Origin of the sequence: Komagataeibacter diospyri (assembly GCF_006538165.1) — a bacterium.
Lineage (GTDB): Bacteria > Pseudomonadota > Alphaproteobacteria > Acetobacterales > Acetobacteraceae > Komagataeibacter > Komagataeibacter diospyri.
Map to the genome: position 1 here is coordinate 57,398 of NZ_BDLU01000065.1, position 56,819 is coordinate 114,216.

At 63.3% G+C, this 56,819-nt stretch carries 54 protein-coding genes (2 of these 54 running past the window's edge); 36 read left to right on the forward strand and 18 right to left on the reverse strand.

Annotated features, from left to right (window positions below; translation table 11 throughout):
- The 17 genes from MSKU9_RS15500 to uraH all read left to right on the forward strand — a co-directional run.
- On the forward strand, window positions 1–58 hold the end of the coding sequence (locus tag MSKU9_RS15500) for an HdaA/DnaA family protein (RefSeq protein WP_141262284.1). Its footprint begins 716 nt before the window's first position; only the last 58 of its 774 coding nucleotides appear in the window; the start codon falls outside the window, past its left edge; its stop codon occupies window positions 56–58.
- A 90-nt stretch (window positions 59–148) separates the two neighbouring features.
- Window positions 149–2,419, forward strand: a complete 2,271-nt coding sequence (locus MSKU9_RS15505; protein ID WP_141262285.1) for an RNA degradosome polyphosphate kinase — start codon at window positions 149–151, stop codon at window positions 2,417–2,419.
- 45 nt (window positions 2,420–2,464) lie between these two features.
- Window positions 2,465–3,961, forward strand: coding sequence for a Ppx/GppA family phosphatase (locus MSKU9_RS15510; protein WP_141262333.1), 1,497 nt, complete (start codon window positions 2,465–2,467; stop codon window positions 3,959–3,961).
- A 180-nt stretch (window positions 3,962–4,141) separates the two neighbouring features.
- Complete coding sequence (locus MSKU9_RS15515; RefSeq protein ID WP_141262286.1) at window positions 4,142–5,515, forward strand: amidohydrolase family protein; 1,374 nt, start codon at window positions 4,142–4,144, stop codon at window positions 5,513–5,515.
- Window positions 5,516–5,951: 436 nt separating this feature from the next.
- On the forward strand, window positions 5,952–7,451 hold the full coding sequence (xdhA, locus tag MSKU9_RS15520; protein ID WP_141262287.1) for a xanthine dehydrogenase small subunit: 1,500 nt from the start codon (window positions 5,952–5,954) through the stop codon (window positions 7,449–7,451).
- Entirely contained in the window at window positions 7,444–9,807 is a 2,364-nt protein-coding gene (xdhB, locus tag MSKU9_RS15525; RefSeq protein ID WP_162853829.1) for a xanthine dehydrogenase molybdopterin binding subunit, read from the forward strand. Before xdhA ends, xdhB begins: the two co-directional genes overlap by 8 nt.
- A 5-nt stretch (window positions 9,808–9,812) precedes the next feature.
- Window positions 9,813–10,667 carry a xanthine dehydrogenase accessory protein XdhC gene (gene xdhC / locus MSKU9_RS15530; RefSeq protein ID WP_141262288.1) on the forward strand — a complete coding sequence of 285 codons (855 nt, stop codon included), beginning with the start codon at window positions 9,813–9,815 and terminating at the stop codon, window positions 10,665–10,667.
- Window positions 10,664–11,620, forward strand: coding sequence for a LysR family transcriptional regulator (locus tag MSKU9_RS15535; protein WP_110556694.1), 957 nt, complete (start codon window positions 10,664–10,666; stop codon window positions 11,618–11,620). The genes xdhC and MSKU9_RS15535 overlap by 4 nt, the downstream gene beginning before the upstream one ends.
- A 170-nt stretch (window positions 11,621–11,790) precedes the next feature.
- Window positions 11,791–13,248 (forward strand): NAD(P)-binding domain-containing protein, encoded by a 1,458-nt coding sequence (locus MSKU9_RS15540; protein ID WP_141262289.1) that lies wholly within the window; start codon window positions 11,791–11,793, stop codon window positions 13,246–13,248.
- A 42-nt stretch (window positions 13,249–13,290) separates the two neighbouring features.
- Entirely contained in the window at window positions 13,291–13,527 is a 237-nt protein-coding gene (locus MSKU9_RS15545; RefSeq protein WP_141262290.1) for a DUF4089 domain-containing protein, read from the forward strand.
- The gene (locus MSKU9_RS15550; protein WP_141262291.1) at window positions 13,524–14,897 is read left to right on the forward strand and encodes an AtzE family amidohydrolase; all 1,374 of its coding nucleotides are present in this window, start codon (window positions 13,524–13,526) and stop codon (window positions 14,895–14,897) included. Before MSKU9_RS15545 ends, MSKU9_RS15550 begins: the two co-directional genes overlap by 4 nt.
- Entirely contained in the window at window positions 14,897–16,489 is a 1,593-nt protein-coding gene (locus tag MSKU9_RS15555) for a gamma-glutamyltransferase family protein (protein ID WP_141262292.1), read from the forward strand. The genes MSKU9_RS15550 and MSKU9_RS15555 overlap by 1 nt, the downstream gene beginning before the upstream one ends.
- On the forward strand, window positions 16,483–17,754 hold the full coding sequence (locus tag MSKU9_RS15560; protein WP_141262293.1) for an allantoate amidohydrolase: 1,272 nt from the start codon (window positions 16,483–16,485) through the stop codon (window positions 17,752–17,754). The genes MSKU9_RS15555 and MSKU9_RS15560 overlap by 7 nt, the downstream gene beginning before the upstream one ends.
- Entirely contained in the window at window positions 17,751–18,980 is a 1,230-nt protein-coding gene (locus MSKU9_RS15565; RefSeq protein ID WP_141262294.1) for a pyridoxal-phosphate-dependent aminotransferase family protein, read from the forward strand. The genes MSKU9_RS15560 and MSKU9_RS15565 overlap by 4 nt, the downstream gene beginning before the upstream one ends.
- A 19-nt stretch (window positions 18,981–18,999) precedes the next feature.
- Window positions 19,000–19,911 carry an allantoinase PuuE gene (gene puuE / locus MSKU9_RS15570; protein ID WP_141262295.1) on the forward strand — a complete coding sequence of 304 codons (912 nt, stop codon included), beginning with the start codon at window positions 19,000–19,002 and terminating at the stop codon, window positions 19,909–19,911.
- 8 nt (window positions 19,912–19,919) lie between these two features.
- On the forward strand, window positions 19,920–20,435 hold the full coding sequence (gene uraD / locus MSKU9_RS15575; protein WP_141262335.1) for a 2-oxo-4-hydroxy-4-carboxy-5-ureidoimidazoline decarboxylase: 516 nt from the start codon (window positions 19,920–19,922) through the stop codon (window positions 20,433–20,435).
- On the forward strand, window positions 20,432–20,788 hold the full coding sequence (gene uraH, locus MSKU9_RS15580) for a hydroxyisourate hydrolase (RefSeq protein ID WP_141262296.1): 357 nt from the start codon (window positions 20,432–20,434) through the stop codon (window positions 20,786–20,788). Before uraD ends, uraH begins: the two co-directional genes overlap by 4 nt.
- 192 nt (window positions 20,789–20,980) lie before the next feature.
- Here uraH and MSKU9_RS15585 read toward each other — a convergent pair whose 3' ends face one another.
- From MSKU9_RS15585 to MSKU9_RS15605, 5 genes are all read right to left on the reverse strand, one after another.
- Window positions 20,981–22,009, reverse strand: a complete 1,029-nt coding sequence (locus tag MSKU9_RS15585; protein WP_141262297.1) for an isocitrate/isopropylmalate dehydrogenase family protein — start codon at window positions 22,007–22,009, stop codon at window positions 20,981–20,983.
- Between the two features lie 172 nt (window positions 22,010–22,181).
- Window positions 22,182–23,954, reverse strand: coding sequence for an aminopeptidase P family protein (locus MSKU9_RS15590; protein ID WP_193557717.1), 1,773 nt, complete (start codon window positions 23,952–23,954; stop codon window positions 22,182–22,184).
- 24 nt (window positions 23,955–23,978) lie between these two features.
- Entirely contained in the window at window positions 23,979–24,497 is a 519-nt protein-coding gene (locus MSKU9_RS15595; RefSeq protein WP_141262299.1) for a GNAT family N-acetyltransferase, read from the reverse strand.
- Entirely contained in the window at window positions 24,490–25,392 is a 903-nt protein-coding gene (locus MSKU9_RS15600; RefSeq protein WP_141262300.1) for a 50S ribosomal protein L11 methyltransferase, read from the reverse strand. Before MSKU9_RS15600 ends, MSKU9_RS15595 begins: the two co-directional genes overlap by 8 nt.
- On the reverse strand, window positions 25,393–27,606 hold the full coding sequence (locus tag MSKU9_RS15605) for an ATP-dependent helicase (protein ID WP_141262301.1): 2,214 nt from the start codon (window positions 27,604–27,606) through the stop codon (window positions 25,393–25,395).
- Between the two features lie 131 nt (window positions 27,607–27,737).
- Here MSKU9_RS15605 and MSKU9_RS15610 point away from each other — a divergent pair, with 131 nt between their 5' ends.
- Window positions 27,738–28,370 (forward strand): JAB domain-containing protein, encoded by a 633-nt coding sequence (locus MSKU9_RS15610; RefSeq protein ID WP_141262336.1) that lies wholly within the window; start codon window positions 27,738–27,740, stop codon window positions 28,368–28,370.
- Window positions 28,371–28,376: 6 nt separating this feature from the next.
- Here MSKU9_RS15610 and MSKU9_RS15615 read toward each other — a convergent pair whose 3' ends face one another.
- Window positions 28,377–29,069: an HAD hydrolase-like protein gene (locus MSKU9_RS15615; protein ID WP_110556709.1), complete on the reverse strand. Its 693-nt coding sequence runs from the start codon at window positions 29,067–29,069 to the stop codon at window positions 28,377–28,379.
- Window positions 29,070–29,152: 83 nt separating this feature from the next.
- Here MSKU9_RS15615 and MSKU9_RS15620 point away from each other — a divergent pair, with 83 nt between their 5' ends.
- A complete protein-coding gene (locus MSKU9_RS15620) occupies window positions 29,153–29,824 on the forward strand; it encodes a JAB domain-containing protein (protein ID WP_141262302.1) in 672 nt (223 codons plus the stop codon).
- On the opposite strand, the gene MSKU9_RS15625 is transcribed toward MSKU9_RS15620, so the two are convergent.
- From MSKU9_RS15625 to MSKU9_RS15635, 3 genes are read right to left on the reverse strand one after another with little or no spacing between them, the layout of a single operon-like run.
- Entirely contained in the window at window positions 29,825–30,967 is a 1,143-nt protein-coding gene (locus MSKU9_RS15625) for a 5-(carboxyamino)imidazole ribonucleotide synthase (protein WP_141262303.1), read from the reverse strand.
- A complete protein-coding gene (gene purE, locus MSKU9_RS15630; protein WP_141262304.1) occupies window positions 30,964–31,479 on the reverse strand; it encodes a 5-(carboxyamino)imidazole ribonucleotide mutase in 516 nt (171 codons plus the stop codon). The genes MSKU9_RS15625 and purE overlap by 4 nt, the downstream gene beginning before the upstream one ends.
- Window positions 31,480–31,503: 24 nt before the next feature.
- Window positions 31,504–31,704, reverse strand: coding sequence for a YdcH family protein (locus tag MSKU9_RS15635; protein ID WP_010507587.1), 201 nt, complete (start codon window positions 31,702–31,704; stop codon window positions 31,504–31,506).
- A 160-nt stretch (window positions 31,705–31,864) separates the two neighbouring features.
- On the opposite strand from MSKU9_RS15635, the gene MSKU9_RS15640 reads away from it, so the two are divergent.
- Window positions 31,865–32,035, forward strand: coding sequence for a YdcH family protein (locus MSKU9_RS15640; RefSeq protein WP_010507586.1), 171 nt, complete (start codon window positions 31,865–31,867; stop codon window positions 32,033–32,035).
- A gap of 42 nt (window positions 32,036–32,077) precedes the next feature.
- Here MSKU9_RS15640 and MSKU9_RS15645 read toward each other — a convergent pair whose 3' ends face one another.
- The 3 genes from MSKU9_RS15645 to rpmE form a co-directional block, all read right to left on the reverse strand.
- A complete protein-coding gene (locus MSKU9_RS15645; protein ID WP_141262305.1) occupies window positions 32,078–32,665 on the reverse strand; it encodes a DUF1013 domain-containing protein in 588 nt (195 codons plus the stop codon).
- A 250-nt stretch (window positions 32,666–32,915) separates the two neighbouring features.
- On the reverse strand, window positions 32,916–33,449 hold the full coding sequence (locus MSKU9_RS15650) for an Hsp20 family protein (protein WP_141262306.1): 534 nt from the start codon (window positions 33,447–33,449) through the stop codon (window positions 32,916–32,918).
- A 186-nt stretch (window positions 33,450–33,635) separates the two neighbouring features.
- A complete protein-coding gene (gene rpmE, locus MSKU9_RS15655) occupies window positions 33,636–33,866 on the reverse strand; it encodes a 50S ribosomal protein L31 (RefSeq protein ID WP_010507580.1) in 231 nt (76 codons plus the stop codon).
- Window positions 33,867–34,116: 250 nt separating this feature from the next.
- On the opposite strand from rpmE, the gene mscL reads away from it, so the two are divergent.
- Together mscL and MSKU9_RS15665 are read left to right on the forward strand one after the other, a co-directional pair.
- Window positions 34,117–34,632 carry a large conductance mechanosensitive channel protein MscL gene (gene mscL / locus MSKU9_RS15660; RefSeq protein WP_141262307.1) on the forward strand — a complete coding sequence of 172 codons (516 nt, stop codon included), beginning with the start codon at window positions 34,117–34,119 and terminating at the stop codon, window positions 34,630–34,632.
- A 135-nt stretch (window positions 34,633–34,767) separates the two neighbouring features.
- Window positions 34,768–35,217: a hypothetical protein gene (locus MSKU9_RS15665; RefSeq protein ID WP_141262308.1), complete on the forward strand. Its 450-nt coding sequence runs from the start codon at window positions 34,768–34,770 to the stop codon at window positions 35,215–35,217.
- A 146-nt stretch (window positions 35,218–35,363) separates the two neighbouring features.
- Here MSKU9_RS15665 and secF read toward each other — a convergent pair whose 3' ends face one another.
- A complete protein-coding gene (gene secF, locus MSKU9_RS15670) occupies window positions 35,364–36,314 on the reverse strand; it encodes a protein translocase subunit SecF (protein WP_141262337.1) in 951 nt (316 codons plus the stop codon).
- A gap of 13 nt (window positions 36,315–36,327) precedes the next feature.
- Window positions 36,328–37,878, reverse strand: coding sequence for a protein translocase subunit SecD (gene secD, locus MSKU9_RS15675; protein WP_141262309.1), 1,551 nt, complete (start codon window positions 37,876–37,878; stop codon window positions 36,328–36,330).
- A gap of 276 nt (window positions 37,879–38,154) precedes the next feature.
- On the opposite strand from secD, the gene MSKU9_RS15685 reads away from it, so the two are divergent.
- Window positions 38,155–39,159 (forward strand): Gfo/Idh/MocA family protein, encoded by a 1,005-nt coding sequence (locus MSKU9_RS15685; RefSeq protein ID WP_141262311.1) that lies wholly within the window; start codon window positions 38,155–38,157, stop codon window positions 39,157–39,159.
- Here MSKU9_RS15685 and MSKU9_RS15690 read toward each other — a convergent pair.
- The 3 genes from MSKU9_RS15690 to MSKU9_RS15700 all read right to left on the reverse strand — a co-directional run bounded on the left by MSKU9_RS15690 (window position 39,147) and on the right by MSKU9_RS15700 (window position 43,271).
- Window positions 39,147–40,973 (reverse strand): ABC-F family ATP-binding cassette domain-containing protein, encoded by a 1,827-nt coding sequence (locus tag MSKU9_RS15690; protein ID WP_141262312.1) that lies wholly within the window; start codon window positions 40,971–40,973, stop codon window positions 39,147–39,149. The genes MSKU9_RS15685 and MSKU9_RS15690 overlap by 13 nt on opposite strands.
- Window positions 40,974–41,021: 48 nt before the next feature.
- Window positions 41,022–42,401, reverse strand: coding sequence for an alpha,alpha-trehalose-phosphate synthase (UDP-forming) (locus MSKU9_RS15695; protein ID WP_141262313.1), 1,380 nt, complete (start codon window positions 42,399–42,401; stop codon window positions 41,022–41,024).
- Between the two features lie 129 nt (window positions 42,402–42,530).
- Window positions 42,531–43,271 (reverse strand): response regulator, encoded by a 741-nt coding sequence (locus MSKU9_RS15700; protein ID WP_141262314.1) that lies wholly within the window; start codon window positions 43,269–43,271, stop codon window positions 42,531–42,533.
- A 127-nt stretch (window positions 43,272–43,398) separates the two neighbouring features.
- On the opposite strand from MSKU9_RS15700, the gene MSKU9_RS15705 reads away from it, so the two are divergent.
- The 12 genes from MSKU9_RS15705 (at window position 43,399) to thiL (ending at window position 54,803) form a co-directional block, all read left to right on the forward strand.
- Entirely contained in the window at window positions 43,399–43,887 is a 489-nt protein-coding gene (locus MSKU9_RS15705; protein WP_141262315.1) for a sigma-70 family RNA polymerase sigma factor, read from the forward strand.
- Between the two features lie 110 nt (window positions 43,888–43,997).
- Entirely contained in the window at window positions 43,998–44,561 is a 564-nt protein-coding gene (locus tag MSKU9_RS15710) for a sigma-70 family RNA polymerase sigma factor (RefSeq protein WP_141262338.1), read from the forward strand.
- Between the two features lie 146 nt (window positions 44,562–44,707).
- Entirely contained in the window at window positions 44,708–44,890 is a 183-nt protein-coding gene (locus MSKU9_RS18635) for a hypothetical protein (protein ID WP_010514389.1), read from the forward strand.
- Between the two features lie 3 nt (window positions 44,891–44,893).
- Window positions 44,894–46,696 carry a sensor histidine kinase gene (locus MSKU9_RS15720; protein ID WP_193557718.1) on the forward strand — a complete coding sequence of 601 codons (1,803 nt, stop codon included), beginning with the start codon at window positions 44,894–44,896 and terminating at the stop codon, window positions 46,694–46,696.
- 98 nt (window positions 46,697–46,794) lie between these two features.
- On the forward strand, window positions 46,795–48,510 hold the full coding sequence (cydD, locus tag MSKU9_RS15725) for a thiol reductant ABC exporter subunit CydD (protein ID WP_141262316.1): 1,716 nt from the start codon (window positions 46,795–46,797) through the stop codon (window positions 48,508–48,510).
- On the forward strand, window positions 48,507–50,204 hold the full coding sequence (gene cydC, locus MSKU9_RS15730; RefSeq protein ID WP_141262317.1) for a thiol reductant ABC exporter subunit CydC: 1,698 nt from the start codon (window positions 48,507–48,509) through the stop codon (window positions 50,202–50,204). The genes cydD and cydC overlap by 4 nt, the downstream gene beginning before the upstream one ends.
- A complete protein-coding gene (locus MSKU9_RS17940) occupies window positions 50,191–50,331 on the forward strand; it encodes a hypothetical protein (RefSeq protein WP_154670682.1) in 141 nt (46 codons plus the stop codon). Before cydC ends, MSKU9_RS17940 begins: the two co-directional genes overlap by 14 nt.
- Window positions 50,332–50,338: 7 nt before the next feature.
- Window positions 50,339–50,713, forward strand: a complete 375-nt coding sequence (locus MSKU9_RS15735; RefSeq protein ID WP_141262318.1) for an OmpA family protein — start codon at window positions 50,339–50,341, stop codon at window positions 50,711–50,713.
- A gap of 23 nt (window positions 50,714–50,736) precedes the next feature.
- Entirely contained in the window at window positions 50,737–52,572 is a 1,836-nt protein-coding gene (gene recQ / locus MSKU9_RS15740; protein ID WP_141262319.1) for a DNA helicase RecQ, read from the forward strand.
- Window positions 52,573–52,634: 62 nt separating this feature from the next.
- Window positions 52,635–53,141 (forward strand): transcriptional regulator NrdR, encoded by a 507-nt coding sequence (gene nrdR, locus MSKU9_RS15745; protein WP_141262320.1) that lies wholly within the window; start codon window positions 52,635–52,637, stop codon window positions 53,139–53,141.
- 72 nt (window positions 53,142–53,213) lie between these two features.
- On the forward strand, window positions 53,214–53,792 hold the full coding sequence (gene nusB, locus MSKU9_RS15750) for a transcription antitermination factor NusB (RefSeq protein WP_141262321.1): 579 nt from the start codon (window positions 53,214–53,216) through the stop codon (window positions 53,790–53,792).
- 15 nt (window positions 53,793–53,807) lie between these two features.
- On the forward strand, window positions 53,808–54,803 hold the full coding sequence (thiL, locus tag MSKU9_RS15755) for a thiamine-phosphate kinase (RefSeq protein WP_141262322.1): 996 nt from the start codon (window positions 53,808–53,810) through the stop codon (window positions 54,801–54,803).
- Window positions 54,804–54,813: 10 nt separating this feature from the next.
- Here thiL and MSKU9_RS15760 read toward each other — a convergent pair whose 3' ends face one another.
- Complete coding sequence (locus tag MSKU9_RS15760; protein ID WP_141262323.1) at window positions 54,814–55,974, reverse strand: hypothetical protein; 1,161 nt, start codon at window positions 55,972–55,974, stop codon at window positions 54,814–54,816.
- A 156-nt stretch (window positions 55,975–56,130) separates the two neighbouring features.
- Between MSKU9_RS15760 and MSKU9_RS15765 the strand changes: the two genes are divergently transcribed.
- Window positions 56,131–56,819, forward strand: partial view of an SDR family NAD(P)-dependent oxidoreductase gene (locus MSKU9_RS15765; RefSeq protein WP_141262324.1) — the 5' portion only. 109 nt of this gene lie beyond the right edge of the window; only the first 689 of its 798 coding nucleotides appear in the window; the start codon lies at window positions 56,131–56,133; its stop codon lies beyond the right edge, outside the window.

Sequence of the window (56,819 nt, forward strand, 5' to 3'; positions counted from 1 at the left end):
GGCCGACATGCTGGTGGCCGACGCCATGGGGGCCATGGATATGGAGCCCGGCACCTGAACAGACCGCCTGCTCTGGCCAGGTGACGTGTCACTGGCCTAGGGTCGTATGCAATAAAGAACATCACCCCCGAACGGGAGATCGAATCCATTGGCCAGAACGCCACGCAAAGCCCCTGACGGCACTGCCCCCAAGCCCCGTGCCCGCACGCGCAGCCGCAAGGCTGCGACCGGGCGACAGGTCGCGGTGCGCGCGCCGGTGGAACCGGCACCCGACGCCACGTCACCCAAGCGTTTCATCAATCGTGAACTGTCGTGGCTCGATTTCAACCAGCGCGTGGTGGATGAAGCCGACAATCCCCGCAATCCGCTGCTGGAACGCGTGCGCTTCCTGTCGATCAGCGCCAGCAACCTTGATGAATTCTATTCCGTGCGTGTGGCGGGGCTGGTGGGACAGGTGCGCGAGGGGCTGGTCAAGACCTCGCCCGATGGGCTGACGCCACAGCAGCAGCTTTCCGCCGTGCGGGAGCGCACCGGCCGCCTTCTGCAGGAACAGCAGCGAATCTGGCGTGACCTGCAGCGTGAGCTTGAGGGGGCGGGGATTGTCGTATGCGATGAAATCTCCTTCACTGCGGAAGAACAGGCCTGGCTGGAAAGCTGTTTCATGGAACGGGTCTTTCCCGTCCTGACGCCGCTGGCGATTGACCCTGCCCATCCGCTGCCCTTCATTCCCAACATGGGCATCGCGCAGGCCCTGCGTCTGATGAATGCCGAAACCGGGCAATTCGTTATGGAGGCGCTGATCCTGCTGCCCGCGCGGATCGAACGTTTCATACGGCTGCCTGTCGCGCTGTCGCCGCCGGGGGTGACGCGCTTCATCCTGCTGGAACGCCTGATTGTCATGTGCATCGACCGCCTGTTTCCCGGGCTTGTGGCAGGGGACTGGGGCGTGATGCGCGTGGTGCGCGATACGGATGTGGAATTCGAGGACGAGGCCGAGGATCTGGTCCGTTCGTATGAAAGCGCGCTCAAGCGCCGCAGGCGTGGCGTGGTGATCCACCTCGATATCGAATCCCGCATGCCCGAAGACCTGGCCCGGTCAATGGCCGAAGGGCTTGCGCCGCCACCGGATGAGGTGTTCGTGCAGTCGGGACTGATCGGGGTGGTGGACCTCAAGCAACTGATCGTCGATGACCGGCCCGACCTGCTGTTCCCGCCCTATACCCCGCGCTTTCCCGAACGGATTGTAGATTGCGGCGGTGACTGCTTCGCCGCCATCCGCGCGCGCGACATGATCGTCCATCACCCGTTCGAAAGCTTTGACGTGGTGGTGCAGTTTCTGCGGCAGGCGGCCATTGACCCTGCCGTGGTCGCGATCAAGCAGACGCTGTACCGCACATCGCGCGACAGCCCCATCGTCAAGGCCCTGATCGAGGCGGCGGAGGCCGGCAAGGCGGTGACCGCCATGGTGGAACTGCGCGCCCGTTTTGACGAGGAAGCCAATATCCGCCTTGCCCGCGCGCTGGAAGCGGCAGGTGTGCAGGTGGTCTTTGGTTTTTCCGACCTCAAGACGCATGCCAAGCTCAGCCTGGTCGTGCGGCGTGAGGGCGGCGCACTGCGGTCCTACGCCCATTTTGGCACCGGCAACTATCACCCGATCACGGCGCGGATATACACGGACCTGTCGTTCTTCACCTGCAACCCTGAACTGGCGCGCGATTCGGCACGGCTGTTCAATTACATGACCGGTTATGCCGTGCCCGCGCGGATGGAGGCGATCGCGTTCTCCCCCGTGACCATCCGCCGTACGCTGGAAGATCTGATCGCGGGCGAAATCGCCCATGTGCAGGCAGGCCGTCCGGGGCAGATCTGGCTCAAGATGAACTCACTGGTGGATCCCGACCTGATCGACCGGCTGTATGCGGCGTCATGCGCGGGCGTGAAGGTCATGGCGGTGGTGCGCGGCATCTGCTGCCTGCGGCCCGGCGTGCCGGGACTGTCGGAAAACATCCGGGTCAAATCGATTGTGGGACGGTTTCTGGAACACGCGCGCATCTATGCCTTTGGCGACGGGCATCGCCTGCCCAGCCGGCAGGCGAAGCTGTACATCTCATCGGCGGACTGGATGCAGCGCAACATGGACTGGCGTGTGGAAAGCATGGTCCCCATGCTGGACCCGCAGGTGCATGCCCGCGTGCTGGACCAGATCATGATGATCGACCTCAAGGACAACCTGCAGTCGTGGATTTTACAGCGCAATGGTGTATGGCGGCGTCTGGAGCCGGGACGCAGGCCATTTTCGTCGCATGAATATTTCATGGAACATCCGGTTCATGCAGGGCGTGGTGCTACGGTGGGGGAAGCCCCGATCCGGGTCAGCGCGTCGCAGCCATGGCATGCGGAACAGACTATTGAGGACTGAGGATTACGGTATGGGTGCGGTCATGGCATGGTGGGCTGGCGACGTATGGGGCCGGATGTGACGGGTCTGGGCGGGTTTCGCCGTTCGGCGGTCATAGATCTGGGATCGAATTCCGTCCGCCTTGTGGTGTTTGACGGGATTTCACGCAATCCGGCTCCCATCTTCAATGAAAAGGTGGTCCTGCGGCTGGGGCGGGGCCTGAATGCGACGGGACGCCTGAATGAAGAAGCCGTACCGCTGGCGATGGAGGTCATGGCCCGGTTCAACGCCATTGCGCGCGGGATGGAGGCAAGTCCCTTCGAGGTACTGGCCACCGCCGCCGTGCGTGACGCCAGCAACGGGCCGGAATTCGTGGCGGGCCTGAAATCACGCCTGCCCGGCGTGCCGATCCGTATCCTGAGCGGGGAGGAAGAAGCCGATTATTCCGCAACCGGCGTACTGTGCGGCATACCGGACGCCAACGGGCTGGTGGCTGACATCGGTGGCGGGTCGCTGGAACTGATCCGGCTGGAAAACGGGCGCAAGCTTAATGCCTGCACCCTGCCGCTGGGTGTGATCCGGCTGAATGACCGTGCTGATGGCGACCTTGCCCGTGCGCGCGCACTGGTGGATGAGGATCTGGCCAGGGTAGGCTGGCTGGACGATGTGCACGATCAGGATCTGTACCTTGTTGGCGGTGCGTTCCGTGCCCTGGCGCGCATGCAGATCGCGCGCACGGCCTATCCGCTGAATATTGTCCATCTCTATCGTCTTGCCCCCGATACGGGGCGGGAAATGGCGGACTGGATCATCGGCGCAGGCAAGCGGTCGCTTGAACGCCTGCCCGGTGTGCCGCGCAAGCGGCTGGAGGACGCGCCTTATGCCGCGACCGTGCTGCGCAGGCTCATGCGGCGCACGCGTTCGACGGGGCTGGTGTTCTGCGTCGATGGCCTGCGTGAAGGGTGGTACATGCGCAATGTCGCCGCAAGTGTCGCCGACAATGACCCACAGGATGCCGTGGCGCGTGAAATGTGCAGCATGCTGGGCCGCAGCATGACCCTGCCCGATCGGCTGGCGGAATGGACCACGCCCCTTTTCCCCGACGAGGGACAGGTGGCGACCCGCCTGCGCGGTGTTGCGTGCTGGCTGTCGGATGTCGGTGCGCATGACCATCCCGAATACCGGGCCGAACAGACCTACCTGCGTATCCTGCGCATGCAGGGCGTGGGCTTCACCCATCAGGCGCGCGCCTTCCTGTCGCTGACACTTGCGGTGCGGTACGGGGCCGACCTGTCGGTGGCGTATCTGCAGCCGTCGCGCCAGTTGCTCGATCAGGTGCAGTTCGGTCGCGCCGTGGCGCTGGGGCAGGCATTGCGACTGGCCTATACCGTTAGTGGCGGGACCGAGGCACTGCTGGATGGCACGCGACTGGAATGTGAGGACCAGATCCTGTCACTGCATTTCGCGCCGGGCCGCGACGTGGTGCAGGGCGAAAGCGTACGCCGCAGGCTGGAACGGCTGGGCAGCGCGCTGGATATGACGGTCCGGATACGCGATCACTGATCCTTTCTAATTTTACGGGAAACAATAAAAGTTTTTTGGTGAAGCTTTTTTCAGAAGCATTCAGGGAATGCTGTCCCCTTGAAGCAAAGGGGCACCCAAAAACTTTTCTGTAATTTGCATGATGGCGCAGAGGCGGTCTTTTCAGGCGGTCTTTCTGGTATGGGCAGGACATAATACGACATGGGCATGCGGCATGGACAGACGCGCGACCTGCTGCTGATCCGTGGCGGGACGGTGGTAACGGGACAGGCATCCCTGCGGGTGGATGTACTGTGTGGCGGCGTGGGGGAAATCCTGGCTGTTGGTCCCGATCTGGACATCCCCCCCAGCTGCACGGTGGTCGATGCGGGTGGCCTTCTGGTCATGCCCGGCGGGGTGGACCCGCAGACCGGCATCGGCGCGGATGAAGCAGGCTTCGCCCTGACGGCGGCGGCGCTGTCCGGTGGCACAACCACCATACTCGATACCATGCATCCCGACAGTGGCAGGCTGGACGGGGCATGGCGGGACTGGCAGCATGCCGCACGCCATGCCCATGTCGATGTCGGACTGCATATGGCGCTGCCGGATTCCAGCACAGCCGTCCTGCGGCAGATGGATTCGCTGGTAACGGATCAGGGGATCAATGCCTTCCACCTGTCCATGCCGGAAGGTCTGTCCGACCGTGATATCCTGAAACTGACCAGCCATGCCGCCAATTGTGGCGCTTTATGCATGATCGAGGCCCAGAACGCGCAGGCCGTGGCCTATCTGCGCGCGGAACTGGACCATGCGGGCATTACCGGCAGCGAGGCCTGTCTGCTGTCCGCCCCGCCGCAGGTCGAGGCCGAAGCGGTGGGCCGCGCCATCATGCTGGCGGGACTGTCCGGTGGGCCGGTGCATGTGGGACCTGTATCCACCATTGGCGCCACGGAAGTTCTTGCGCAGGCCCGCCTGCGCGGCCAGCGGGTTGAGGGGCATGTGCTGGCCCCTCATCTGGTGGTGGATGAAGCGGTCCATGATCCTGAAGGCGACGCGGCCACGGATTTCTGCATCACTCTGCCACCCTTTCGCGATGGAACGCATCGGCGGGCGCTATGGGGTGGGCTGGCGTCGGGTACTATCGGCATGGTCGCCAGCGGTTTCCGCCCGGCAGGTGCGGGCGGAAACGGGGTGGTGGACGGTCTCGCGCAACGCATGCGCGTGGTCTGGCTGCATGGCGTGCGCGCGGGCATCCTGACGGCGGAGGAATTCGTGGCCGTCACATCGCAGGCGGCGGCCCGCGCTTTCAATATCTATCCCCGCAAGGGCGCGATCATGCCGGGTGCGGATGCCGATATCGTGCTGTGGGACCCCGATGCGCAGGAAACATGCACATCCGGCCTGTATGCCGGGATCACGCTGGGTGGCCGGGCGGTGCAGGTCATTCGTGGTGGTGTAACGGTATGGAAGGATGACATGCCATGCGAAGGTGCTGGATACGGGGCCTATGTACCGTGTCCGGCCTTTCGCCCCAGGCTGTCGGAACGCATGCGTATGGCGGCGCATCTGTCCATGCGTGACGATGAAATATAGGATCGTGGCCTTGGGAAATGTTTCAGAACAACATTCTGATAATATTAATAAAATATCATAGGTGAAGTCTTTTCATGCCCTTTGTGGCAAAAGTGCCCGCGACAATCTGCAGGCTGTCTGACGGGCCGCCTTTCACACGGTCTGTGATAGGCGATATAAAATTAACCTGTTGATAAAAATAATAAATTTTTGGGTTCTGCCTTTTTTCAAAAAGGTGGTGTTCCCTGAAGTCTTCTGAAAAAAGCTCTACCAGAAGCCTCCTTATGATTTTCTGGATATCCCCAAAGCAGACTTTTCAGACAGTCGCCTGTCCTTTGCCGGGGTGACAAGGCCGGACCGGGTTCCATATATTAAGCATATCAGAATGAAAGGCTGTTCCGGCTGTCTGCCTTGAGGGGGGTGAGGCAGTCCTGTGGCCATGATAGAGGGAACAGATTTGACGGGGATCAGACACGGCATCCGTTTCTATGTCGGAAACGAATGCCATACGTTGGCCGATGTCGCGCCGACGCGTACGCTGCTGGACTGGCTGCGGGAGGACCGTGGCCTGACCGGCACCAAGGAAGGCTGCAACGAAGGCGATTGCGGCGCCTGCACCGTGCTGGTGGTGCGGCTGGAAGGGGACCGGCTGGTCTGGCGCGCGGTCAATGCGTGCATCCAGTTCGTATCCATGCTGGATGGCGCGCAGGTCCTGACTATCGAGGACATGCGCGCGCCTGACGGCAGCCTGCATCCCGTGCAGCAGGCCATGGTGGACCAGCATGGGTCGCAATGCGGTTTCTGCACGCCCGGTTTTGTCATGTCCATGGTGGCGGGGCGCAAGGCCGGTGGGCTGGCGCAGGATGAACACGGTATTGACGACATGCTGGCGGGCAACCTGTGCCGCTGCACCGGATATGCGCCGATCGTACGCGCCATGCGGCAGGCCATGCAGGCGGGAGCGGATCATTTTGACGCCATGGCCAGCGAGATGGCCGACCGCCTGCGCGCCCTGCGCGATGGGACCACGGTCGAACTCGACGGGCCTGCGGGCCGCCTGACCATTCCCGCAAGTGCCGATGCACTGGCATGCACCATGGTGGCACACCCTGATGCACGGATCGTGGCAGGAGCAACCGATGTTGGCCTGTGGGTGACCAAGGGCATGCGGGACCTGCCGCATGTCGTTATGATCGGGCAGGTGCCGGACCTGCGCCGGATCGCATGTGATGCGGACGGGGTGTATCTTGGTGCCGCGGTCACATGGCAGGAAGCGCGTGCGGCGCTGGCCGATATCCTGCCGCAGCCGGATACGGAGGTGATCCGCCGCATCGGTTCGGTGCAGGTACGCAACAGCGGGACGGTATGCGGCAATATCGCCAATGGCTCACCCATTGGCGACGGGCCACCGGTGCTGATCGCGGCGGGTGCGAAGCTGCACCTGCGTTGTGGCGACGTGCGGCGTGTCATGGCACTGGAAGATTTCTTTATCGATTATGGCAAACAGGACCGTGCGCCCGGTGAGTTCGTGGAAGGCGTGAGCGTTCCCCGTCCCGGAGCGGATACGGTTGTGCGTGCATGGAAAGTCTCCAAGCGGTTCGATCAGGATATTTCCGCCATTCTGGGGGCGTTTTCCCTGACGTTTGCGCCTGATGGCACCATTGCCAGCGCCCGCGTGGCCTTTGGCGGCATGGCGGCGACCCCGCGTCGCGCCTGTCGGACGGAAGCCGCGCTGGAGGGACGCAACTGGAACGAAACCACGCTCGCAGCCGCACGTCAGGCCATCATGGACGATTTCGCCCCCATTACCGACATGCGGGCCAGCGACTGGTACCGCCGCACGGTTGCAGCCAATCTGCTGACCCGGCTTTATGCCGATTGCGGGCCGGAGACTGCACGCGCCGATATCAGCGTGCGCACGGCCTGCGCCACTGCGGGAGGACACGCCCATGGCTGATGGAAACAGCTTTGCCGATGTATCCCCGTCGGCGGGTGATGGCATTGTGCCCGGGGGCGCATCAAGCAGCCTGCGGCATGAAAGTGCCGTCATGCATGTGCAGGGCAGCGCTGCCTATATCGATGACCTGCCTGAACCGCGTGGCACGTTGCATCTGGTGCCGGGGCTGAGCACCCGCGCCCATGCCCGCATCCTTTCCATGGACCTTGATCCCGTGCGACAGGCGGACGGCGTGGTGGGCGTCTATACCGCCGCCGACATTCCCGGCGACAACCAGATCAGCCCCGTGGGCAAGGGCGACGAGCCGCTTCTGGCCACGACCGGGGTCTCGTTTTATGGTCAGCCGATATTCGTGGTTGCGGCCACCACCCGTGGCGCCGCGCGCCGGGCCGCGCGTCTGGCGAAGGTGGATTATGAAGACCTGCCTGCCGTCCTGAATGTGGCCGAGGCCCGTGCCGCTGGCAGCCCCATGGTCTGGCGACCGATGGAAATGAAGCGTGGCGACGTGATGGCGGGTCTTGAACACGCGCCGCGCAGGCTGTCGGGTCGCGTGACCGTAGGCGGGCAGGAGCATTTCTACCTCGAAGGGCAGATCGCCCTTGCCCGACCGGGCGAGGAGGGGGAGATGCATGTCACGTCCTCCACCCAGCACCCGACCGAAACCCAGCACATGGTCGCCCATGTGCTGGACCGTCCCGCCAACCTGATTACGGTCGAGGTCCGGCGCATGGGCGGCGGCTTTGGTGGCAAGGAAACGCAGGCCAATGCCTGCGCCTGCCTGGCCGCACTGGTGGCCGACCGGACCGGGCGCGCGGCCAAGATGCGGCTGGACCGTGATGACGACATGACCATGACCGGCAAGCGGCATGATTTTGTCATTGATTACGATGTCGGCTTTACCGATGAAGGCCGGATTGTCGCGGTGGACATGGTGCTGGCGGCGCGGTGCGGGTGGTCAGCCGACCTGTCCGGTCCCGTGATCGACCGCGCGCTGTTCCATGCCGACAACGCCTATTTCTATCCCGATGTGCGCCTGCGGTCCGAGCCACTGCGGACCAATACGCAGTCCAACACCGCCTATCGCGGTTTCGGCGGTCCGCAGGGCGTTGTCGCGGCGGAACGCGTGATCGAGGAAATCGCGTTCGCCACCGGTCTTGACCCGCTGGAAGTCCGCCTGCGCAATGCCTACGGCACGCATGACCGCAACGTGACACCCTACAACATGGTGGTCGAGGATTCGATTACCGCCGAACTGCTGCCCGAACTGGCGCGGCGCTGCCATTATGTAAAACGGCGCGAAGCCTGCCGCGCGTTCAATGCAGGCAGCCCCTACCTGCGGCGTGGCATTGCGATCACGCCGGTCAAATTTGGCATTTCCTTTACCGCCACCCATTACAATCAGGCCGGTGCGCTGGTGCACGTCTATACTGACGGGTCGGTACAGGTAAACCACGGCGGCACGGAAATGGGGCAGGGCCTGCATACCAAGATGGTACAGGTCGCCATGCGTGAACTGGGGCTGGGCACGGATCAGGTGCGCATTACCGCCACCACGACCGGCAAGGTGCCCAATACGTCCGCCACGGCGGCATCATCAGGTGCTGATCTCAATGGCATGGCGGTGCTGGACGCGGTGCGGCGTATCAAGCGCAGGCTGGTGGAATTCGCGGCCGCCCACTGGAATGTGGGGGAAGATGAAGTCCGCTTCGCCGCTGATGGCGTGCATGTGGGGCAGAAGGTGATCGCGTTTTCGCACCTGACACGTCAGGCCTATTTCGCGCGTGTATCCATGTCCGCCAACGGATTTTACAAGACGCCCAAGATTTCATGGAACGGGGATACGGGGCAGGGCCGTCCCTTCTATTATTTCGCCTATGGCGCAGCCTGTTCGGAGGTCGTGATCGACCTGCTGACCGGTGAGATGAAGATCGACCGCGTGGATATCCTGCATGACGCGGGGCAGTCGCTGAACCCGGCACTGGATATCGGCCAGATCGAAGGCGGCTTCGTGCAGGGCGCCGGGTGGCTGACGTGTGAGGAACTGGTATGGGACAAGGCGGGTCGCCTGCGCACGCATGCGCCCAGTACGTACAAGATTCCGGCCTGTTCCGATCGTCCGAGGGTGTTCAATGTCGAACTGCTGGAAAACGCGCCCAACCGTGAATACACCATTTTCCGATCCAAGGCGGTGGGGGAACCGCCCTTCGTGCATGGTGTGTCGGTGCTGCAGGCGGTGTCCGATGCGCTGGCCAGTCTGGATGGCTACCGCACCTGCCCGCGTCTGGACGCGCCCGCCACGCCGGAAATGATCCTGCGCGTGGCCGAACGCATGCGGCACGGCAATCCGCCCACCTGATCGGCATGAGCATGGAAATGCGCGCGGATCTGGTGCGATGGCGGCTGTCAGGCCAGCCGGTCGCCCGGATCAGTGTGTCGGATGCGCGTGGGTCCACCCCGCGTGAAGCCGGAACCTTCATGCTGGTCACGCCCACCGAACAGTCGGGCACGATTGGCGGTGGCGACCTGGAATGGAACGCAATCCATCAGGCACGCAGGCTGCTGGATGCGGGTGGGAAGAGGCTGGTGCAGCGCATAAGCCTTGGCGGGAATTCGGGACAGTGCTGCGGGGGCGAAGTCCGGCTGACCCTTGATGTGCCGGATTGTGCCGGGCTGGATGGCATCATGGCGCAGCTTGAACACCTGCGCCGCACGCAGCCGCTGCTGCTGCTGTTCGGGGCGGGACATGTGGGGCGCGCGCTGGCGCATGTGCTGGCCCCGCTGCCGCTGCGTCTGGCATGGTGCGATTCGCGCCCGCATGAATTTGGTCTCTCCATTCCCGCAGGCGTGGAGGTGCATGATGATGGCGCATGGGAGCCTCTTGTGGCCCATGCCCCGCCGGGTTCCGGCGCGCTGGTCCTTACCCAGAGCCACGCGCTGGACAGCCTGATTGTTGCATCCCTCCTCGAACGGGGTGATTTTCGCTATGTCGGGCTGATAGGCTCGCACACGAAACGCCGTCGGTTCGAGGCGGGCTTCCGCCAGATCGGCCTGCCCGAAGACCGGATCGCCGCCATGGTCTGCCCGATAGGGGACCACGGCGTGCGCGACAAACGGCCCGCCGTCATCGCCGCGCTGGTCGCGGCGGAAATCGTCACCCGCTTCCTGCACCCGATGCAGGCGGGCGGTCATGCAAACGGGGATGACACCAGCCCATGAACGATCCGCTTTCCCGTACCCCCCGCATGATGCGGCTGCATGCACGGGGCATTTCCTATTTCAATGCCGTGCGGGAATGCCGGTCGATCCGGGAGGCCGCGCGCAGGCTGAACGTCACGCCATCCGCCCTGACCCGGCAGCTTGCGCAGATGGAAGCCGAAATCGGCGCCCCCCTGTTCGACCGCCTGCCCGATGGCATGGTGCTGACGGAAGTGGGCACGATCATGGCCCGCCACATCGTGACCGTGATGCAGGACGCGGCCCGGACGGAAGAACAGATCAATGCCCTGTCCGGCCGCCATGACGGGCGGCTGCGCATCATGGCGGTGGAAGGGATCGCGGGCCAGCTGCTGCCCGCCCTGCTGGAACGCATCATTTCCGCCTATCCATCCGTTGAACTGCATGTGGAGGTCGGCGCGCCCAAGACCATCGTATCCGCCCTGCAGGATGGGCGGGTGGATCTGGGCATTGCGTTTTCACTGGCGCTGTATCCCGAACTGCGGCGTGTGGCAGTGGGGCATTTCCCGGTGGGTGCTGTGGTTCGTGCGGATCATCCGCTGGCGCACCTGCGTACCGTCACGGTAGAAGAATGTACGGCCTATCGTCTGATCCTGCCTACGCGTACGCTGTCTCTGTATCGTGTCATGGAACCCATGCTGCGCCCGTGGCAGGACAGGCTGAACGTGGTGCTGCAGACCGGGTCGATCGAACTGACCAATCGCATGGTGCGGGCGGGGGCGGGGCTTGCATTCCAGTCACCGCTGGCAGTGGGCGCGCAGCCGGGACAGGACAGCCTGCGCCATGTGCCGCTGCGCGACACGCGCGCGGTGACGGATCTGGGGGCCTATGTGCGCGAATCCCGCTGGCTGCCGCCCCTGCTGGAAACGGTGATCGAGGAACTGCGGCTGGAGCTGCGTCGCGTACAGGGGGTCAGCGACGAACGGGTGGTCTGATCCGTGTTGCGTTTTGGGCAACGGAACGGTCAGATCATTATACTAGACGGAACACGTAGCGGGCTGATTAGATTTATCCATCATGGTGCGGTTGGGGACTATCCGCATGGCGTCGGGGGACGCCATGCGGGCTGCATCGACAAACAGTAAAACATGATGGGAACCCGCAGATGGACACCACAACGCAGCCGAATGCCGGGATGGACAGCGGGCTTGCAGCTCTGGATGTGGCGGTGCGCCGGGATCTGGAAATCATCCGCTATCCCCGCAAGGAATGGGTTCCCCCCATGGAACGTGACGGCCGGCGTGTGCTGGACGTAGCCATTATCGGGGCGGGGCAGGGTGGCCTTGCCACGGCTTTCGCGCTCAAGCGCAACAACATCACCAATGTCCGTATTTTCGACCGTGCGGCGAAGGGCGGCGAAGGCCCGTGGGTGACATTCGCGCGCATGATCACGCTGCGCACGCCCAAATACGTGACCGGACCGGACCTCGGGGTGCCCTCGCTCACGCCGCGTTCGTGGTACGAAGCGCAGTTTGGCGCCGAAGCATGGGAAAAGCTGGACAAAATCCCGCGTGGGCAGTGGCAGGACTACCTGGACTGGTATCGCGATATCCTGGATCTGCCGGTTGCAAACGACCATGATTTTCAGGGCGTGACATGGGAAAATGGCCTGCTGCGCCTGACCTTCCGCTGCCCTGACGGGGCCACCCATGTGCATTATGCCCGCAAGCTGGTGCTGGCCACCGGGATCGAGGGCTGTGGTTCGTGGCATGTGCCCGATTTCATCCGTGATGGCCTGCCGCGCGCGCGTTATGCCCATACGTCGGAAAACATCGATTTCGCAGCGCTGAAGGGCAAACGCATTGGCGTGCTGGGGGCCGGGGCTTCCGCATTCGACAACGCGGCCACGGCGCTGGAAGAAGGGGCGGGCAGTGTCACGCTGTGCCTGCGGCGCAAGGAAATTCCGTCGATCAACCCATATCGGTGGATGGAAAATACCGGTTTCCTCGCATACTATCCCGCCCTGCCGGACGACCTGCGCTGGGGTTTCATGCGCCGGATTTTCGAACTCAACCAGCCGCCACCGCAGGATACGTTCTGGCGCTGCCGCCGGCATGAAAACTTCTCCTTCCGCACGGGATGCCCGTGGACGGGCGCACGCATGGATGGCGACGAGATCGTGGTCGATTCGCCCACGGGTGAAATGCGCTTTGATTTCGTGATCATCGGCACGGGTTTCACGACCGATCTGTCGCGACGGCCGGAAACGAAGTCCTTTGCGTCTTCCGTGGCATTGTGGGGCGATCGCTATACCGCGCCCGCGGGTGCGGAAAGCGCCGTGCTGGAAAGCTATCCCTACCTGGGTGAGAACTACCAGTTCCTGCCGCGCCGGGCGGATGACGCGCTGGCGCCCATGCTGGCGAACATCCATAATTTCACGTTCTCGGCCACGCCCAGCATGGGCCTTTCGGGCGCGTCGATCAGTGGCATGCGCTTTGGCGTGGAACGTCTGGCCCACGGGCTGGGGCGTGACCTGTACGTAGCCGATGGCAGGCAGCATCTTGAAAGTCTGCTGTCCTATGACGTGCCGGAACTGGTCAGTCTCGATCCTCCTGTTGCATGATGCGCCCCGGGTAGATTTATCCATTCGGGAGAGAGTGAGTAGATGAGCAGCGCAGCACGCCTTTCACCTTCCGCGCCGGGTCTGTCCGGCACGGGGGGGCATGATGACCACAAGGTTCCCCCCGTGACCGACATGGCGCGGATTATCGGTCTGTCCATTCCGGCCGCCTGCATGCCCGACGTGGTGGCGAATACCGCCCTGCTGCATGGTTATGCCGATCTGGTCGGCAGCTTCGTGCTGCCTGATGACTGTGAACCCGCTTATGAGTACGTGCCATGACCATTCATGGACACAAGGCGGGTGCGGCCCTGGCCATTGCGGCGGATGTGCGCGCAGGCCGCCGCAGCGCCGTATCGGTCGTGACGGATGTGATCGCTGATATCGAAGCCCGTGACACGCGCTTCAACAGTGTCACCCGCATCCTTGGCGCCGCTGCGGTGGCGCAGGCCGAAGAAGTGGACCAGGCCATTGCCGCAGGCCGCGATCCCGGCCCGCTGGCGGGCGTGCCCTTCGGGGTGAAGGACCTGTTTGACGTCCGGGGAGAAGTGACTACGGCAGGGTCCATCGTGCTGCGTGACAACCTGCCCGCCACGCGTGACGCGGTCGTTGTCGAACGCCTGCGGGCCGCGGGCGCGGTGCCGGTCGCGACCCTGAACATGGATGAGTTCGCCTACGGCTTTTCAACCGAAAATGCCCATACCGGCACCACGCGCAATCCGCATGACACCGCGCGTCTGGCCGGTGGGTCATCGGGCGGGTCGGCGGCGTCGGTGGCGGCGGGTCTGCTGCCGTTCACGCTGGGGTCGGACACCAACGGGTCCATCCGCATCCCGTCCTCGCTGTGCGGGGTATGGGGGTTGAAGCCGACCTATGGGCAGATGCCGCTGGGTGGTGTCTATCCGTTCGTGGCCAGCCTGGATGTGGTTGGTCCCATGGCGGACACGGTGGAGGACCTGCGGGCGGTCTACGCCATCATGGCCGGTGGCACGCCAGTGGGCGAACCCGATGTGGGTGATGTGCGTGTCGCCCGCCTTGGTGGCTGGTTTGCCAACAACATCAGCACGGAACTGGCTGCGGGTATTGACGCCGTCATGGCGCATCTGGGGCAGGACCGGGTGATCGAACTGCCTGAAGTCGCACGGGCGCGGGCGTCCGCCTTCCTTATCAGCGCGGCGGAGGGGGGCAACCTGCACCTTGCGCGCCTGCGGCGTCGGTCCATGCAGTATGATCCCGCAACACGCGGGCGGCTTATGGCCGGGGCCATGCTGCCAGCGGCAACATTTGTGCAGGCGCAGCGTTTCCGTCGCTGGTTCCGTGAACAGGTGCACGCTGCCCTTGCCCATGCGGATGTGCTGATTGCGCCCACAACGGTGGGTGTCGCACCGCGTATTGACCAGCCATCCATCGTGGTGGATGGCAAGACAGTGTCAGCCCGCGCCAATCTTGGCATTTTCACGCAGCCGATCAGCCTTGCGGGCCTGCCGGTGCTGGCGGCCCCACTGGCGGTTGATGGCCTGCCGCTGGGTATCCAGCTTATCGGCGCGCCGGGTGGGGAGGCGAAGCTGTTCGCGGTCGCAGCCGAACTGCAACGCGCGGGGCTTGCGGCCTGCCGTCCGCTGGATGCGGGATACGCACGAAAGGACAGCTGATGCTGAACACGCCGCGTTCATGCCGGGGGATGGTCACATCCCCCCACCATCTGGCCAGCCAGGCCGGCCTTGACGTGCTCAAGGCCGGTGGCACGGCGCTGGAGGCCGCAGTCGCCACTGCCGCCGCGCTGGCCGTGGTCTATCCGCACATGACCGGTATCGGCGGTGATGCCTTCTGGCTGACCATGTGGCCCGATGGACGGGTGGAAACCATTGATGCCTGTGGCGCTGCGGCACAGAAGGCCGACGCCGGTTTTTACCATGCGGCGGGGCTGGATACGATACCGTGGCGTGGGCCATTGGCGGCCAATACCGTGGCGGGGACGGTCTCGGGCTGGGATCTGGCGCTGTCGTGGAGCCATGCGATGGCGCCCGCACTGCCACTGGGCCGCGTATTGCGTGACGCGCTGTTCTATGCCGAACAGGGCGCGCCCGTAACCGACAGCGCAGCCGGGATCACAGCTGAAAAAGCCGATGAACTGAAGGATATTCCCGGTTTCGCGGACCTGTTCATGCCCGGTGGCAGGCTGCCACAGCCCGGCGACATCCTGCATAATCCGCGCCTTGCCAGCACATTGCGGCAACTGGCGGATGAAGGGCTGTCGAGCTTCTATCGTGGCAATGTCGCACGTGAACTGGCGGCCGACCTGCATGACCTTGGCAGCCCGCTGACCCTTGCGGACCTGCAGGCGCACAGGGCCACCCACCAGCCAGCCCTTCACGCCCGTATCCATGGTGCGGACCTGTATAACATGGCGCCCCCGACACAGGGGGTTGCGTCCCTGCTGATCCTTGCGCTGTTCGACCGGCTGAAGGCGGCAAGGGCGGATGATTTCGATTACCTGCACGGGCTGGTCGAGGCGACCAAACAGGCCTTCCGTTACCGCGATACCCATGTGGGTGATCCCGCCTACATGACCGTGCAGGCGCAGGACATCCTTGATGACCGCAGGGCGCTGGACCGTATGGCGGCCAGCATCGACCCCAAACGCGCGGCCCCGTGGCCGTGGCCGTCACAGGCGGGGGATACGGTCTGGCTGGGCGTGATTGATTCCGACGGGCTGGCCGTCAGCATGATCCAGAGCCTGTATTTCGAATACGGATCGGGCATCGTGCTGCCGCGCACCGGCGTTGTCTGGCAGAACCGTGGCACCAGCTTCGGCCTTGATCCGCAGGGGTGGAATGGCCTGCGCCCCGGCCGCAAGCCGTTCCATACCCTCAACCCCGCCGGTGCCCGTTTTGATGACGGGCGCACCATGGTCTATGGCACCATGGGGGGCGAGGGACAGCCGCAGACACAGTCCGCCATCTTCACCCGTTACGCACGCTACGGCATGGAACTGCAGGAAGCGGTCACGGCACCGCGCTGGCTGCTGGGGCGCACGTGGGGCGAAAGCAGCGTCAGCCTGAAATACGAAGACCGCTTTGATCCCGCAGTGATTGCACGGATGCAGGCGGCGGGGCACCAGGTGGAACGCGTCGCGCCGTTTTCTTCCAAAATGGGCCATGCGGGCGCACTGGTGCGCCATCCCTCCGGTCTGCTGGAGGGGGCGACCGATCCGCGCAGCGACGGGTGCGTCGCGGCATGGTAATGCAGGCAGGCAACATGGATCACCCATCCGGCGCACGCGCCGTCGCGCGCTGCACCGAACTGGGCCGCGCGCCGTATTCCGAGATGGAGGGCGGGCTGTTCCGCCCCTATCTCGGCCCGTCCTACCGCGCCACCTGTGACCGGCTGGCGGCATGGATGCACGATGCGGGTATGGCCACGCGCATGGACGCGGCGGGTAACCTGATCGGACGGTACGAAGGGCTTGCACCTGACGCCCCGGTCGTGCTGCTGGGATCGCATATCGACAGCGTGCGTGACGGCGGGTTCTTTGACGGGATGCTGGGTGTGGTCCTTGGCATTGAAACCGTGGCCCATTTCGCCCGATCGGGGAAACGCTTTCCCTTCGCGCTGGAAGTCGTGGGCTTCGGGGATGAGGAAGGATCGCGCTTTCCATCCGGCATGCTGACTTCGCACGCCGTGGCGGGGGTGCTGGAAACACCGGACCCGGCCATGCGAGACTGGGCCGAAACCGCGACGCTGGCCAGCGCGCTGGAAGGTTTCGGGCTGGATGTGGGGCGTATGCATGCTGCATCCCGCAAGGGCGATCCGGTCGTTGCCTATGTCGAGGCGCATATCGAGCAGGGGCCGGCGCTGGAAGCCGAAGGCCGCGCCCTTGGCGTGGTCAGCGCGATTGCGGCCCAGCACCGCTATCGCGTGACACTGCGCGGCATGGCGGGTCATGCGGGCACCGTTGCCATGAAGCTGCGGCGCGACGCGCTGGCGGGGGCTGCGGAAATCATCCTTGCTGCCGAACGTGTGGGGCGTGCGGGCACGGATGGGCTGGTGGCGACAGTCGGGTCGCTGGACGTCATGCCGGGGGCGGCCAATGTCGTGCCGGGCGATGTGGTGTTCACCATTGATGTTCGCGCCGGGACGAATGCCACGCGCGACCGTGCGGCGCGTGAAATCCTGGACATTGCCTGCACTGTGGCAGCCCGGCGCGGGCTGGAAATGGATGTGGCGTTGCAGCAGGACCTTGATGCGACACCCTGTGATCCGATGCTTGCGGACCTTATGGAACAGGCCGTGCGCGAAGTGACCTGTGCGCCTGTGCCCCTGCTGGTCAGCGGGGCGGGACATGACGCCATGATCATGGCGCATCTGGCCCCGGTTTGCATGCTGTTCATCCGGTGTGCGGGCGGCATCAGCCACAACCCGGCGGAATCCGTAACCGATGCCGATACGGATGCGGCCCTGCGCGCGATGATTACCTTTATCAGACTTTTTGAGAGACGTTTCGGATGACCCAGACCTTTTTCGGCCAGATCAATCCTCCCGCCCGGTTGCTGATGGGGCCGGGGCCGGTCAATGCGCATCCGCGCGTGCTGCGGGCCATGGCGGCTGACATGCTGGGCCAGTTCGACCCGGAAATGACCGAATACATGAACCAGACGATGGAACTGTACCGTCAGGTGTTCATGACCAGCAACCGCTGGACCTTCCTGGTTGATGGCACGGCGCGCGCAGGGATCGAGGCGTCACTTGTCTCGCTGGTTGAACCGGGCATGAAGCTGCTGATCGTGCGCGCGGGCCGTTTCGGGCTGCTGCTGTCCGAAATCGCGCAGCGCATTGGTGCCGAGATCGTGACGCTGGACATTCCGTGGGGCGAGATTGCGACGCTGGAGCAGATCGAGGACGCGATCGTCACCCACCGCCCGCATGTGCTGGCATGCATCCATGGCGATACGTCCACCACCATTGCCCAGCCGCTGGATGGGGTCGGGGCGCTGTGCCGCAAGTATGACGTGCTGTCCTATGTTGACACCACCGCGACGCTGGGCGGAATGGAGGTCGCAACCGACCGTTGGGGCGTGGATGTGGTCAGCGGCGGACTGCAGAAATGCATGGGCGGGCCGCCGGGTTCGGCCCCCATCACCATTTCCGACCGTGCGGCGGAACATATCTTCGCCCGTCGCCATGTCGAGGCCGGTATCCGGGGCAGCGACACGCGCGATGGTACGCGGGTGCGCATTCCGTCCAACTATTTCGACCTGGCCATGGTCATGGATTACTGGTCCGAAAAGCGCCTGAACCATCATACAGAAGCCACCACCATGCTCTACGGCGCGCGTGAAGCCGCCCGCGTGGTGCTGGAGGAGGGGCTGCAGGCCCGCTTCGCCCGCCATGCCCGAGCCTCACGCGCGATATGTGCTGGCATGCGGGCCATCGGGCTGGAACTGTTTGGTAGCGATGACTACCGCATGACCAACGTGACCGGTGTGTACATTCCCAAGGGTGTGGATGGCGAGCGGGTGCGTGGCCGCATGCGTGAGGATTTCGAGATCGAGATCGGCTCCGCCTTCGGTCCGTTGCAGGGCAGGATCTGGCGCATCGGGGCCATGGGCTACAATGCTGAAAAGCACAAGGTGCTGCTGACCATCGGCGCGCTGGAAACAGTCCTGCGTCACGAAGGTCATGCCTTTGTCGCGGGCAGCGGCGTCGATGCCGCCCTTGCGGCCTATAACGCATAAGAACGGGGGATATGGCGTAATGTCTGGAACAGGTGTCTATCCCCGCGATCTGGTCGGCTATGGCGGCAATCCGCCAGATGCGCAATGGCCGGGTGGCGCGCGGATCGCGGTACAGTTCGTCATCAATTACGAGGAGGGGGCCGAGAATTCGGTCCTGCATGGCGATCGCGGGTCGGAAGCCTTCCTGTCGGAAATGATCGGGGCGCAGTCCATTCCTGGCGCGCGCGCGATCGCGATGGAAAGCCTGTATGAATACGGCTCTCGTGCCGGGTTCTGGCGGCTGCACCGCATCTTTACCCAACGCCAGCAGCCGCTGACGGTGTTTGGTGTGGCAGCGGCCATGGCGCGCAACCCGGCCGCCGTCGCGGCGATGAAGGAAGCAGGATGGGAAATCGCATCCCACGGGTTACGCTGGATTGATTACCAGCATGTGCCTGAAGCAGTGGAACGCGCACATATTCAGGAATGCATCGCGCTGCATACAAAGCTGACCGGATCACGCCCTCTGGGCTGGTACCAGGGGCGGACCAGCCCCAATACCGCCCGGCTGATCGCGGAAGAAGGCGGCTTTGTCTATGACGCGGATTCCTATGCTGATGACCTGCCGTATTATGATCGCAGCCATGGTCGTGCCCAGTTGATCGTGCCCTATACACTGGATGTGAATGACATGCGTTTTGTGGCGATCAACGGCTTTACCGAAGGCGGGCAGTTCTTCAACTATCTGCGCGACACCTTCGATGAACTGTATGAGGAGGGGGCTGACAGGCCGCGCATGATGTCGGTTGGCCTGCACTGCCGTGTGGCGGGCCGTCCGGGGCGTGCGCGTGCGGTGGCGCGTTTCCTTGATTACATCGCCACGCGGGAAAAGGTCTGGGTCGCGACCCGGCTGGATATCGCCCGGCACTGGCTGGCGGTGCATCCGGCATGACAGACGTGATGGACCGGGTCAATCGCGCCTCCACCGTCAGGTTTGTGGAGCTGTTTGGCCCGATATACGAACATTCCCCCTGGATCGCCCAGCGCGCATATGCCCATCGTCCCTTCGCTGACATGGAGGCGATGCTGGCTGCCATGCGCCATGAACTGGATCGGGCAACCAGTGCGGAAAAAATGGCGCTGATCCACGCCCACCCCGAACTGGCGCAGCGCATGGGGGTGGACCCGACGCTGACATCGGCTTCGGCGGCCGAGCAGGCCTCCGCCGGGCTGGACCGTCTGACGCCGGATGAATTCGCCACCTTCCGCGCGCTGAATGACGCTTATGCCACCAAATTCGGCATTCCGTTCATTATCTGCGTGCGGCGATCGGACAAGGACGGCATCCTGAACGGAATGCGTAGCCGTCTGGAAAACACGCCCGAAGCCGAACAGCAGGCTGCCCTGCATGAAATCAACAAGATTGCCGCCCTGCGTCTGGCGGATGTGCTGGCGCGGCTGGAGCAGGAACCATGAGCACCCTTTCCACCCACGTTCTTGACCTTGTATCAGGCAGGCCCGCCGCAGGCATGGCGATCAGCCTGTGGACGGGTCAGGACTGCCTGTTCCGTGGCGTAACCAATGCGGATGGCCGCTGCCCGGAACTGGGCCAGCAGACGGGGGACATGAAAGCTGGTACCTACCGGCTGGAATTCACCGTGGCGGATTATTTCCGCAGCCGTGATGTCAGCCTGTCGGACCCGCCATTCCTTGATGTCGTGCCCATCGTCTTTGGCATGGCGCAGGTGGCACCGGGGGAAAAGGGGGGGCATTATCATGTGCCGCTTCTGGTTTCGCCCTATGGGTTTTCGACCTATCGCGGTAGCTGAGCGGGTTAAGGAATTATTTTGAAATAGAAATTTTTCTGGCGCCGCCTTTTTTCAAACCGGCGGTGTTTCCTGGTGAAGCTTTTTGAAAAAAGCTTCACCAGGAATGCCTTGAACAACAAGGGCCGTGGCATATCCTGCCACGGCCCTTGTTCGTATCCCGCGACAGGCTGGCCGCCGCGGGGAAAAACCGTATCAGACCAGCGCCTGCTTCAGGGCGGCGGTCAGTTCGGTCGTGGTGGCCTTGCCACCAAGGTCGCCCGTGCGTACGGCGCCCGAAGTGATGACTTTCTCGATGGCCTTGTCGATGCGGGTGGCCAGATCCTGACGGCCCACATGTGCCAGCATCATGTTGGCAGCCAGCAGCAGCGAGGTCGGGTTGGCCTTGTTCTGGCCCGCGATATCGGGTGCGGAACCATGAACGGCTTCGAACACGGCGGCCTTTTCGCCAATGTTCGCACCCGGCGCCAGACCAAGGCCGCCAACCAGACCGGCGGTCAGGTCGGACAGGATGTCACCGAACAGGTTGGTGGTGACGATGCAGTCATACTGCCACGGATCGGTCACAAGCTGCATGGCGCAGGCGTCGACAATGCGCTCGTTCACTTCCACGCGGCCTTCGTATTCCTTGGCGACCTTGCGGCCTTCTTCAAGGAACAGGCCCGTCAGCAGCTTCAGGATGTTGGCCTTGTGCACCAGGGTCACGCGCTTACGGTTGTTCTTGACCGCGTATTCAAAGGCGTAACGGACGATGCGGTTGCATTCCCTGCGCGTGGTGTAGCCTGCGCTGGTGGCGATGGCGTGCGGGTCATCACCGTAGGGAATGTAGTTTTCCATCGCCGCGTAATACCCTTCGAGGTTTTCGCGGAAGATGACGAGGTTGATGTTCTCGAAACGGCCACCGGGCACGATCGTCTTGGTGGGACGGACATTTGCGAACAGGCCGAACTCCTGACGCAGTGTCACGTTGATGGACTTGAAGCCACCACCGACCGGGGTTGTCAGCGGGCCTTTCAGCGCAAGGCCGGTGCGGCGGATGCTTTCGATCGTTTCCTTGGGCAGCGGGCTGCCGGTGGCGTCAAGAGCCGCGACACCGCCAAGAGCCTTTTCCCATTTGAAAGGGGCACCGACCGTATCCAGGATCTCGGTCACGGACTGGACGATTTCAGGCCCGATTCCGTCACCCGGAATCAGGGTGGCGGGAATTGTTTTTTCTGTAGACATTCTCGAACGTCTCCCTTTGTGCTTGCTACTGAAAAGCGTTTCAGCATGCGCACCGGCTTGGCGGACCCGGTTCGTTGCCGGGTGCCCCGTCGGAACTGGTTAAAAGTCCTAGGCCCCCACGCCCCGTGTGACAATCGGGCCACCGGGTCATGGTCGTGGTTTTGCAGTCACATTATCCGGCGTTCAGCGGCGCGCATGCAACGCCAAGCCATGTGCGTTCCTGACTTCCCAGATGTGGGGCGACCCTTTCAAAAACCCGTGCATGATAGGCATCCAGCCAGGCAATTTCATTTTCCTGAAGGCTGGCCACATCAATCAGCCGCCGGTCGAACGGGGCCAGGGTCAGGATCTCGAATTCCAGAAAACTGCGTCCCGCCTCAGCGGTGGGGGACGGCTGGACCAGATGCAGGTTTTCCAGGCGAATGCCGAACGCACCGGGGCGGTAATAGCCCGGCTCATTCGACAGGATCATGCCCGCGTGCAGCTTTACGGGGCGGAAAACGGGGGAAATGGTGGCTGGTCCTTCATGCACCGACAGATAACTGCCAATTCCGTGCCCGGTGCCATGGTCATAATCCAGCCCGCCCTCCCATAGCGCATGCCGGGCGAGGGCATCCAGCGCATGGCCGGTCACACCATGCGGAAAATGCGCGCGGGCCAGCGCGATATGCCCGCGCAGCACGCGGGTGAAGGCATCACGCACGTCGGTCCCCGGTGCGTCAGGCCCGGTCCAGACCGTGCGGGTGATATCGGTCGTGCCAAAGGGATACTGCCCGCCGCTGTCGATCAGGTAGACCTCGTTCGGCTGTAGCCTGCGGTCGGTTTCGGGTGTTACGCGGTAATGGATGATCGCGCCGTTGGGGCCGGAACCGGAAATGGCGGGAAAACTTTCCTCCCGGTAGTCAGGACAGGCGGCGCGGAAGCGGTCCAGTTGTTCCGCCGCTGCCAGTTCCGCCGTAATCAAGGCGTTTTCATCCAGCCAGTGCAGGAAACGGCAGATGGCAATTCCGTCCAGCAGGTGGGCGCGGCGACTGCCTTCCTGTTCGGTTTCATTCTTGATCGCCTTGGGCAACAGGCATGGATCGCCCTTGCGAACGACCGTGGCCCCTGCATCCTCCAGCGTCTGGATGAACCATACGGCGTTGCTGGCCGGGTCCACCTGCACGCGCGCGCCAGACAGGACGCGCAGGGTATCTTCCAGCGCGGCAGGCGGCGCAATCGTAACGTCATCTCCCAGCCACTGCCGCGTCGTGCCGGAGACCTTGGCCGGGTCGATCAGTAATGTAACGTGCCCGGTATCATGCACGATGGCGAAGGACAGGCTGAGCGGCGTGTACGGCACGTCGCGGCCACGGATGTTCAGCAGCCATGCGATTGATGCCGGGTCACTCAGCACCAGCGCCGCCTCACCCGCGTCGCGCAGGGCGCACGCCATGGTCGCGCGCTTGTCCCGGCTGGACTGCCCGGCCCATTCCTCGGGCTGCGGGACACAGGGCGTGCAGGGCGGGGCAGGGCGGTCGGTCCAGATCCGGTCAACCGGGTTGGCGGGCAGGGCGACAAGCGCCAGCCCCGCATCACTGAACGGACGCAGTGCGCTTTCGCTTATCAGGCGCGGGTCATAGCCAATCCGGCAGGTTGCGCCATGCCGCGCCAGCCATGTGGCGGGCGGGACCCTGCTGATATGCAGCCGTTCCCATGCACAGCCGTCCACCTGCTGGTCCATCTGGGTGATGTAGCGGCCGTCGGAAAAGACGGCGGCCACGTCTGGCAGCACCGCCGCCATTCCCGCGCTGCCGGTAAAGCCGGTAAGCCACGCCAGACGTTCGGCGCAGGGGGCGACATATTCGCCCAGGTGTTCATCCCCACGGGGCAGGATAAATCCGTCAACGCCCATCTGCTTCAGCACGGCGCGCAGTGCGTCGGGGCGGTTTGGGGCTGGGGGCATGGGCATATCCTTTTGGGTGGGGGATCAGGAAACGGACATGATGCGGTACAGGAACAGAAGGTCCATCCACCGCCCGTATTTCGTGCCGCATTCGGGCAGCAGGCCACCATGCTGGAAACCAAAGCGTTCATGCAGCCTGCGTGACGCGATGTTGGTGGAGGTAATGCCTGCGATCATGACATGCACCTCCGCCTCCTTCGCCCGGTCGCATAATGCCTGCAGCAGGGCGCTGCCAATGCCGCGGCGCTTGTACGCCGGGGCGATGTACAGCGAATGCTCGACCGTATGCCGGTAGCCAGAAAAGGGTCGGAAGGTTTTCCAGCTGCTGTAACCCGCCACGTGGCCGTCATCCGTTTCGGCCACCAACACGGGAAACCCGCTGGCCTGACTGGTATGCAGCCATTCCAGCCGGGCGGCGATGGTGGTTTCGTGGGTTTCCCACATGGATGTGCTGTTGCGGATGGCGTGATTGACGATTTCGACAATGGCGGGAATATCCGCATCCGTCGCATCACGGATCAGCAGGCGCGCAGTATCAGCCATTGGGTTTGCGCAGGATGAGCGTGCCCCAGTCCCCTTCACGCAGATGGCGTTCCAGCACAAGTCCGTGGCGGCGGTGGGTTGCCAGTACCATGCGCACCTGTGTATTCAGCAGCCCCGCAAGGATGGCGGTGCCACCGGGGAGCAGGTTGCGCGTAAGATCGGCCGCCATGCTGCACAGCGGGCGGGCAAGGATATTGGCGAATACAAGGTCATAGGGCGCATGGTGGCGGATGGCGGGCGTGGACCAGCCATTGCCCAGATGGCATTCCACCAGGTTGGACAGCCCGTTCATGGCCGCGTTGCGCCGGGTCACGCGCACGGACCACGGGTCGATATCGGTCGCCAGCACGCGTTTGTGCAGCAGGGATGCAGCCGCCATGGCCAGGATGCCCGACCCGCAGCCAAGGTCGAGGATACGCCGTGGCCTGCGACAGGCGATCATTTCCAGCGCGCGCAGGCAGCCACGGGTCGAGCCATGTTCCCCCGACCCGAAGGCGACGCCCGCATCCAGCGTGATGGTGATGCGCTGTGGGCTGGTGGTGGGTTCAAGATGCGTGCCCCGGATGGCGAAGCGCCTGCCCGCAAGCTGTTCGGGAAAGGATTCGTAGGTGCGTGCCAGCCAGCCTTCGGATTCCGTGTGGCTGCGTTCCAGTTCGGCATCGACGCCACTGGTCAGGGCCGCCACGATCAGGGCAGCGCGCAGTTCGTCTTCCCCGCTGCCGGTATCCTTGACGCCTTCAACGCGCCACAGGGTCTGGCTGTCATCGACTTCGAAAATGCCGATGGTGGTGCAGACGGTGGACAGGGCGGATTCATACGCTTCAACCGCGTCAGGCGGGACCGTGACCGATATGGTTTCCAGTTCTGTGGCGTGACGCCGGGGGGAAAGGCTCATCTATACCTGCTCAACAAATGTATCGATCACCCGCTTGGGGCCTGCTTTTTCAAACGCGACTTCCAGCCGGTTTCCCTCGACCGAGGTAATCGTGCCGTAGCCGAATTTCTGGTGGAATACACGCACTCCCACCTTCATGCCCGAAGCCTTGGACGTGGAAGGTGTGACATCATGCACCCGCCGGGACGCCACCAGCGGGAAAGGCGTGCTGCCAAACACGGCAGGACGGCCAAGGAAGCTGCGCCGGCTGTTGGATGTATCGCCGCGTGTCTCGGTGTGCTCGGCGGGGAGTTCCTCGACAAAGCGGCTGGGAATGGCGGACTGCCAGTTGCCGTATATGCGGCGGTTGGCGGCGTGGCTGATAATCGCCAGCTTGCGCGCGCGCGTAATGCCCACATAGGCAAGGCGGCGTTCTTCCTCCAGCCCCTTCAGCCCACCTTCATCCAGCGTGCGCTGGGACGGGAAGACACCTTCCTCCCACCCCGGCAGGAACACGGTGTCGAATTCCAGCCCTTTGGCGCCATGCAGCGTCATGATGCTCATGCTGTCTTCACCCGCCCTGTCCTCGGTATCCATGACGAGGGCGACGTGTTCAAGAAAGCCGCCAAGGTTTTCATAATCCGCCAGCGAGCGCACCAGTTCCTTCAGGTTTTCCAGCCGTCCGGGCGCGTCGGGGGATTTGTCGGCTTTCCACATGTCGATATACCCACTCTCCTCCAGCAGGTGGTCGATGGCGACGACATGCCCTTCGCGTCCCAGCATGTCGCGTGTGGTGCCCAGCGTATGCATGAGGGCGGCAAGCTGTTCCTTCGCCCGGCCCTTGATGTCGCCCGTGCCCAGCATTTCCAGCACGGCAGCGGTCAGCGGGATCTGGCGTTCACGGGCGTGCATGTGCATTTTCTGCAGGCCCGTGGCGCCCACGCCCCGGCGCGGCACGTTGATGATGCGTTCAAACGCAAGATCGTCGGATGGCTGGTTGACCACGCGCATATAGGCGATGGCATCGCGGATTTCGGCGCGTTCGTAAAAGCGCAGGCCGCCGACCACGCGATAGGGTAATCCAAGGGTAATCAGCCGTTCTTCAAACGCGCGGGTCTGGAAACCGGCGCGGACAAGGATGGCGATTTCGCTCATCGTGTGGCCATCGGCGCGCAGGCGTTCGATCTCGGTGCCGACCATGCGGGCTTCGTCATCCGAATCCTGCACGGAAATGACGCGCACCTTCTCGCCTTCCGCATCCTCGCGGCCGGGGTGCAGGGTCTTGCCCAGACGTTCCTCGTTATGCGCGATCAGGCCCGACGCGGCAGCCAGGATCTGTCGGGTGGAGCGGTAATTGCGTTCCAGCCGCACGACCTTCGCACCGGGGAAGTCACGTTCGAAGCGCAGGATGTTTTCCACTTCCGCCCCGCGCCAGGAATAGATCGACTGGTCATCATCTCCCACGCAGCAGATGTTCGACGGCTGGTCTGACCGGTGCGCCAGCAGCCGCAGCCACAGGTACTGGATGGTGTTGGTGTCCTGATATTCGTCCACCAGGATGTAGCGGAAGAAACGGTGATACTGCGCCAGTACATCGGGGTGTTTGCGCAGGATTTCCGTCATGTGCAGCATGAGGTCGCCAAAGTCGCACGCGTTCAGCTGCCGCAGCCGGGACTGGTAATCCGTATAGATCTCGGCACAGCGCCCATTGGCGAAATCCGTGTCCTCGGCCGCCGTGATGGCATCGGGCACCAGCCCGCGGTCCTTCCACCGTTGGATCACGCCCATGATGGCCGGGGGTGGCCAGCGCTTGGTGTCGATGCGGTAGGGTTCAAGTACCTGTTTGAGCAGGCGCAGCTGGTCATCGGTATCAAGAATGGTGAAACTGCTGGTAAGTCCCACATATTCCGCATGGCGGCGCAGCATGCGCGCGCACAGGGCGTGGAACGTGCCCAGCCACAGCCCTTCCGCCGGTTCACCCAGCAGCGCGCTGACACGTTCGCGCATTTCGCGCGCGGCCTTGTTGGTAAAGGTTACGGCAAGGATCTGGTTGGGCCGTGCGCGGCCCGACAGCAGGATATGCGCGAACCGCGTGGTCAGCACCCGCGTCTTGCCCGTGCCCGCGCCGGCGAGCACCAGCAGCGGGCCATCCGTGGTTTCAATCGCGGCCCGCTGTTCGGGATTGAGGCGGTTCAGGTAATCCGGCACGCGGCCGGTGGGGATAAGGCTGTCCATGACATTATGTTCTATAGCAATCCCGTCGCCGGGTAACCAATGCTATCAATCATGATGTGGGGAAATGCGGTGGGGGACAGGACAGCATGAATACGGGCAGGGGAACGGGACCAGGTGGCCACCGGGCGCGCATGCGCAGGCGTATCCGCACGGCGGGCGCGCATTCTCTGGCTGATTATGAACTGCTGGAGGTTCTTCTGTTTGCGGCTGTGCCACGGCGCGATACCAAGCCGCAGGCCAAGGCGCTTGTAGCCGGTTTTGGCAGTCTTGAAGCCGTGCTGGACGCCAGCCCGGCTGCCTTGCGCGCGGCGGGGCTGGGACCGCGCGGGGTGGCGGTGCTGGGTTGTCCGGCACAGGTTGCGCGGCGTCTGGCCCATCCTGACCTGCGCGGACAGGTGATTTTCGCGGACATGGCGGCGGTGCTGGCCTATTGTGACCGGCTGCCCGCGCATGATCCCGACGGGTGGCGGCTGTTCCATCTTGATTCCGTGCGGCACGTACTGGCCGATGAAGCAGTCGGCACTGCCCCGCCGGCTGATATGTGCCGCGCCGTGCTCTCGCGCGCGCTGGAACTGCATGCCGTATCGCTTGTCGCGGTCAGGGACATGGGGCAGCAGACACCGCCTGACGGGGGAAGTGCCGCCGACCTGCGGTTTGCCCGCATGCTGCATACCCATGCCCGCCTGCTGGGGCTGGTCATGCACGACTGCGTGGTGCGCGGCGGCGGAACATGCGTCAGCATGCGGGCGATGTTGCCGGAATAGACGCGATCAGGCGTGCGGATGGGCTTCGGCCGCGGCAAACTGCTGGCGGATGGCGTCCAGCAGTTCGGATGGCTGGCTGACCAGCGCATCGGCGCCAGCCTGCGTCAGTTCTTCCCGCGTGCCATATCCCCACAGCACGCCAAGGGCGCGGACGTGGTTGGCATGCGCACCGCTTATGTCAAAGCGCCGGTCACCGATCATCAGCGCGTCTTCACGCCGGATGTCATGTTCACGCAGCACGGCTGCGATCAGTTCGGGCTTTTCCGCGCCGCTGTCATCGGCGCGCGCGCCAGACAGACCATCGAAATACTGCACCAGGTTGCGCAGGTGCAGGATCTTGCGCGCAAGGTGGCGTGGCTTGGATGTCGCGACAAACAGCCGCACCCCTTCTGCCGACAGGGTTTCAATCACGTTGCGCATGTGGTCAAAAACCGGGCTTTTGTGCATGCCTTCCGATTCGTAATGCTTGCGGTAAAGCGCCATCGCCTCCTGCACCCGGTCATCGCCATAATGGGCAAGGATATGGGCGATCAGTTCCTCCAGCGGGGGGCCGACCACCCATGTCAGGTCGACCGACATGTCGGGCTCATGCCCAAGGTCGCGCAGTACGGCGTAAATGGACTCCACAATGCCATCGCGGGAACGGACGATGGTTCCGTCCAGGTCAAAAAGTACGGTATGGTTTTCATGAAACGGCATGCAGGTTCATAACCTCCTTATTTTGATCCGCATCATGCACCATCGAGGCGGCATTTGTCCTGAAATTGTTGGGAAATCACCGTTTGCACGATCACACATCGCCCGAACCGGTCACGATTCCCCTTGGTGGCGGCGTCAGCCGGGCGGATGACCATGCTTTCCTGCAGCGCCTGATCCGCACGCTTGATCCATCCCATCCCGCGCCAGACCGGCTGGCGGCCAGTTTCCTTGCCCGATTTGGCTCGGCAGGCATGGCGCTGTCGGCGCATGTGGGGGGACTGGATGAAGTAACGGGACGTGAAACCGTCCTGCCGCCCCTGCTGGCGGTGGTGCGGGAGGCGGCGCTGCGCCTGCACCGCGCCCGCGTGCGGCGCACGGACATACTGGCGGGGCATGCGGGGCTGGTGGCCTACCTGCAGGCCTGCATGGGCCATGAAGTGATCGAACAGTTCCGCGTGCTGTTCCTTGATGAACAGTTCCACCTTCTGGCCGATGAACTGATGGGCACCGGCACGGTCAACCATTCCCCGGTTTATCCGCGCGAAATCATGCGTCGTGCGCTGGCGCTGGGGGCAGAACGTCTGGTGCTGGCGCATAATCACCCTGCCGGCCAGCCGGAACCCTCGCCTGCCGATATCGAAATGACCCTGCGTATCGCCCAGATCGGCAGGATCATGCAGGTCACGGTGCATGATCACATCATCGTGGGCAATGGCTGCACCCACAGCTTCCGCGAAGCGGGTCTGCTGGTCTAGTTACGCATCATCCAACGGACGCGCCAGCGGGCCGAGGGCTGCTTCCACCCCAAATTCACCGGGCAACGCGCCCTTTGGGAACAGCACGTTCACATGCCCCATCTTGCGCCCGGGGCGGGCTGCCGCCTTGCCGTAATGGTGCGCCAGCAGGCCGGGTGCCGCCACGATTTCAGGCCACAGGGCCATGTCATCGGGACCGATCAGGTTTTTCATGACGGCGTCACTGTGGCGGCTGGCGGATGGCAGCTTCAGGCCGGTCACGGCGCGGACATGCATCTCGAACTGGTCCACGGGACAGGCATTCATGGTCCAGTGGCCCGAATTATGGGGCCGGGGCGCAATTTCGTTCACGCGCAGGCTGCCGTCACGGTCCACGAACATCTCGACCCCCAGCAGGCCAGTCAGATCCAGCGCCGTGGCAATGCGGCGTGCAAGATCCCGCGCCCGTGCCGCAAGGTCGGGCGCGATTCGGGCCGGGGCAAGGCTTATGTCCAGAATGCCGTTGCGATGGCGGTTTTCCGTCACGTCAAAGGTCACGATATCCCCGCACGTATTACGGGCGACCATTACGCTGACTTCACAGGCGAACTGGACCATGCCCTCGGCCACCAGCGGGTGGGGGCGCAGGCTGTCGAATGCGGCGTCCAGTTCCGACGCATCATGGATGCGGGCCTGCCCCTTGCCGTCATAGCCAAGGCGCGTGGTCTTGAGGATGAAGGGGTAGCCCAGCGCTTCCGCCGCCTGGTCCAGGTCGGCGCGGGCATGCACGCCCCGCCACGGGGCCACCGGAATATCGTTTTCCGCCATGAAGGTCTTTTCGGCGATACGGTCCTGGCTCGTGCGCAGGATATGACCGGCGGGGTGCACCGGACGGATGCTGGACAGCAGGTCCAGCCCGTCGGCGCTGATATTCTCGAATTCAAATGTGATGACATCCACCGCGTCGGCAAAGCGGCGCAGGGCGTCATGGTCGTCATACCGGCCAAGGGTGATGGCATGCGCCACCTGTGCGGCTGGCCCGTCAGATTCGGTCGTCAGGATATGGGCGCGGTAGCCAAGGCGGGCGGCAGCAATGGCAGACATGCGGCCAAGCTGCCCACCGCCAACGATGCCCAGGACCGAACCGGGGGCAAGCTGCGTCATTGCACCGGTTCCTGCGCCACGGCTTCCGTCTGTTTCGCCCGCCATGTCGCCAGTCGTGCGCCAAGGGCCGGGTCGGACAGGGCAAGGATGGACGCTGCCATCAGCGCCGCGTTGGTCGCCCCCGCCTTGCCAATTGCCAGCGTGCCCACGGGAATGCCGCCGGGCATCTGCACGATGGACAGCAGGCTGTCCATCCCCTTCAGCGCATGTGATTCGACGGGAACGCCCAGCACCGGCAACGCCGTCCACGCAGCACACATGCCCGGCAGGTGTGCGGCCCCCCCGGCACCCGCGATAATGACCGACAGGCCACGTCCCTGCGCCGATTTTGCATATTCCGCCAGCCGGTCGGGCGTGCGGTGGGCGGAGACGATGCGCACTTCATGCGCGATATCCAGTGTTTCCAGTACGGCGGTGGCATGGCGCATGGTTTCCCAGTCGGACTGGCTGCCCATGATCAGCCCCACGCGCGGGGATTTCGTGCCGGAGGACGGAAGGGGGGAAAGGCTCACGATTGAAATACTCTCGTCAGGGAATCAGGCGATACTGTCGGGGATCATGCGGCTTTCCAGCCACGTGATTTCGTCCTTCAGCAGCAGCTTGCGCTTTTTCAGGCGCTGGAGCTGCAACTGGTCCGTCACCTGCTGGGCCATGCGGCTTATGACCGTATCAAGGTCGCGATGTTCGCTGCGCAGTTCGTGCAGCTTGCGAAGAAGGGTGTCCCGATCTGTCAGCATGGCGGCTCATCTGTTAAGTGGACATGTCGTATCCTAAGCATATCCGCCGCAAAAGGCGAAATGCCGGACACGATCCCCAGGTGCTGCAATTTTAGCATGGAAATTGCAGCATCGTCTGGTCTAGCCTGATCGGGTTGCAGTAAAGACGCTGGAGGATTCCATGTCGTACGAAGCACGTATCAACAGCCTTAAAACCCGTCATGCGCGGCTTGATGCCCGTATTTTCGATGAAGACCGCAGGCCCATGCCCGATGAGGGCGCGCTGCGGCGGCTCAAGCTTGAGAAACTTCGTGTGAAGGAGGAGATCGAGCGCCTGGCCCGGCTGGGCTGATCCCATCCCCGCCGCCCGGCATGCCGGGCGGCGGGATGTGTGTCAGATGCCGTGTTCGCTGTCGTCATCAAGTTCCAGCGGCGGCGGTACGGCCTGGCCTTCGCGTGCCAGCCGTTCATTGGCGGCGGCCACCATGGCGTTCAGATCCGTCTGGCTGCACAGGCCCAGCGTCACCGGGTCACGTGGCTTGATGTTGGCGCTGTTCCAGTGCTGCTTGGTACGCACTTTCTCAATGGTGTCCTTGGTGGTGCCCAGCAGCTTGCTGGTCTGCTGTTCCGACAGCTGCGGGAAATTGCGCAGAATGAAGGCGATCGCGTCCGGACGGTCATTACGCTTGGCCACCGGAGTATAGCGCGCGCCCTTGGACCGACGGTTGATCGGGTTTGCGGGCGGAAGTCCCTTGAGGCGTTCTTCGGGGTCCTTTTCGCAACGCGTAATTTCCGCCTGTGTCAGCTGGTGGTGGGCAATCGGGTCATAGCCCCGGATTCCCTGTGCCACTTCCCCGTCCGCGATGGCCTGGACTTCAAGGGGATGCATTCCACAATATGCGGCAATCTGGGTAAAGGTCAGCGCCGTCTTTTCAATAAGCCACACGGCGGTTGCCTTGGGCATTAAGGGCAGGGCAGTCATTCTCAGGTCCTACAGCGTGTGGCGCCACACGCAGGCACCTGAAATGGTGTTTGAAACAGCCCCCTGACAAAACGGGAACCGTGCGTACCTGCTGGCGCGCCAGAAACAGAAAACACTCGTGGAAGTGATATGACGGTTGCGGGTGGCAAAGGTCAAGACTTCAATCCACCCGCCCCGGATGTTTCCCATCAATAAAAACAGGGGCAGGCCCATGGCCTGCCCCCGCAGCAAATACGCTATGATCGCCCTTTTATGCGGCACAGCTTGCACGCTGTGAGGTCGCGGTGGCATCTGCCGCGATCGCCCCGGCCACCCCGTCGGTTGCGGCTTCGACCGGTGGGACGTTGTCGTCCGCCACGGCCTGACCGGAGGAAATGGGAATGCGGCGCGGCTTCAGCGCCTCGGGCACGATCTGGCGCACTGCAATGCGCAGCAGGCCGTTGGTCAGGTCGGCCTTTTCCACCACGACATGGTCAGCCAGCACGAAACGGCGTTCAAACGCGCGTGTGGCGATGCCGCGATAGAGTATTTCCCTGCTGCCCTGCGTGGTGTCGCTGACGCGGCCGGACACGATCAGGGTATTGTCCTGTACCGTCAGTTCAATGTCATCGGGACCAAAGCCCGCGACCGCCATTGTCAGCGTATACTGCGCGTCGGACAGTTTTTCGATGTTATAGGGGGGATAGGACGAACCGACCGGGTTCTGTGCCGCCGTATCGACAAGCTGGGCCAGACGGTCAAATCCTATGGCGCTGCGGAACAGCGGTGCGAAATCATAAGCCATGTGAAACCTCCATGAAGCAAGGTCTGCTGTCATGCGGTTCCCCGATCGGGCGAACCGCGATTTTGGGTGATGCGCACGGACCCGCCACGGGCGTCCGGCACATCCCAGACATGGGAATGCCCGGCCCCCTGTTCAAGGGACCGGGCATTGCCACAGACTTCAGACCTGATCGGGAGGAAGGGGCAATCAGCCCTTCTTGCGCTGGCCCAGTGCGCCGAACTTCTTGTTGAATTTGGCGACCTGGCCCCCGGTGTCCATCATGCGCTGCACGCCGGTCCACGCCGGGTGGGACTTCGGATCGATGTCCAGGCGCAGCGTATCGCCAGCCTTACCGTAGCACGAACGGGTCGTGTATTCGGTGCCATCGGTCATGATGACATTGATTTCGTGGTAGTCGGGGTGGATGCCGGATTTCATTTCAAACACTTTCGCGCTGGGCCCACCGATGCCGACCGGGGGCGTTGTATCGGCAGGCGTATAGACGACAAGTGCCGGCAAGATCAACACCCGATGGCAAGAAAAGCCCGTCCTGCCTGCTTCGTCCCCCGGTGTTACCCGCTTGCATCATGTTGGCGGAATGGAAAAGCAATACGATAATATATAGTCGTCATGATGTCAGGATGTTGCTAGAGCTAGGACGTATTCCATCAAATAAGGATTGGCATTCATGGCGAAACTGCCGGATCACGTGCCCGAACTGCACGTCAAGGATCTTCATGTACCCGGTTGGCTGGGGGAATTCCGCTCATTTCTCATGCGCGGCAATGTGGTTGACCTTGCGGTCGGTGTAATCGTGGGCGCTGCGTTCACCGCCATCGTGAACAGCCTGGTGAAGGATGTGTTCACGCCGGTACTGGGCCTGCTGATCGGTGGTATCGACTTTACCAACCTGTTCATCACCCTGCGTGGCCCGCACATGGCGACACTGGCCGATGCACAGAAGGCCGGTGCGGTCACGATCAATATCGGCCTGTTCCTGAACGCGGTGATCCAGTTTGTCATCATCGGTTTCGTGATTTTCTGGGTGGTGAAGGCCATCAACCGCCTGACGGTAAAGAAGGAAGCTGAAAAGCCCGCGACCCCGCCTGCACCGCCGCGCAATGAAGTGCTGCTGCAGGACATCCTCGACGTGCTGAAGACGGAAGCGGCCCAGAAGGCGGCCACGACCGCGCCCAAGGCCTGATCCCACATACTGGTTTCTGGACTGCAGGACGGGCACCCGGACGGGTGCCCGTTTTTTTGGGCGTGCCCATGACCGCCCTTGTGCCGGGGGGCAGGACTGCCCAATATCCCCCGGTATGGCGAAGGTGGCTGGCTTATGATTGATATTACACGATATGTGCGCGGGCGGCGGCTGGTCCTGTCGGCAGTGTTCCTGCTGGCGGGGTGCCATGCAGCCCCGCGGGCGGACATGTCCCGCCTGTCGGCCCCGGCACAGGATTACCTGCTGATTACATCCTATTTCATGGCCGAAGGGGGCATGGTCAGCCGTCTGCAGGATGGCGGGCTGTCAGGACAGCAGGTGTACGACATGGCGACCTCGCTCAAATACGGCAAGAGCATGATCCTCGCTGCCCTGACCAGGCCATCGCGCAAGGCGCGCCGTAATGGGCGGCAGGCGGTGGAACTGATGGTGGCGTGCACCAACCAGCCCGACCCGTCCACGCTGGGCGGCAGGATGCCGGTCAGTTGCCTGCCGAACGGTCCCGCCAGTCCTGATGCAAAAGGGCGGATGCCGCCGCAACCGGCCACATCCGCCCATAAGTAAGAATATTGATAAATTAAAGTTCTGGGTGCCGCATTTTTTAAGGCGTCACCTTCCTGAAGCATTTTTGGAAAAGCTTCACCGAAAAACGTCTTTATGTCAGGGCTGGTCCCGCACGTATCCGTCGCGCGGGTGCTCCATGCCCGATGTCAGTTGCGCGCGGCTGGCCTTGCGTCGCGACGCAGGCGCTTTTCCCCCATCAGCAGCAGCAGCGGTGCCGCGATAAAGATGGAGGACGACGTGCCCACCACGATCCCGAACAGCATTACCCAGGCAAATCCTGACAGGCTGGCCCCGCCAAACAGCGCCAGCGGCAGGGCTGCAAGAAACACGGTCGATGACGTGCCCAGAGTACGGCTGAGTGTTTCGTTGATCGACAGGTCAATCAGTTCCGCCAGCGGCATGGTCCGGTACTTGCGCAGGTTTTCACGCACGCGGTCATAGACCACCACCTTGTCATTGGTGGAATAGCCAAGGATGGTCAGAATGGCGGCCACCATCACCAGATCGAATTCGAAATGCGTGATGACCAGAAAGCCAATGGCCTTGGTCAGGTCCAGCACCAGCGTCACCACCGCGCTGATCGCGAACTCCCATTCAAAGCGGAACCAGATATAGGCCAGGATCATGAGCAGGCTGATGCCCAGCGCCAGCATGCCGTTACGAAACAGTTCCTTTGACACCGAAGCGCCGACCGCATCAGCCCGCAGCACCTGTGCGCCGGGTAGGGTGCCGATGGCGTGGCGCACGGAATCGACCATGGCCTGCGTGCGCGCTTCATGGTCGGGTTCGCTGTCCGGTGGCGTATCGAGGCGGATCAGCACGTCATCCGGTCCGCCAAAGGACTGCACGCCCGCGGCATTCACGTGCTGGGCGCTCAGGGCCGCGCGGATGGTGTTGAAATCCGCTGGTCCCTGCGTGCGCGCTTCCACCACGATGCCGCCCCGGAAATCCAGCCCCAGCGTCAGGCCGGGATGGAAGAACAGGATCAGCGAGGCGACTGACAGCACCGCCGATGTCGCAAGCCCGATGAAGCGGCCGCGCATGAAGTTGATTTTCGTGCCACGCGGCACGAACCGGAGAAGGGGACGATCAAACATCATTCGGCGCGCCTCAGACCGGCAGGGTGCTGGGACGTGTGCGGGCATACCAGCGTACCATCAGCATCCGGGATAGAAGAAGGGTGGTGAAAAGGGTGGTCACGATACCGATCGTGATCGTGAGCGCGAAGCCACGGACCGGCCCGGTCCCGAAAACGAACAGCATCACATGCGCCAGCAGGGCCGTGGCATTACTGTCCACGATCGTGCCGGTCGCGCGTTCGAAGCCTGCCTGCATGGCCTGCAGCGCGCTGCGGCCACGGGCCACTTCCTCGCGGATGCGTTCGTTGATCAGGATGTTCGCATCCACCGCCATGCCCAGGGTCAGCAGCATGCCCGCCATGCCCGGCAGGGTCAGCGTCGCCTCGAACAGTGACAGGATGGCCGTCATCAGCACCAGGTTGGCCAGCAGGGCAATGTTCGCGTACCAGCCAAACCGGCCATAGAACAGCGCCATGAATGCGATCACCAGCACGAAACCGGCGGCGAGGCTGTAGCCGCCCGCCCGGATCGAATCAGCCCCGAGCGACGGACCGATGGACCGCTGTTCGATCACGTTCAGCGGTGCGGGCAGTGCGCCGGCACGCAGCAGCAGCGCCATGTCGGTTGCCTGCTGCGCGCTGAAACCACCGGTGATCTGCCCGCTGCCGCCGGTAATGGCGGTACGGATGACCGGGGCCTCGATCACCTTGTTATCCAGCACGATGGCGAAGCGCTTGCCGACATTGGCCCGCGTTACCTCCCCGAATTCCTGCGCCCCGGTCGAATCGAAGGTGAAGTTCACTGCCCATTCGCCGCTCTGCTGGTCGATCGAGGCACTGGCGTTGGTCAGATCCGCGCCATCCACATCCACGTGTGAGAAGACCGGCAGCTTGCTCTGCCCGTCGGTCATGGGCAGCATTTCCACGCCCGGTGGCGGCACGGCGGACCCGATGGCGGAATCCGCGACCAGATGGAACGTCATCTTCGCCGTGGTGCCCAGCAGGTTTTTCACCCGTTCAGGGTCACTGATGCCGGGCAGTTCGACAATGATCCGGTCATCGCCCTGACGGGTGATTTCGGGGTCGATGGCGCCGGTTGCATCAATACGGCGGCGTACGATCTCGATCGACTGGGTCACCGCATCATAGGCGCGCTGGCGTGCGGCCTCGGCCGACAGGGTGATGGTGACCTGACCGCCTTCGGCCTGTTCTACCCTGAATTCGTCCGGCACGTTCATCGGCATGGCGCGCAGCACCTTCAGGTCGGGCTGCGTTTCTTCCGGTGTGCGGGGCGTGAATGTCACGCCATGTGCGCTGGTGGTCAGATTGCGGTAGCCCAGCGAATTCTTCAGCAGGGTCTGGCGTGTTTCATCCTGCAGTCCGCGCAGCCTGTCGGCTGTCACACTGTTCATATCAACCTGCAGCAGCAGGTAGGACCCGCCCCGCAGGTCAAGACCCAGATGGATCTGCCGCCATGGCAGGGACGCCATGGGCTGGCGGATGACATTGGGCAGGCACAGCGCCAGCCCGATCAGACATACGCCAATGACCGAAGCCATTCTGAGCCGACTGTAATACATCATGACTTGATGGAGAGCTCCCTACGCCCGGCTGGCCGGTTCCCTTGTCCGGCATGGTCTAGTGTATCGCGTGTGCGAAAAATCAGTGGCGGGAACATGCCGGTCCCCGCCCGATGATGCAACCGCTGATACGCCAGCAGGGCCGCCGCCGTTGCCGTTTTGCCGCAATTTTCCCGCCCTGTCATGCCGCCCGTGCGGTCAGCGGGGGTGTGCGACGGGGTGGCGGGCTGCTAATCCGGAAAACAGCTACGGACCCGAAACAGGCAGGAAGGGCAGGACATGACGCAGGCGGGAATGCGGTTGTTACGCGTCGGCATTGTGGGGGCGGGGCATTTCGGCCGTTTCCACGCGCTCAAGGTACGGGCGTCCGCGCGTGAGGTCCTGACCGGCATCCACGATCCCGATACCACGCGTGCGCGCAAGGTCGCGGCGGAGGCGGGCGGTGCGCCCGTCTTGTCATACCCAGACCTGCTGGCCTGTTCTGATGCCATTATTGTCGCGGCCCCCGCCGAGCATCATTTCGACCTCGCCCGGCTTGCACTGGCTGCGGGAAAGCATGTGCTGGTGGAAAAGCCCATGGCGGAAACACTGGCGCAGGCTGATGAGCTTGCGCATCTGGCGCAGGTGCATGGCGTTGTGCTGCAGGTCGGGCACCTGCTGCGTTATTCCGCTGAACATCAGGCCATTACCGACCGGATTTCGCGTCCACTGTATATCGAGGCCACGCGCCTTGCGCCGTACAAGCCGCGCGGGACGGACGTATCGGTGATCCTTGACCTCATGATCCATGACCTTGATCTGGTGCTGTCCATCGTGGACAGCCCGATCGAAAGTGTCGATGCGCTGGGGGCCGCCGTCAGTTCACCTTTCGAGGACATCGCCAACGCCCGCGTACGTTTTGAAAACGGCTGTGTCGCCACCATCGCGGCCAGCCGCATTTCGCTCAAGACCGAGCGGCGAATGCGCGTCTTTTCACAGGAAGGCTACCTGTCTGCCGATTTCATGAAGCGCGAACTGACCATGATCGGGCGCACGCGTGGCCTGCCTTTGCCCGGATCGGGCGGATTCCGGCGCGAATCCGTGACGTGGCGGGATCATGATACGCTGGCGGCTGAGCATACCGCCTTCGCGGCGTCCTGCCTTGATGGCGCGAAAGTGCTGGTGGATGCTGCGGCGGGCCGCCGGGCGCTGGCCGCGGCACTGGCGGTGACACAGGGAATCGCCGCCGCACGCGCGCGGATGGAGGCGTCCGGCCTGATTATCCCCCCCGTTCAGGAAGACTGAAGCGTCTCACGCAGCATTTCGAGCTCCAGCCACCGTTCTTCCGCCGCTGTCAGGTCGGCTTCCGCCTTTTCCAGCGCGGCGGTGGTGGTGGTAAAGACAGCCGGGTCGCGCGCATACAGTCCCCCATCGGACAGGATGGCGCGCAGGCGTTCGATATCCGCCTCCAGCGCCGCCATCTGCTTCGGTAGCTGTTCCAGCGCGTGCTTGTCCTTGTACGACATCTTGCGCGCTGGCTGCCGGGGGGAGGCGGAAGGCGTCACATCGGTCTTGGCCGGTGTCGTTTCCGCGCGGTCCTGACGGGGTCGTGCAGCCAGCGTGGCATCCTGCCGCTGGGCCAGCATGTCGCTGTAGCCACCGGCATATTCCACCCATTTCCCGTCACCTTCCGCCATCAGGATGGAGGACGCGACCCGGTCAAGGAAGTCACGATCATGGCTGACCAGCAGCACCGTGCCGGAGTAGGCCGCCAGCATGTCCTGCAGCAGGTCGAGCGTTTCAAGATCAAGGTCATTGGTCGGTTCATCCAGCACCAGCAGGTTGGATGGCCGCGCCAGTGCGCAGGCCAGCATCAGTCGCCCGCGCTCCCCGCCTGATAACACGCCTACCGGTGTGCGCGCCTGTTCGGGGCGGAACAGGAAGTCCTTCATGTAGCCGATGACATGGCGTTTTTCATCGCCAACCTGCACCATGTCGCCGCCGCCACCCGTCAGCGTATCCGCCAGCGTGGTGTTGGGATCAAGCGAGCGGCGCTGCTGGTCCAGTGTCACGACATTGAGGGCGCTGCCGATATTGATGGTACCGGAATCCGGCTTGTCCAGCCCCGTCAGCAGGCGCAGCAGGGTGCTCTTGCCCGCGCCATTGGCACCGACGATCCCCAGCCGGTCCCCGCGCAGGACACGCAGGTCCAGATGGCTGACTACCGGGTGGGCAGGATCATAGGCGCGTGACATGTCTTCCGCCACCGCGACCAGCTTGCCCGACAGATCGCTTTCGCGGGCTTCCATTTTCAGACCACCGGGCTGCCTTATGGCGGTGCGGCGGGTATTGCGCAGTTCGGCCAGTTCGGCCACGCGACGGACATTGCGCTTGCGCCGCGCGGTCACGCCGTAACGCATCCAGTCTTCTTCACGTGCGATCTGGCGGTCCAGCTTGTGGCTGTCGCGTTCTTCCTGCTCCAGCACTTCCTCGCGCCATGTCTCGAACCGGGCGAATCCCTGATCCAGCCTGCGGGTAACGCCCCGGTCCAGCCATACGACCGAACGCGACAGCGTTTCCAGCAGCCTGCGGTCATGGCTTATGATGACCATGGCCGATGACAGCGACAGCAGTTCGCGCTCCAGCCACTCAATGGTGGGCATGTCCAGATGGTTGGTGGGTTCGTCCAGCAGCAGCAGGTCGGGTTCGGGGGCCAGGGCACGCGCCAGCGCGCAGCGACGGGCTTCCCCGCCCGACAGGGTAGCCGGGTCTTCCGTGCCGTTCAGGCCCAGTTCGGTCAGCAGCAGCTCGGCGCGGTATTCCGGATCACCCGGTCCCATGCCCGCGCGGACATAATCCAGCGTGGTGGCGAAGCCCGACAGGTCGGGTTCCTGCGGCAGGTAGCGCACGGTGGTGCCGGGCTGTACGAAAACGGTGCCGTCATCAGCCTGTATCTCACCCGCCGCGATGCGCAGCAGGGTGGATTTGCCACAGCCATTGCGCCCGACAAGGCAGACGCGCTCGCCCGGTCCAACGCCGAAGCCCGCGCCATTGAGCAGCGGCGCACCGCCAAGGGTCAGGGTGATGTCCTGAAGGAGAAGAAGGGGAGGTGAAGCCATGCCCACTTATGTATTCTCAACCACCCCATGCGCAAGGCCGGTGTGGGTTTAACGCCGCGCCGCGTTTTCAAGGATGTTCAGGAACGACAGCCCCCAGCCAAGGGCCGTGCGGTTGGCGATGCTGTTCCAGCATGCCTGCCAGCGTTCGCGCCGTTCTTCGGGCGACATGGCCAGCGCACGTTCCAGCGCATCGGCCATTTCATCATGATCCAGCGGGTTGACAAGTAAGGCCGCCTCAAGCTGCTTTGCGGCGCCTGCAAGACGCGAGAGGATCAGCACGCCGGGATTTTCGGGGTCCTGGGCTGCGATGAATTCCTTGGCTACAAGGTTCATGCCATCGCGCAGCGGGGTGATGTAGCCGATATCCGCCAGCCGCATGTAACCGGCCACGGTGGGCCGGGGGCTGCCACGTGTCAGGAAGCGCAGCGGGGTCCAGTCGGCCTGGCCCTTATGGGCGTTCAGCTTGCCGATCTGGTGTTCCAGCTTGTTGCGCAACGCCTGGTAGGACGGTACGTCTGTCCGGCTTTCGGCCGCGATCTGCAGGAACGTGACCTGCCGTTCCCGCCCGGGATAGGTTTCCAGCAGGCGTTCATAGCCCGCCAGCCGGTGGTCCAGCCCCTTGGTCGGGTCCATGCGGTCCACGCCAAAGACCAGCTTGCGTCCCGCCAGCGAACCGGACAGCCGGCGCAGGTCCTGTGATCCGGCGGCGGTGACGGCTGTCTGGGCAAAGGTCTGGGGATCGATTTCCACGGGAAAAGTGCCGACATGCACGCGGCGCCCTTCGAATGTCAGGGTATGGTCATCTTCTGCTATGGCCCCGGCTTTGCGGGTGGCGGCGAAAATGAAGTTGGCCGTGTCGTCCGCCGTCTGGAATCCCAGCAGGTCCGCCTTCAGCAGGTCACGCAGGAACGTGCCGCCATCAGGCGCCGTGGCCAGCATGTCGGGTGCGGGAAAGGGGGTATGGAGGAAAAAGCCGATGGGCTGGCGCACGCCATGGCGGCGCAGCAGGGCGGGAAGCGGCAGCAGGTGATAGTCGTGTATCCAGATGATATCATCCGCGCGCAGCAGCGGCAGCAGGTTTTCACAGAACCGTTCATTGACCGACCAGTACGTAGCCAGTTCCCGCCGCTCGAAATGGATGTGCTCGGGCAGGGAGTGCATGAGCGGCCACAGCGTGGAATTGGAAAAGCCGGTATAGTAGTTGCGGTGTTCCGAGGGCGTCAGGCCGATGGTGGCATATTCCACCCCTTCCGCCTGCTGGATTTCGGGTGGCAGGTGCGCCGCATCGGGATGGCAGGTGCCGTTCCAGCCGAACCACATGCCCCCCTTGCGCGCCAGCAGGTCCTTCAGCACAACCGCGAGGCCGCCGGGGCGCAGCCCCTCCTTGGGAACGGGAACGCGATTGGATACGATGACCAGCCGTTTCATTACTGCCCTTTCTGATAAGCTGTCGCATGGCGGATCAGCCCCAGCCGACCGTGCGGCCGACGACTGGCACCATACACGCCGGGCCATACAGGGGGGATGGCACAGGCGCGGGACTGGCATGCGGCTGTGTCAGTTCAGGGATACGCCACCCGAAACCGCCTGATAGGTGGAGACCGCCAGCGTAAGCGGTTCAAAAGGCTTGGTGATGACGAATGCCGGTTCGATCGTATCGCCCGTCAGCAGGCGCTCGGGGTAGGCTGTGACGAAGATGATGGGAATGTCCTGATGCTGCAGGATGCTGGACACCGCCTTCATTCCGTCGCCACCGTCGCCCAGGTTGATATCGGCCAGGATCAGGCCGGGTCGGGTTTCGCGCGCAAGCTTTATGGCTTCCGCCTCGCTGCTGGCGACGCCTGCGATGGTATGGCCGCACTGGCGCACCAGCTCCTCGATATCCATCGCGATGATCGGTTCGTCCTCGATGATCAGCACGCTGGTCTGGGCGCATGAACGCAGGCGGGCGTGGGCATCCTCCAGTATGGTGGTGGCCTGTGCGGGGGGCAGTGACAGGACACGGGCGGCGTCGTTCACCGACAGTTCCTCAAGCGAGGTCAGCAGCAGCAGCTTGCGTCCCAGCGGCGGCATGCCGCCTGCCGCGTCTCCGCCGCCGCCATGTTCGGCGTGGTGGCGGGATATCCACTGGTAAAGGCGCAGCCTTGGTGGCATGGATGGATCATCCACCGCCATGAGTTCGCGCAGGCTTTCGGCGACCAGCAGGTCGCCACTCGACTGGCTGCCACATAACGCCCGGGCGTAACGCCGGGCATAGGGCAGGGCGCGAAGCAGGTCTTGACGCCGTGATAGCGGCATGAGGCATTCATCTCCCCAGATAAACTGTTACACTCCGGATCATGACAGCGTTAGGCTGTGCTGCAAGAGTTGAAGAGTAAACAAACTGGAATCCAGAATACCACCCGATCCGTCAGCGGTCACGCACTTGCGTGGGGAGATCCTGTCCCTTCTGCCGCAATTACGTGGTTTTGCCCGTTTTCTGACCGGGCAGGCCGCGCAGGCGGACGACCTTGTCCAGGAAACCGTGCTGCGCGCGCTGGCGGCCCTTGAGCAGTTTACCCCCGGCACCAGCATGAAGGCGTGGCTGTACACGATCGCGCGTAACCTTTTTTATGAACAGGTGCGCCACGGCCGACGCGAACGTGATGTGATGTCTGACTATGCCCATCGCCCCGATCAGCCCGAAAGTGGCACGGGGGAAGGGGAAGCGGACGCTCTGCGCGACCTCAATAGCGCGATCTGGCAGTTGTCCCCCCGCCTGCGTGAGGCGCTGGTTCTGGTTGGCGTGCAGGAGATGACCTATGCGGAAGCTGCACATGTATGTGGTGTGACGGTCGGCACCATCAAGGCCCGGGTCTCCCGCGCCCGGGCCCAGATCGTGGATTACATGGGCACCCGCCCTGATGACGGCTGAATGAAACCACGGCCCGCCTGCTCGCGTTTTCGTTATATGGGTGGATGTAACCTTTTGCCTTCCCCGTTCATTGCACCGGCATGAAGAACGACAACACAGGGGAGAAGAAGATGACCAACAGCTTTCATGACGAGATGATTGCAATCCTGCCCCGTCTGCGCGTTCAGGCCCTGTCGCTGACACGCAATCGTGCGGCAGCGGATGATCTGGTGCAGGACGCCGTGTGCAATGCGCTGGCAGCCCAGCACAGCTTTACGCCGGGTACCAATTTTTCCGCGTGGATGCACCGCATCCTGCGCAACCGCTTCATCTCCGACCTGCGCAAGAAGCGCGAAACCGGGAATATCGAGGATGTGCCCGCTTCCGCCATGGCGGGTAGCGGCGCGCATGAGGAACGCCTGGTGGTCAAGGAACTGGCCGAAGCCATGAACCGCCTGCCCGCCGACCAGCGCGAGGCGCTGGTGCTGGTGGTGATGCAGGGCATGAGCTATGACGAACTGGCTGCGGCGACTGGCTGCGCCGTCGGTACCGCCAAGAGCCGCGTCTTCCGCGCCCGTCGCCAGCTGGCCGCATGGCTGTATGGTGAAGAACGCGATATTTCCACTGTCGAGCTGCGCGGCGCGGTGCAGCGCCTGCGCACACGTGTGCAGGCACGCCCTGCGGCATCAGTCTGATTGGGTGGATTCCCACTTTGAATTGCGGCATGAGTATGGCACTGACAGTGCTGTCTCCATACAGTATCTTGGAATTTGCAGGGTAAGATGCAGCCCTGACCCAGACAGGGATTGTGTGAAGTGGGAATTTACTTCGGGATAATGCGATGGCTCTGAAGGACAAGTGTCCTCCCAGGCAACCAGGAAAGAAGTCCATAAACAGATCGGATGATGCGTTCGAGCTATGGCTGAAGCGGGGGCTGCATCAGCTGTTTGACGACGTGACGAAAGAGCCCGTTCCCGAGGAACTCCTGCGTCTGATTGAGGAAGACCGGAAACGGACAAAATAACGGATGTCCGTATTCCCATCTTCCGGTCACGGCAGGCAGGTCCGCCACCGGAGCCTGTTCAGCCGTGTCGGTCGCGTGTTCGATGCCGTGCGTGGGCGGATGATGGCGATCATTCTGCTGGCTGCCATGCCCATTGCCCTGATCGGGGCGGTACAGGCATGGCATAGTTATCGCGCCACGCTTGAAGCGCCGGGGGACCGTACCGACCTTACGGTATCGCGCATCGATCTTGAACTGCGTCATGAAGCCGAACATTTAAGTTCCCTGCTGCAGGCCGTCTCGCGCATGCGGCTGGATGATGCGGGCCTGCGCCATATGCTTGAACTGGTGCAGTCGCTGACCGGGCGGCATTACAGCCAGATTGCGCTGGCGGATGACCGGGGCAACATCCTGACCGCTGTCGGGCCGCAGAAGGGATCCACCCCACTGGGCATGGACGCCATGCCCCGTTTCCAGGGGGATGTCGGGCTGGTGGCGCTGACCGATCCGCTCACCCATGTGCCCGCCTATTTCCGCATTACGGTTTCCACCACCATTTATGATGATGTCGGCAGGCCCGCCCGTCCGGGCTACCTGACGGCGGTCATGCCGCTGTCATGGCGCAGCGCCATACTGCAGGCCAGTGACCCGCGGATGGATCTGGTGCAGCAGAATGGCCCGGTCGAGGTATGGGTGGTGGACAGCCACGCCCATGCCGCCGTCCCCCTGTGTTCGGATTGCAACTGGTCGCCTCATCCGCCCGAACGTATCATGCAGTGGGCACGCGCGACCCTGGCGATGGGGGAGGAACATGCCCACATCACCCTGCCCGATGGGTCGTTTTCCATCGGTCGTGTGCAGGATGGCGTGCATGTCCTGACCATGACGCGCCGCAACGCGGGGGAGCGGCACGCGGTGGTGATGTTCGCCATATCGCTGGTCAGCAGCGGGCTGCTGCTGCTGATGGGGCTGCTGGGCGCATCCAAGAGTGCCGATGTGCTGGTGATCACGCCGTTGCGCCAGCTGACCACGTCGGTCAATCAGTGGCAGCTGGGTGGCATGTATGACGTGCGTTCCAACTGGGCCATGCCGCTGGAGGTCAGGCAGCTTGCCCATGCCTTCAGCAAGGCCACCCGCAAGCTGGCGCGACATGAAAAGCGGCTGGAACGTGCGCAGGCGCGGCAGGAACTGCTGCTTAAGGAAATGCACCATCGCGTCAAGAACAACCTGCAGATCGTAGCATCGCTGCTGAACCTGCAGGCAGGTCGCATCCGCCAGCCCGCCGCACGTGAGGAATTCGCGCAGGCGCGTGACCGTGTGCGTGCGCTGGCCACCCTGCATCGCTATCTTTACGCCGATGGCGAACTGTACAGCCTGAATATGCAGAGCTTCGTGCGCGAACTGTGTGGCCAGATCATGCATGCCATCGGTGAATCCGACGAAAGCCGCATCACGCTGGATATCCGCGTCGATGATCTGCTGATGGTGCCCGACCAGGCGGTGCCGCTGGCGCTGATCGTGACGGAAGCGGTCAGCAATACGATCAAATACGCGTTTCCCGACCGCCAGCACGGCACGCTGGAAGTCGGGCTGCGCGCGCTGTCCGGTAACCGGGCGTGCCTGTGGATCGCCGATAACGGCGTGGGCATGGCGGCGGTGCGCAATCATCCCGGAACAGAGGAAGGGCGCAGCGGCATCGGCATGCAGCTGATCCGTGGCTTTGCCCGGCAACTGGGTGGTGAACTGCAGATGTTCGAGGAAAACGGGACACGTTATGTCCTTGTTTTTCCACTAAAGCAGCCCGAACAGGATGAAATGGCGGGCTGAATCCATGCAAAAATGCATGGCAGAGTTATGGTGTCGTCAGTTTCCGGCCGTGGATGATGGCTGTCCCTGTGTCGTGTCCTTCGGTATAGGGAGCGGTCATGAACGATGACAAGACAGTGATGAAGGCGTGGACAAGGGCACAGTCGCGTCTTGGACGCCGACAGGCCATGCCGGTTGTGTTGCTCGGGCTGGCCCTGGCCGCGACTGCGGTGGGACAGGTCTGGTGCATTGCCAGCGTGCTGGCCAGCGTGCTGGTGCCTGGCGGGGAACCGGCGGTGACGTGGGCGCTTGCGGGGCTGGTTGGACTGGCCATCGTGCGCGCTGTCTTGCAGATGGGTGCGGACATCCTTGCCGCCCGTGCGGGCATGAAGGCGCGCGCGCGGTTGCGTGGCGGGGTGCTGGACGCCATCCTGCGCGGTGGGCCGGGACTGCTGCGCAGGCACCATACGGGGGAACTGACTGCACTGGCCGTTGACCGGATCGAGGCGCTGGATGGTTTCTTCGCACGCTGGCTGCCGGCTTCCGTGCTGTGGGTCGCGGCCCCGCTTGTCATCGGTGTCCTTGCCGCCTTCGTTCAGCCGGGCTCGGCTCTGATCATGGCGATATGCGGTATTGCCGTACCGTTCGGGCAGGCGCTGTTCGGGATCGGGGCGGCGGTTGCCTCGCGCAACCAGTTCCTTGCCATGACGCGCCTGCAGGCGCGCTTCCTTGACCGTGTGCGCGGCATCGCCACCATTGTCCTGTCAGGCCGGACGGAAGATGAAACCCGCAGGCTTGCCGCCGCGGCGGAGGAACTGCGCGTGCGCACCATGAAGGTGCTGCGGGTTGCGTTCCTGTCATCGGCCTCCATCGACTGCGCGCTGGTCGTGGCCCTTGTGCTGGTGGCGCTGCGCAATGGCGCGCAGCTCATGGCGCTGCATGACCAGGGGGGCGTGCCTGCGACTGTTATGGCGGCCCATGTCGCGCGCGGGCTGTTTGTTGTGCTGCTGGTGCCGGAATTCTTTGCCCCTTTCCGCAGTCTTGCGCTGGCGTATCAGGATCGCGCCCATGCATCGGGCGCGGCTGCGGCCATGCGGATCCTGCCGGACGCGGCGGCAGTGCGCGCGGCTGGTCAGGCGGTGTGCGAAACGGGGCAGGGCGTCAGTGTCGCGTTTGAACATGTAGGCTTTACATGGGACCCCGCACGCGGAGCGACGCTGGATGATGTCTCGTTCACCGCACCCGCCGGACAGACGCTGGTGCTGTGGGGGGCGTCGGGGTCGGGCAAGTCGACCATAATCGAAATGCTGCTGGGCTTCATCCAGCCCGAAAGCGGGCGCATCACCATCAATGGTGTCGACATGGCCACCATCGAACCTGAAACACTGGTCGCCATGACATCATGGATTGGCCAGAAGCCGGTTCTGTTTGCAGGCACCCTGCGCGAAAACATCCTGTTCGCCCGTCCCGATGCGACGGACGATCAGTTGCAGGCCGCCATCAGGGCGGCAGCGGCGGATGCATTCATCGCCAACCTGCCACGCGGGCTTGAGACCCTGATTGGCGAAGGCGGGTTCGGTCTGTCGGGCGGGCAGGCGCAGCGCGTGGCGATTGCGCGCGCCTTCCTCAAGGACGCGCCGCTGCTTCTGCTGGATGAACCGACAGCCCACCTTGATCCGCAGACCGAAGCCGACGTGTTCGCCAGCCTGCGTGCGCTTGCGGCCCATCGCACGGTCATCCTTGCCAGCCACTCTGCTGCGGTGGAAGGGTTCGGGGGACAGCGGGTGGACCTTGATCATGGCCGTATTGTCACCAGTGGGGAGAATGCATCGTGAAGTCCTCGGAAAACCGGGAATTCGCACGGCTGGCGCGGCGTGAAGGCGTGATGGGGCCGGTGCTGCAGATCCTGCATATATGGCAGCGTCGCGCTCCGCTGCTGACGGCGGGCGCGCTGTTGTCGCTGCTGGCCGTGCTGATCGGCCTTGTGCTGATGCGCGAGGCGGGAATGCGGGTCGCGGCCATGACGGTGGGCGTGATCGTGGTGACGACCGGCGCGCTGCGTATCTTCGGCAGTGCACGGGTGATCCTGCGCTATACCGAACGTCTGGTCACGCACGATGCCATGTTCCGCGCGCTGGCGGATGTGCGGGTATGGTTTTTCCGTAATCTGGCGCGGGGTGCGGCGGCTGGTCTGGGCTTCCGCCGCGCGGGTGACCTGCTGTCGCGGCTGGTGTCCGATGTCGAGACACTGGACGGACTGTACCTGCGCATCATCATTCCGCTGCTTGGTGCATGTCTGGTGCTGCCGTTCCTGTTCATCGCCATCAACATGGTCAACACCGTTCTGGCGGTCGTGGTGGCGGGGCTGTTTGCCTGCGGTGCGTTTGTCCTGCCCCTGATCGCTGCGATGATGGGACGGCGTGAGGGTGGTCAGGTCAACCATGCCAGCGCGCAGCTGCGTATTGGCGTGCTGGACATGGTGGGGGGGCTGCGCGAAATCGCGACCTTCGGGGCGGAGGGGCGCATGCTGGCCCATGTCCGTGACCGTGATGACGCGCTGTATCGCGCGCAGATGAAACAGGCCCGGATGCTGGCCATGGCTGGGGCCGCATCCTATCTGTGCGGGCAGGCGGCGGTGGTGGCGGTGCTGGCTGCCGCTCTTGGCCTCGGCCTGCCGCATATTGCGCCCCTGCCCGCGGCGGCCGTGCTGTTCCTGACGGTTGCGGCATTTGAAAGTGTGGGCGGCCTGACCCGTGCTGGCGCGCTGGCGGGCAGCATTACCCGGGCTGCGGCCCGGGTCGTGGCCGTCAGTGAAATGCCTGAACCCGCGCCCCCTGAAGGTACCGAACCCGCACCGGCGGGCAGCGATATCAGCTTTGGGCATGTATCCTTCCGCTGGAGCGCGAACCGTGCCCCGGTGCTGGATGACCTGAACCTGTCCATTCCGGCGGGCCAGCGTATTGCGGTGCTGGGGCCGTCGGGTGCGGGCAAGTCCACGCTGGCGGCGCTGCTGCTCAAGGCGGTGGCGCCTCAGGCGGGGTGCATTACGCTGGGTGGGCGTGATATCGCCACCATCCGTGATGATGACCTGCGCGGGCGGATTGCGTGGCTGTCGCAGGCGACGCACCTGTTTGCCGATACGATTCGTGCCAACCTGCTGCTTGGTCGTCCCGACGCGGGTGAAGCCGATCTGTGGATCGCGCTGGAACAGGCCCGGGTTGCGGACGTCGTGCGCGAACTGCCCGATGGGCTGGATAGCTGGCTGGGTGAAGGGGGCGCCAGCCTGTCAGGCGGGCAGGGCAGGCGGCTGGCGCTGGCGCGTGTGCTGCTGTCACGCGCGCCCATCCTGATACTGGATGAACCGGCCACCGGACTGGATGCGCGTACCGAGCAGGAATTCCTTCAGACCCTGAATGATGTGACCCATGGCCGTACCGTCATCCTGATTGCGCATCGCCTGACAGGTGTCGAGAAACTGGATAAAGTATGGCGTATTTCTGACGGAAAAATGGTCAGTGTCCATTCATGAAGGGGTGGCCATGCTGGTGGAAAGGATTGACGCGGCTATTTCCACAGGGCACGAAGTAGCGGAAAACCGGATCGGGTATACCAGAAGGCTGATAGCGATCCGTCTTGAATCCCTGAATCAGGAGTGAATCCATCATGCGTCGCCTGTCCCTTCTTCTTGGTCTTGGTCTGCTGACAGGGTGTGCTGGTGGCCATCCGGGTAAATATGTCGTGTTCTTTACCCAGAACTCCACCCAGCTCGACACGCCGGCCCAGATGGTGATCACACAGGCCGCCCAGCGTGCGGTATCGACCCACGCCAGGGTTCGGGTTGAAGGCTATGCCGCCGCCAGTCATGACCTGTCGGCAGATGAACTGCTGGCGATCGACCGCGCCAAGATCGTGGCCCGCCAGCTGGCGGTTGATGGCGTGGACGCCAGCCGGATCAGCCAGCAGCCGCGTGGCCCGCTGAACAACGAAAACGGCGCCCTGGCGTCCCGCCGCGTCGAAATCGAGGTTGGTGGACGCTGAACGACGGCCTCCCTCCTGATGATATGACGGCTGGTGACGGCGCAGCACGCAACCCGCGTGATGTGCTGGCCGAGGTTTTCGGCTTTCCTGATTTCCGTGGGCTGCAGCAGCAGGCAGTGGATGAGGTCATGGCAGGCCGGGACTGTCTGGTGCTCATGCCCACCGGCGGCGGCAAGAGCGTATGCTATCAGGTGCCCGCACTTGCCCGGCCCGGCACCGGCCTTGTCATTTCCCCCCTGATCGCGCTGATGGATGATCAGGTCGCGGCCCTGCGCCAGCTGGGGGTAAATGCGGGCGCGCTGCATTCCGAACAGGAAGCCGATGATGCCGCCCGTGTCCGTTCGGACCTTATGGCCGGGCGGCTGGACATTCTTTATGTCTCGCCAGAACGGCTGCTTTCCCCCGGTATGCTGGAACGGCTGGGGCGGTTGACGCTGTCGGTCATCGCGATTGACGAAGCCCACTGCATTTCCGCCTGGGGTCATGAATTCCGGCCCGAATACCGTGAACTTGCGGCCCTGCCGCAGCATTTTCCCAATGTGCCCCGCATTGCCCTGACGGCCACGGCGGATGCGCGCACGCGTACCGACATCCTTGATGCGCTGGCGATGCCGGATGCCACGGTGCTGAAGGCAAGTTTCCACCGGCCCAACCTTGATATTGCAGTAAAGCCCAAGACATCGGAACTGCGTCAGTTGACCGGGATACTGGACCGCCATCGCGGGGCGGCATCCATCGTCTATTGCGGCAGCCGCAGCAAGACCGAACGGATTGCACGCTCACTTGCAGGCAAGGGATATGCCGCGCTGCCGTTCCATGCCGGCCTGTCGCCGGTGGAAAAGCGTGCTGCCCTCATGCGGTTCCGTTCGGGCGAGCCGGTGGTGATCGTTGCCACCATCGCCTTTGGCATGGGCATTGACCGGCCTGACGTGCGCGCCGTGGTGCATCTGGACATGCCATCTTCGCCCGAAGGGTATTATCAGCAGATCGGCCGCGCCGGGCGTGATGGGGAACTGGCCGAAACCGTATTGCTGTATGGCGGCGACGACATGGCCCGTGCCCGGTACTGGCTGGAACAGTCCAACGCGCCTGATGCCCAGAAGCGGATCATGAGCGCCCGGCTGGAAGCCATGATCGCCCTGACCGAGACCACTGGCTGTCGTACGCAGGCCCTGCTGTCGTGTTTTGGCGAGGAACTGTCCACCGCCTGCGGTCATTGTGACAACTGCCGCAATCCGGTCGCGACGTTTGACGGCACGGTGGCGGCGCAGAAGGTGCTGTCGGCAATCTATCGCACAGGACAGCGTTTTGGTGCGGTGCATGTGGCGGGTGTGCTGCGTGGCAAGGCATCGGATATGGCCTCCCGCCATGGCCATGAAAAGCTGAGTGTGTTCGGCATCGGCCGCGACCATCCCGAACCTTTCTGGCGTGGGGTGATCCGCCAGCTGATCGCCCGTGGCGCGATAAAGGTGACGGGGGAATATAATGCCCTTGCCCTTGAGGAAGGGCGCGCCCGGCCCATATTGCGTGGCGAGGAGCAGATCATGCTGCGCGAGGACGCGGCCGAGGATCTGAAGGCGGCGGGACGCGGTTCAGGCGGCGGCCAGCGGCCCCAGATGGCTGACCTGACGCCAGAAGCCGCAGCGCGCTATGAGGCGCTGCGGCAATGGCGGCTGGGGGAGGCGCGGGAACAGGAAATCCCGCCTTATGTCATTTTCCATGATGCCGTGCTGCATGATATTGCCCTTGAACGCCCGACCACGCTGGATGAGCTTGGCATGATCCGGGGGGTGGGTGGTTCCAAGCTGGCCCGGTATGGTGCGGCGGTACTGGATGTACTGACTGATATCGGTGCCTAGCCCGTCATGCCGCGTTCGCGTGGCGTGTTCTGTTCCATCGCGTAATCAGGAAACGGTTTTGCATGCGTTGCCCTTTTTGTGGAAATGACGATACGCAGGTGAAGGACAGCCGCCCGCATGAAGATGGCGCGGCCATTCGGCGCAGGCGCATATGTGGATCATGCGGGCAGCGCTTCACCACCATCGAACGCGTGCAGCTGCGCGACCTTGTCGTGGTCAAGGCCGATGGCCGCCGCGTGCCCTTCGAACGTGACAAGATGGCGCGTTCGGTCCGTATCGCGCTGCGCAAGCGCCCGGTCGAGGCTGATCGGATCGAACGGATCGTCAATGGGCTGGTCCGTCATCTGGAAGCCACGGGGGAGACGGATATTCCCTCACGTGATATCGGGCGGCTGATTATGGAAACGCTGCGTGAAATTGATTCGGTAGCCTATATCCGTTTCGCAAGCGTGCATTGGGATTTCCGTGAAACCAAGGATTTCGCGGATATTCTGGACACGATTTCGGCTTCCGTCTCGGGTGAGGAGGGGGAAGACTTTCCCCCATCGGGCTCCAGGGACAAAGATTGAACTGGACCCCGCCACGCAAAGAGGCGATGAAACGCAGAATTCGCAGCAATGTCACAGCAGGAGTAACGCGCCATGACACAGACAGACGGTGACCGGCAGCACAAGGTCCGTTCCCGCACCGCATCGCGTGTTGCGGCGGTGCAGGCCCTGTTCCAGATCGAACAGGGCAGCGAAAGCCCGGAACGCGTCATAAATCAGTTCATGCGTCACCGGCTGGGCACGTCCGCATCCGATCAGTGCGATTATGCCGAAGGACACGTGCCCGACGCCGATGCGCGGCTGTTCGGGATCGTGGTGCGTGGCGCCATGGCACGGCAGGAACGCATTGACACGCTGCTGCATGACATCCTGCCCGCGTCATGGCCGCTGGCCCGTCTGGACCCGGTGCTGCGGGCGATCATGCATGCTGCGGGTGGTGAGATGACGGGGGCGGATCCCATACCGGCCCGCGTCATCATCAATGAATACATGGATATCGCCCATGGTTTTCTTGCCGGTGATGAACCGCGCATGCTCAACGGCGTGCTCGATGCCCTGTCGCGGCGGATCAATGAACCGGCGGCATCCGTGACGGATGCAGGCAGTGAAACGGTCTTGGTAGTGGATGATGCCCCCGTGGCTGATGCCGCCCCCGACAGCAAACCCGCCTGAACCCCGAAGAAAGGCATGACGGCCATGGGACAGGACGCACTGTCAGGTAATGGCCTGCCGGCGGAATTCGGTTTCATTGCCCGTATTTTCCGGCCGCTTGCGGGGGACGGGGCGCTTGACCTGCGCGATGATGCCGCCGTGTTCATGCCGCCCGCCGGGCGTGAACTGGTTATTGCGGCCGACGCCATGGTCGAAGGCGTGCATTTCCTGTCTGATGATCCATCCGACACCGTTGGTCGCAAGCTGTTGCGCTGCAACCTGTCGGACCTTGCCGCCATGGATGCGACCCCACTGGGTTACCTGATGACGGTATCCATGCCGCCCGCGCGGGATGAGGCGTGGTTTGCAGGCTTTGCATCGGGCCTTGTGCGCGATCAGGAACAGTTTGGCATCACGCTGCTGGGCGGGGACACGACATCCACGTCCGGGCCACTGGTGCTGTCCCTGACCGTGCTGGGGCATGTAGCGCCCGGACGGGCGTTACGGCGCAGCACCGCCCGCGTGGACGATGGCATATGGGTTACGGGCACGATTGGTGATGGCGCGATGGGCCTGCTGGCGCGACGCGGGCAGGTGCCCGATCCCGATGGCTTTCTGGCAGGCCGCTACCAGTTGCCCCGTCCCCGGCTGGGGCTGGATCTGGGGGATGTCGCATCCGCCGGGATGGATGTGTCAGATGGGCTGTTGCAGGATCTGGGGCACATGGCGCGTGAAAGCGGGGTAGGGATCGTGATCCATGCGGATCAGGTGCCGTTATCCCCGGCCGTGCGCGCACTTGGCCCGCAATGGCTGTCAACGTGTCTGAGCGGTGGGGATGATTATGAACTGCTGCTTGCCGTCCCCCCCATGAATGAAGCTGGCCTGCAGGCTCATGCCGCGCGTGCGGGGGTGGCGGTGACCCGTATCGGGCAGGTGGTCGCGGGAAATGACGTGCAGGTCTGCGACGCGGCGGGCCACGTGATGGCATTTGCCCGGCGTGGCTGGAGCCATGTAAGGGAGGCTGGGGGCTGAGGCCTGTCCCTCAGTCCTCCAGCGACAGGTCGTAAACCCGGTAGCGCTTGCACGGTTCGGGCGTGATCCGTTCGATCAGGCGACGCATGGGCAGGTTGTTTTCCAGAACCCAGCCAAGTTCGATCGTGCGGTAGGGCAGGCTGCGGCCGCGTTTCATGAGTTCGGTGATGGCAAGTGCCGGCATGATCGCCCCCAGCGCCGTGCCGTCCAACGTGGAACTGACGCCCAGCAGGATGACGCGCGCGGAATGGAATTCATGCCGTAGCAGCCGCTTGCCCAGTTTCAGCCACCCCAGCGGCGACGGATCGCCATTGAGGTCGGCGGAAATGTCGAACACGTTGGGAACCACCAGCGCCACACAGACCGGCTTGCCCGCCTGTTCGATCAGCACGAAATGCTCCGGCCGCAGGATGGGCTTCATCTCCACGATCATGGACTGCATGTCTTCACGCGCCAGCGGAATCGATCCCCAGTTGTTGCGCCATGCGTCGTTGTACAGCGTGCGCAGGATCTCCCCGTCCTCATTGATCCGGTCCATGCGCAGGCCACGGGTGGTGACATTGCCCAGCCGCCCTTCGCCCAGCCGCAGGCTGGCGGGGACCAGGTGGGCTTCTTCCGCATCCGGGCCGGTCTGCATCTGATAGGCTACAAGGTCGCGCACCTTGGTGGCGCCACAGGCATCCATCATGCCCGGCAGCCATTGCGGGTGCCACGGCATGGCCACCATCGGCATGGCGTGGTGGCCCTCCAGCATCATCCCGAACTCACCATTGCTGTCCAGCGTCTGCGGTCCGCGCATAAGCTTCATGCCATGCTGTCGCAGCCATGTGCCTGCGGCATCCAGCAGGGCGGATACAACATCCAGATCGTCGATTGCGTCCAGTGCACCGAAAAAACCGACAGGTTCCCCATAATGTTTCATGGAAATCGGGTCGATCTGCGCGGATATGCGTCCCACCGCCCGTTTGCCCCGCATGGCCAGAAAATACTGCGCGCGTCCCTGGCGGAAAAAGGAATTCTTGCGCGGGGTCAGCAGGTCTCGCTGGGTCAGGTCCAGAGGGGGTACATAACCCGGCAGCCCGGCGTACAGGCGGCGGGGCAACTGGATAAAGGTGGTCATCTGACGAAAGCCGGAAACGGGAATGATAGTAAGACGATCGGTTTCGTTCATGACCGGTTCGTTGCATCCTGAACATTACCCGCATCGACCTTCATTCCGTCACGGAACGGGGCAGGTTATGCAGGCAAGGGTTGAAAGAAATGATTCGGTGGTCCGTCCTGTTGTTGTGCTGATGGCACAGAAGGACCCTTAAAAGGAAGATAGACAATGACGGTTAGGTCCGGTTCACGCATGGATGAAGGCGGATATGTGCTGATTACGGGGGCATCCAGCGGGATCGGGGCGGAACTGGCGCGGCTGTATGCCGCCCGTGGGCGATCGCTGGTCCTGTGGGGACGCAATGCCGAACGGCTGGAAAATGTGGCTGTACAGGCCCGCAGCCTGGGTGTGCAGGTGCATACGCGCACCCTTGACCTGTCTGATGGAGCGGCTGCGATTGAAGCCCTGCGTCAGGATGATGACAGCTATCCGGTCGATATCGCCATCCTGGCCGCGGGGCTGGGGGACATGCGGCGCGGGGGTGACGTGGTGGAACGGGCGGAGGATGTGCTGCATCTGGGGCTGGTCAACTATGCCACGCCATCGGCCATGGCTGCTGCCGCTGCCGAATGCATGGTCCCGCGGGGACGGGGGCATATCGTGCTGATCAGTTCGGTCGCGGCCTTCCATGCACTGCCGTTCGCTGCCGCCTATTCGGGGTCCAAGGCCGGGCTGAAACGTTTTGCCGAGGCGCAGCAGATGGCGCTGGCCCCGCTGGGGATCGGGGTCACGCTGGTCTCGCCAGGGTTTGTGGATACCCCCATGAGCCGCCGCGTCGTGGGCGCGAAGCCATTTTTGCAGACCGCGCCTACTGCCGCGCGCAAGATCGCCCGCGCCGTGGACCGCAACCGGCCCCA

What these genes read in the sequence shown, in the direction of transcription:
- MSKU9_RS15510 (WP_141262333.1), top strand. Translation starts at nt 2,465, where the DNA reads ATGGGGCCGGATGTGACGGGTCTGGGCGGGTTTCGCCGTTCGGCGGTC.
- MSKU9_RS15515 (WP_141262286.1), top strand. Translation starts at nt 4,142, where the DNA reads ATGGGCATGCGGCATGGACAGACGCGCGACCTGCTGCTGATCCGTGGC.
- xdhB (WP_162853829.1), top strand. Translation starts at nt 7,444, where the DNA reads ATGGCTGATGGAAACAGCTTTGCCGATGTATCCCCGTCGGCGGGTGAT.
- xdhC (WP_141262288.1), top strand. Translation starts at nt 9,813, where the DNA reads ATGAGCATGGAAATGCGCGCGGATCTGGTGCGATGGCGGCTGTCAGGC.
- MSKU9_RS15535 (WP_110556694.1), top strand. Translation starts at nt 10,664, where the DNA reads ATGAACGATCCGCTTTCCCGTACCCCCCGCATGATGCGGCTGCATGCA.
- MSKU9_RS15540 (WP_141262289.1), top strand. Translation starts at nt 11,791, where the DNA reads ATGGACACCACAACGCAGCCGAATGCCGGGATGGACAGCGGGCTTGCA.
- MSKU9_RS15545 (WP_141262290.1), top strand. Translation starts at nt 13,291, where the DNA reads ATGAGCAGCGCAGCACGCCTTTCACCTTCCGCGCCGGGTCTGTCCGGC.
- MSKU9_RS15550 (WP_141262291.1), top strand. Translation starts at nt 13,524, where the DNA reads ATGACCATTCATGGACACAAGGCGGGTGCGGCCCTGGCCATTGCGGCG.
- MSKU9_RS15555 (WP_141262292.1), top strand. Translation starts at nt 14,897, where the DNA reads ATGCTGAACACGCCGCGTTCATGCCGGGGGATGGTCACATCCCCCCAC.
- MSKU9_RS15560 (WP_141262293.1), top strand. Translation starts at nt 16,483, where the DNA reads ATGGTAATGCAGGCAGGCAACATGGATCACCCATCCGGCGCACGCGCC.
- MSKU9_RS15565 (WP_141262294.1), top strand. Translation starts at nt 17,751, where the DNA reads ATGACCCAGACCTTTTTCGGCCAGATCAATCCTCCCGCCCGGTTGCTG.
- puuE (WP_141262295.1), top strand. Translation starts at nt 19,000, where the DNA reads ATGTCTGGAACAGGTGTCTATCCCCGCGATCTGGTCGGCTATGGCGGC.
- uraD (WP_141262335.1), top strand. Translation starts at nt 19,920, where the DNA reads ATGGACCGGGTCAATCGCGCCTCCACCGTCAGGTTTGTGGAGCTGTTT.
- uraH (WP_141262296.1), top strand. Translation starts at nt 20,432, where the DNA reads ATGAGCACCCTTTCCACCCACGTTCTTGACCTTGTATCAGGCAGGCCC.
- MSKU9_RS15585 (WP_141262297.1), bottom strand. Translation starts at nt 22,009, where the DNA reads ATGTCTACAGAAAAAACAATTCCCGCCACCCTGATTCCGGGTGACGGA.
- MSKU9_RS15590 (WP_193557717.1), bottom strand. Translation starts at nt 23,954, where the DNA reads ATGCCCCCAGCCCCAAACCGCCCCGACGCACTGCGCGCCGTGCTGAAG.
- MSKU9_RS15595 (WP_141262299.1), bottom strand. Translation starts at nt 24,497, where the DNA reads ATGGCTGATACTGCGCGCCTGCTGATCCGTGATGCGACGGATGCGGAT.
- MSKU9_RS15600 (WP_141262300.1), bottom strand. Translation starts at nt 25,392, where the DNA reads ATGAGCCTTTCCCCCCGGCGTCACGCCACAGAACTGGAAACCATATCG.
- MSKU9_RS15605 (WP_141262301.1), bottom strand. Translation starts at nt 27,606, where the DNA reads ATGGACAGCCTTATCCCCACCGGCCGCGTGCCGGATTACCTGAACCGC.
- MSKU9_RS15610 (WP_141262336.1), top strand. Translation starts at nt 27,738, where the DNA reads ATGCGCAGGCGTATCCGCACGGCGGGCGCGCATTCTCTGGCTGATTAT.
- MSKU9_RS15615 (WP_110556709.1), bottom strand. Translation starts at nt 29,069, where the DNA reads ATGCCGTTTCATGAAAACCATACCGTACTTTTTGACCTGGACGGAACC.
- MSKU9_RS15625 (WP_141262303.1), bottom strand. Translation starts at nt 30,967, where the DNA reads ATGACGCAGCTTGCCCCCGGTTCGGTCCTGGGCATCGTTGGCGGTGGG.
- MSKU9_RS15635 (WP_010507587.1), bottom strand. Translation starts at nt 31,704, where the DNA reads ATGCTGACAGATCGGGACACCCTTCTTCGCAAGCTGCACGAACTGCGC.
- MSKU9_RS15640 (WP_010507586.1), top strand. Translation starts at nt 31,865, where the DNA reads ATGTCGTACGAAGCACGTATCAACAGCCTTAAAACCCGTCATGCGCGG.
- MSKU9_RS15645 (WP_141262305.1), bottom strand. Translation starts at nt 32,665, where the DNA reads ATGACTGCCCTGCCCTTAATGCCCAAGGCAACCGCCGTGTGGCTTATT.
- MSKU9_RS15650 (WP_141262306.1), bottom strand. Translation starts at nt 33,449, where the DNA reads ATGGCTTATGATTTCGCACCGCTGTTCCGCAGCGCCATAGGATTTGAC.
- rpmE (WP_010507580.1), bottom strand. Translation starts at nt 33,866, where the DNA reads ATGAAATCCGGCATCCACCCCGACTACCACGAAATCAATGTCATCATG.
- mscL (WP_141262307.1), top strand. Translation starts at nt 34,117, where the DNA reads ATGGCGAAACTGCCGGATCACGTGCCCGAACTGCACGTCAAGGATCTT.
- MSKU9_RS15665 (WP_141262308.1), top strand. Translation starts at nt 34,768, where the DNA reads ATGATTGATATTACACGATATGTGCGCGGGCGGCGGCTGGTCCTGTCG.
- secF (WP_141262337.1), bottom strand. Translation starts at nt 36,314, where the DNA reads ATGTTTGATCGTCCCCTTCTCCGGTTCGTGCCGCGTGGCACGAAAATC.
- secD (WP_141262309.1), bottom strand. Translation starts at nt 37,878, where the DNA reads ATGATGTATTACAGTCGGCTCAGAATGGCTTCGGTCATTGGCGTATGT.
- MSKU9_RS15685 (WP_141262311.1), top strand. Translation starts at nt 38,155, where the DNA reads ATGACGCAGGCGGGAATGCGGTTGTTACGCGTCGGCATTGTGGGGGCG.
- MSKU9_RS15690 (WP_141262312.1), bottom strand. Translation starts at nt 40,973, where the DNA reads ATGGCTTCACCTCCCCTTCTTCTCCTTCAGGACATCACCCTGACCCTT.
- MSKU9_RS15695 (WP_141262313.1), bottom strand. Translation starts at nt 42,401, where the DNA reads ATGAAACGGCTGGTCATCGTATCCAATCGCGTTCCCGTTCCCAAGGAG.
- MSKU9_RS15700 (WP_141262314.1), bottom strand. Translation starts at nt 43,271, where the DNA reads ATGCCGCTATCACGGCGTCAAGACCTGCTTCGCGCCCTGCCCTATGCC.
- MSKU9_RS15710 (WP_141262338.1), top strand. Translation starts at nt 43,998, where the DNA reads ATGACCAACAGCTTTCATGACGAGATGATTGCAATCCTGCCCCGTCTG.
- MSKU9_RS18635 (WP_010514389.1), top strand. Translation starts at nt 44,708, where the DNA reads ATGGCTCTGAAGGACAAGTGTCCTCCCAGGCAACCAGGAAAGAAGTCC.
- MSKU9_RS15720 (WP_193557718.1), top strand. Translation starts at nt 44,894, where the DNA reads ATGTCCGTATTCCCATCTTCCGGTCACGGCAGGCAGGTCCGCCACCGG.
- cydD (WP_141262316.1), top strand. Translation starts at nt 46,795, where the DNA reads ATGAACGATGACAAGACAGTGATGAAGGCGTGGACAAGGGCACAGTCG.
- MSKU9_RS15735 (WP_141262318.1), top strand. Translation starts at nt 50,339, where the DNA reads ATGCGTCGCCTGTCCCTTCTTCTTGGTCTTGGTCTGCTGACAGGGTGT.
- recQ (WP_141262319.1), top strand. Translation starts at nt 50,737, where the DNA reads ATGACGGCTGGTGACGGCGCAGCACGCAACCCGCGTGATGTGCTGGCC.
- nrdR (WP_141262320.1), top strand. Translation starts at nt 52,635, where the DNA reads ATGCGTTGCCCTTTTTGTGGAAATGACGATACGCAGGTGAAGGACAGC.
- nusB (WP_141262321.1), top strand. Translation starts at nt 53,214, where the DNA reads ATGACACAGACAGACGGTGACCGGCAGCACAAGGTCCGTTCCCGCACC.
- thiL (WP_141262322.1), top strand. Translation starts at nt 53,808, where the DNA reads ATGACGGCCATGGGACAGGACGCACTGTCAGGTAATGGCCTGCCGGCG.
- MSKU9_RS15760 (WP_141262323.1), bottom strand. Translation starts at nt 55,974, where the DNA reads ATGAACGAAACCGATCGTCTTACTATCATTCCCGTTTCCGGCTTTCGT.